General features: G+C 67.8%; 51 protein-coding genes and 1 pseudogene (2 of these 52 only partly in view). 24 read left to right on the top strand and 28 right to left on the bottom strand.

Annotation, left to right across the window (positions count from 1 at the left end):
* Window positions 1-247: the 5' portion of an NADP-dependent isocitrate dehydrogenase gene (icd, locus tag C7R54_RS15035; protein ID WP_129151259.1), read on the bottom strand. It extends 1010 nt beyond the left edge of the window; 247 of the gene's 1257 nt are visible here — the first part of the coding sequence; it begins with the start codon at window positions 245-247; the stop codon falls past the left edge of the window.
* 161 nt (window positions 248-408) lie between these two features.
* Between icd and C7R54_RS15030 the strand changes: the two genes are divergently transcribed.
* Window positions 409-834, top strand: a complete 426-nt coding sequence (locus C7R54_RS15030; RefSeq protein ID WP_129151258.1) for a DUF1841 family protein — start codon at window positions 409-411, stop codon at window positions 832-834.
* A gap of 72 nt (window positions 835-906) precedes the next feature.
* Here C7R54_RS15030 and C7R54_RS15025 read toward each other — a convergent pair whose 3' ends face one another.
* Together C7R54_RS15025 and C7R54_RS15020 are read right to left on the bottom strand one after the other, a co-directional pair.
* Entirely contained in the window at window positions 907-1269 is a 363-nt protein-coding gene (locus tag C7R54_RS15025; RefSeq protein WP_129151257.1) for a c-type cytochrome, read from the bottom strand.
* Between the two features lie 12 nt (window positions 1270-1281).
* Window positions 1282-1638, bottom strand: a complete 357-nt coding sequence (locus C7R54_RS15020) for a c-type cytochrome (RefSeq protein WP_129151256.1) — start codon at window positions 1636-1638, stop codon at window positions 1282-1284.
* Window positions 1639-1809: 171 nt separating this feature from the next.
* On the opposite strand from C7R54_RS15020, the gene C7R54_RS15015 reads away from it, so the two are divergent.
* A complete protein-coding gene (locus C7R54_RS15015) occupies window positions 1810-2685 on the top strand; it encodes an AAA family ATPase (RefSeq protein ID WP_129151255.1) in 876 nt (291 codons plus the stop codon).
* 16 nt (window positions 2686-2701) lie between these two features.
* Window positions 2702-3874 (top strand): vWA domain-containing protein, encoded by a 1173-nt coding sequence (locus tag C7R54_RS15010; protein ID WP_129151254.1) that lies wholly within the window; start codon window positions 2702-2704, stop codon window positions 3872-3874.
* Window positions 3875-4005: 131 nt separating this feature from the next.
* On the opposite strand, the gene C7R54_RS15005 is transcribed toward C7R54_RS15010, so the two are convergent.
* Window positions 4006-4926: a hypothetical protein gene (locus C7R54_RS15005; protein WP_129151253.1), complete on the bottom strand. Its 921-nt coding sequence runs from the start codon at window positions 4924-4926 to the stop codon at window positions 4006-4008.
* Between the two features lie 60 nt (window positions 4927-4986).
* A complete protein-coding gene (locus C7R54_RS15000) occupies window positions 4987-5352 on the bottom strand; it encodes a hypothetical protein (RefSeq protein WP_129151252.1) in 366 nt (121 codons plus the stop codon).
* 525 nt (window positions 5353-5877) lie between these two features.
* Between C7R54_RS15000 and C7R54_RS14995 the strand changes: the two genes are divergently transcribed.
* Both C7R54_RS14995 and C7R54_RS14990 read left to right on the top strand, forming a co-directional pair.
* Window positions 5878-8646 carry a M16 family metallopeptidase gene (locus tag C7R54_RS14995; RefSeq protein ID WP_129151251.1) on the top strand — a complete coding sequence of 923 codons (2769 nt, stop codon included), beginning with the start codon at window positions 5878-5880 and terminating at the stop codon, window positions 8644-8646.
* 400 nt (window positions 8647-9046) lie between these two features.
* Window positions 9047-10489, top strand: a complete 1443-nt coding sequence (locus C7R54_RS14990) for a M16 family metallopeptidase (protein WP_192903667.1) — start codon at window positions 9047-9049, stop codon at window positions 10487-10489.
* Here the strand turns inward: C7R54_RS14990 and C7R54_RS14985 are convergent.
* Complete coding sequence (locus C7R54_RS14985; protein ID WP_129151249.1) at window positions 10468-11373, bottom strand: LysR substrate-binding domain-containing protein; 906 nt, start codon at window positions 11371-11373, stop codon at window positions 10468-10470. The two genes, C7R54_RS14990 and C7R54_RS14985, sit on opposite strands and share 22 nt — an antisense overlap.
* Before the next feature lie 275 nt (window positions 11374-11648).
* On the opposite strand from C7R54_RS14985, the gene C7R54_RS14980 reads away from it, so the two are divergent.
* Window positions 11649-12650 carry a Bug family tripartite tricarboxylate transporter substrate binding protein gene (locus tag C7R54_RS14980; protein ID WP_129151248.1) on the top strand — a complete coding sequence of 334 codons (1002 nt, stop codon included), beginning with the start codon at window positions 11649-11651 and terminating at the stop codon, window positions 12648-12650.
* Window positions 12651-12717: 67 nt separating this feature from the next.
* On the opposite strand, the gene C7R54_RS14975 is transcribed toward C7R54_RS14980, so the two are convergent.
* From C7R54_RS14975 to C7R54_RS14950, 6 genes are all read right to left on the bottom strand, one after another.
* Window positions 12718-15081, bottom strand: a complete 2364-nt coding sequence (locus tag C7R54_RS14975) for a xanthine dehydrogenase family protein molybdopterin-binding subunit (RefSeq protein WP_129151247.1) — start codon at window positions 15079-15081, stop codon at window positions 12718-12720.
* A complete protein-coding gene (locus C7R54_RS14970) occupies window positions 15078-15638 on the bottom strand; it encodes a (2Fe-2S)-binding protein (RefSeq protein WP_129151246.1) in 561 nt (186 codons plus the stop codon). The genes C7R54_RS14975 and C7R54_RS14970 overlap by 4 nt, the downstream gene beginning before the upstream one ends.
* Window positions 15635-17047, bottom strand: coding sequence for a cytochrome c (locus C7R54_RS14965; RefSeq protein ID WP_129151245.1), 1413 nt, complete (start codon window positions 17045-17047; stop codon window positions 15635-15637). The genes C7R54_RS14970 and C7R54_RS14965 overlap by 4 nt, the downstream gene beginning before the upstream one ends.
* A gap of 108 nt (window positions 17048-17155) precedes the next feature.
* Window positions 17156-18007 carry a citryl-CoA lyase gene (locus tag C7R54_RS14960; protein ID WP_129151244.1) on the bottom strand — a complete coding sequence of 284 codons (852 nt, stop codon included), beginning with the start codon at window positions 18005-18007 and terminating at the stop codon, window positions 17156-17158.
* Window positions 18004-19203, bottom strand: coding sequence for a CaiB/BaiF CoA transferase family protein (locus tag C7R54_RS14955; protein ID WP_129151243.1), 1200 nt, complete (start codon window positions 19201-19203; stop codon window positions 18004-18006). The genes C7R54_RS14960 and C7R54_RS14955 overlap by 4 nt, the downstream gene beginning before the upstream one ends.
* A gap of 78 nt (window positions 19204-19281) precedes the next feature.
* Complete coding sequence (locus tag C7R54_RS14950; protein ID WP_129151242.1) at window positions 19282-20262, bottom strand: Bug family tripartite tricarboxylate transporter substrate binding protein; 981 nt, start codon at window positions 20260-20262, stop codon at window positions 19282-19284.
* Window positions 20263-20528: 266 nt separating this feature from the next.
* Here C7R54_RS14950 and C7R54_RS14945 point away from each other — a divergent pair, with 266 nt between their 5' ends.
* Both C7R54_RS14945 and C7R54_RS14940 read left to right on the top strand, forming a co-directional pair.
* Entirely contained in the window at window positions 20529-21257 is a 729-nt protein-coding gene (locus C7R54_RS14945; protein ID WP_129151241.1) for an IclR family transcriptional regulator, read from the top strand.
* 232 nt (window positions 21258-21489) lie between these two features.
* Window positions 21490-22539 carry an NADP(H)-dependent aldo-keto reductase gene (locus tag C7R54_RS14940; RefSeq protein ID WP_129151240.1) on the top strand — a complete coding sequence of 350 codons (1050 nt, stop codon included), beginning with the start codon at window positions 21490-21492 and terminating at the stop codon, window positions 22537-22539.
* Between the two features lie 85 nt (window positions 22540-22624).
* On the opposite strand, the gene C7R54_RS14935 is transcribed toward C7R54_RS14940, so the two are convergent.
* From C7R54_RS14935 to C7R54_RS14915, 5 genes are all read right to left on the bottom strand, one after another.
* On the bottom strand, window positions 22625-23737 hold the full coding sequence (locus C7R54_RS14935; protein WP_240039535.1) for a c-type cytochrome: 1113 nt from the start codon (window positions 23735-23737) through the stop codon (window positions 22625-22627).
* Between the two features lie 131 nt (window positions 23738-23868).
* Window positions 23869-24822 carry an ABC transporter ATP-binding protein gene (locus C7R54_RS14930; protein WP_240039534.1) on the bottom strand — a complete coding sequence of 318 codons (954 nt, stop codon included), beginning with the start codon at window positions 24820-24822 and terminating at the stop codon, window positions 23869-23871.
* Window positions 24816-25838 (bottom strand): ABC transporter permease, encoded by a 1023-nt coding sequence (locus C7R54_RS14925; RefSeq protein ID WP_129151239.1) that lies wholly within the window; start codon window positions 25836-25838, stop codon window positions 24816-24818. The genes C7R54_RS14930 and C7R54_RS14925 overlap by 7 nt, the downstream gene beginning before the upstream one ends.
* On the bottom strand, window positions 25825-26868 hold the full coding sequence (locus C7R54_RS14920; RefSeq protein WP_129151238.1) for an ABC transporter substrate-binding protein: 1044 nt from the start codon (window positions 26866-26868) through the stop codon (window positions 25825-25827). Before C7R54_RS14920 ends, C7R54_RS14925 begins: the two co-directional genes overlap by 14 nt.
* A gap of 346 nt (window positions 26869-27214) precedes the next feature.
* Window positions 27215-28450: a multidrug effflux MFS transporter gene (locus C7R54_RS14915; protein ID WP_129151237.1), complete on the bottom strand. Its 1236-nt coding sequence runs from the start codon at window positions 28448-28450 to the stop codon at window positions 27215-27217.
* Window positions 28451-28718: 268 nt separating this feature from the next.
* Between C7R54_RS14915 and C7R54_RS29430 the strand changes: the two are divergent.
* A pseudogene (locus C7R54_RS29430) lies at window positions 28719-29357 on the top strand (putative nucleotide-diphospho-sugar transferase); the annotation flags it as partial.
* Between the two features lie 73 nt (window positions 29358-29430).
* Here C7R54_RS29430 and C7R54_RS14905 read toward each other — a convergent pair.
* Window positions 29431-30402: a LysR family transcriptional regulator gene (locus tag C7R54_RS14905; protein WP_192903666.1), complete on the bottom strand. Its 972-nt coding sequence runs from the start codon at window positions 30400-30402 to the stop codon at window positions 29431-29433.
* Window positions 30403-30528: 126 nt separating this feature from the next.
* Here C7R54_RS14905 and C7R54_RS14900 point away from each other — a divergent pair, with 126 nt between their 5' ends.
* From C7R54_RS14900 to C7R54_RS14885, 4 genes are all read left to right on the top strand, one after another.
* The gene (locus tag C7R54_RS14900; RefSeq protein WP_129151234.1) at window positions 30529-31659 is read left to right on the top strand and encodes a C45 family autoproteolytic acyltransferase/hydrolase; all 1131 of its coding nucleotides are present in this window, start codon (window positions 30529-30531) and stop codon (window positions 31657-31659) included.
* Window positions 31660-31721: 62 nt separating this feature from the next.
* Window positions 31722-32717, top strand: coding sequence for a Bug family tripartite tricarboxylate transporter substrate binding protein (locus tag C7R54_RS14895; RefSeq protein ID WP_129151233.1), 996 nt, complete (start codon window positions 31722-31724; stop codon window positions 32715-32717).
* A gap of 19 nt (window positions 32718-32736) precedes the next feature.
* Window positions 32737-33567, top strand: coding sequence for a polysaccharide deacetylase family protein (locus C7R54_RS14890; RefSeq protein WP_129151232.1), 831 nt, complete (start codon window positions 32737-32739; stop codon window positions 33565-33567).
* Window positions 33564-34445 carry a polysaccharide deacetylase family protein gene (locus C7R54_RS14885; protein ID WP_158021212.1) on the top strand — a complete coding sequence of 294 codons (882 nt, stop codon included), beginning with the start codon at window positions 33564-33566 and terminating at the stop codon, window positions 34443-34445. Before C7R54_RS14890 ends, C7R54_RS14885 begins: the two co-directional genes overlap by 4 nt.
* A 104-nt stretch (window positions 34446-34549) precedes the next feature.
* On the opposite strand, the gene C7R54_RS14880 is transcribed toward C7R54_RS14885, so the two are convergent.
* The gene (locus C7R54_RS14880; RefSeq protein WP_129151230.1) at window positions 34550-36205 is read right to left on the bottom strand and encodes an ABC transporter substrate-binding protein; all 1656 of its coding nucleotides are present in this window, start codon (window positions 36203-36205) and stop codon (window positions 34550-34552) included.
* Window positions 36206-36523: 318 nt separating this feature from the next.
* Here C7R54_RS14880 and tcuA point away from each other — a divergent pair, with 318 nt between their 5' ends.
* The 5 genes from tcuA (at window position 36524) to C7R54_RS14855 (ending at window position 42680) form a co-directional block, all read left to right on the top strand.
* Window positions 36524-38011: an FAD-dependent tricarballylate dehydrogenase TcuA gene (gene tcuA / locus C7R54_RS14875; protein WP_129151229.1), complete on the top strand. Its 1488-nt coding sequence runs from the start codon at window positions 36524-36526 to the stop codon at window positions 38009-38011.
* Window positions 38012-38103: 92 nt separating this feature from the next.
* A complete protein-coding gene (locus C7R54_RS14870; RefSeq protein WP_129151228.1) occupies window positions 38104-39489 on the top strand; it encodes an FAD-dependent oxidoreductase in 1386 nt (461 codons plus the stop codon).
* 16 nt (window positions 39490-39505) lie between these two features.
* Window positions 39506-40420: a hypothetical protein gene (locus C7R54_RS14865; protein ID WP_129151227.1), complete on the top strand. Its 915-nt coding sequence runs from the start codon at window positions 39506-39508 to the stop codon at window positions 40418-40420.
* A gap of 7 nt (window positions 40421-40427) precedes the next feature.
* The gene (locus C7R54_RS29045) at window positions 40428-41540 is read left to right on the top strand and encodes an electron transfer flavoprotein subunit alpha/FixB family protein (protein ID WP_204524341.1); all 1113 of its coding nucleotides are present in this window, start codon (window positions 40428-40430) and stop codon (window positions 41538-41540) included.
* Window positions 41541-41678: 138 nt separating this feature from the next.
* Window positions 41679-42680 (top strand): Bug family tripartite tricarboxylate transporter substrate binding protein, encoded by a 1002-nt coding sequence (locus C7R54_RS14855; RefSeq protein WP_129151226.1) that lies wholly within the window; start codon window positions 41679-41681, stop codon window positions 42678-42680.
* A 98-nt stretch (window positions 42681-42778) separates the two neighbouring features.
* Here C7R54_RS14855 and C7R54_RS14850 read toward each other — a convergent pair whose 3' ends face one another.
* The 5 genes from C7R54_RS14850 to C7R54_RS14830 all read right to left on the bottom strand — a co-directional run bounded on the left by C7R54_RS14850 (window position 42779) and on the right by C7R54_RS14830 (window position 47899).
* Window positions 42779-43612 carry an aspartate/glutamate racemase family protein gene (locus C7R54_RS14850; protein ID WP_129151225.1) on the bottom strand — a complete coding sequence of 278 codons (834 nt, stop codon included), beginning with the start codon at window positions 43610-43612 and terminating at the stop codon, window positions 42779-42781.
* A gap of 26 nt (window positions 43613-43638) precedes the next feature.
* Window positions 43639-44232, bottom strand: coding sequence for a cysteine hydrolase family protein (locus C7R54_RS14845; protein WP_129151224.1), 594 nt, complete (start codon window positions 44230-44232; stop codon window positions 43639-43641).
* An 86-nt stretch (window positions 44233-44318) separates the two neighbouring features.
* A complete protein-coding gene (locus tag C7R54_RS14840; RefSeq protein ID WP_204524340.1) occupies window positions 44319-45080 on the bottom strand; it encodes an SDR family NAD(P)-dependent oxidoreductase in 762 nt (253 codons plus the stop codon).
* Window positions 45080-46441, bottom strand: coding sequence for an MmgE/PrpD family protein (locus C7R54_RS14835; RefSeq protein ID WP_129151223.1), 1362 nt, complete (start codon window positions 46439-46441; stop codon window positions 45080-45082). The genes C7R54_RS14840 and C7R54_RS14835 overlap by 1 nt, the downstream gene beginning before the upstream one ends.
* A 12-nt stretch (window positions 46442-46453) precedes the next feature.
* Window positions 46454-47899, bottom strand: coding sequence for an FAD-dependent oxidoreductase (locus tag C7R54_RS14830; protein WP_129151222.1), 1446 nt, complete (start codon window positions 47897-47899; stop codon window positions 46454-46456).
* Between the two features lie 133 nt (window positions 47900-48032).
* Between C7R54_RS14830 and C7R54_RS14825 the strand changes: the two genes are divergently transcribed.
* Window positions 48033-48986, top strand: a complete 954-nt coding sequence (locus C7R54_RS14825) for a LysR family transcriptional regulator (protein ID WP_129151221.1) — start codon at window positions 48033-48035, stop codon at window positions 48984-48986.
* Here C7R54_RS14825 and C7R54_RS14820 read toward each other — a convergent pair.
* On the bottom strand, window positions 48934-49743 hold the full coding sequence (locus C7R54_RS14820) for an aspartate/glutamate racemase family protein (protein ID WP_129151220.1): 810 nt from the start codon (window positions 49741-49743) through the stop codon (window positions 48934-48936). The two genes, C7R54_RS14825 and C7R54_RS14820, sit on opposite strands and share 53 nt — an antisense overlap.
* A gap of 30 nt (window positions 49744-49773) precedes the next feature.
* Complete coding sequence (locus C7R54_RS14815) at window positions 49774-50745, bottom strand: tripartite tricarboxylate transporter substrate binding protein (RefSeq protein WP_240039533.1); 972 nt, start codon at window positions 50743-50745, stop codon at window positions 49774-49776.
* 340 nt (window positions 50746-51085) lie between these two features.
* On the opposite strand from C7R54_RS14815, the gene C7R54_RS14810 reads away from it, so the two are divergent.
* From C7R54_RS14810 to C7R54_RS14800, 3 genes are all read left to right on the top strand, one after another.
* Window positions 51086-52066 carry a Bug family tripartite tricarboxylate transporter substrate binding protein gene (locus tag C7R54_RS14810; protein ID WP_158021211.1) on the top strand — a complete coding sequence of 327 codons (981 nt, stop codon included), beginning with the start codon at window positions 51086-51088 and terminating at the stop codon, window positions 52064-52066.
* Between the two features lie 125 nt (window positions 52067-52191).
* Entirely contained in the window at window positions 52192-52836 is a 645-nt protein-coding gene (locus tag C7R54_RS14805; RefSeq protein WP_192903665.1) for a LysE family translocator, read from the top strand.
* Between the two features lie 54 nt (window positions 52837-52890).
* On the top strand, window positions 52891-53646 hold the full coding sequence (locus tag C7R54_RS14800; protein ID WP_129151217.1) for an OB-fold protein: 756 nt from the start codon (window positions 52891-52893) through the stop codon (window positions 53644-53646).
* Here the strand turns inward: C7R54_RS14800 and speG are convergent.
* Together speG and C7R54_RS14790 are read right to left on the bottom strand one after the other, a co-directional pair.
* On the bottom strand, window positions 53633-54190 hold the full coding sequence (speG, locus tag C7R54_RS14795; RefSeq protein ID WP_129151216.1) for a spermidine N1-acetyltransferase: 558 nt from the start codon (window positions 54188-54190) through the stop codon (window positions 53633-53635). The two genes, C7R54_RS14800 and speG, sit on opposite strands and share 14 nt — an antisense overlap.
* 66 nt (window positions 54191-54256) lie before the next feature.
* The gene (locus C7R54_RS14790) at window positions 54257-55129 is read right to left on the bottom strand and encodes a LysR family transcriptional regulator (protein ID WP_129151215.1); all 873 of its coding nucleotides are present in this window, start codon (window positions 55127-55129) and stop codon (window positions 54257-54259) included.
* A 247-nt stretch (window positions 55130-55376) separates the two neighbouring features.
* Between C7R54_RS14790 and C7R54_RS14785 the strand changes: the two genes are divergently transcribed.
* On the top strand, window positions 55377-56462 hold the full coding sequence (locus C7R54_RS14785) for a Bug family tripartite tricarboxylate transporter substrate binding protein (protein WP_129151214.1): 1086 nt from the start codon (window positions 55377-55379) through the stop codon (window positions 56460-56462).
* Between the two features lies 1 nt (window position 56463).
* Window positions 56464-56888, top strand: partial view of an amidohydrolase family protein gene (locus C7R54_RS14780; RefSeq protein WP_129151213.1) — the beginning only. It continues 448 nt past the right edge of the window; only the first 425 of its 873 coding nucleotides appear in the window; the start codon lies at window positions 56464-56466; the stop codon falls past the right edge of the window.

Raw genomic sequence — 56888 nt, 5'->3', positions numbered from 1 at the left:
CGTCACCATACAGCTTGCGCGCCTTCTCGCCCGCGTAGATTTCCATCCAGTGGATGCGCCGCTTGCCGCCATAGGCCTTGCTGACCGCCGCGTCGACGACCTTGATCATGACAGGCGTGATGTCCACGCCAGCGCCATCGCCTTCGATGAAGGGAATGATGGGTTGGTCCGGGACGTTGAGGGTGTGGTCGGCGTTCGCGGCGATCTTCTGGCCCGCGGAAGGGACAACGATATGCTGGTAGCTCATGACAACGGCTCTCTGCGGTTACGGTCGAAGCAAAGCCCATTCTATCTCGCCCTATCGGGCCGCCGGACCGATCTCCCCCTGCGGCGGGAGTAAAATGCCATGACGCAGCGCACAACGGCGCTCCGCACAACACGCTCGCGTTTCCGTTTCCTATTCCCCGAATGTTCAATCCTTCCCGCGACCAAGTCCGCGAATTCTTCATCGAAACCTGGCGCAAGCACCGTGCCTCGGAAGTGCTTACACCCCTGGAATCGATGGCCCTGGACTGGCTGGTCGAACATCCCGAATACCACGGCGACCTGGAAGACCCCGCGGCCATGACCAAGGACTACTCGGTCGAGCAGGGGCGCACGAATCCCTTCCTGCACCTGTCCATGCACCTGGCGATCGCCGAACAGCTCTCGATCGACCATCCGCCCGGCATCCGCGCCGCCTACCAGCGGCTGACGGCGCGCAGCGACGCGCATCACGCCGCGCATGAAATCATGGAATGCCTGGGCCAGGTGGTCTGGGAAGCGCAGCGGCTGGGCAAGCCCCTGGACAGCGATACCTATATTGACCTGATCCGCCAGCGGGCGGACCGGTAGCCGTAGCCCGAGCCGCTGGAACGACAGCCCGGGCCGTCCTTGGCCTTTGGCCCTCGGCCTTGAGCCCTTTGCCTACTTGCGCACGCCCAGGTCGCTCGGCAGGCTGGCCAGCCAGGCCGTGACATTGTCGATGTCCTCCGGCGACAGCTGCACCGCGAAGGCGCCCATCACCGGATTCTTGCGGATATTGGCGGACGCGGCGGCGCCGGACTGGCCACGCTGGTAAGCCGTCAGCGCATGCTTCAGGTAGTCGGCATGCTGGCCCGCCAGCACCGGATAGGCCGGATCGACGGCGGTCTTGGCGTCCGCGCCATGGCAGGACGCGCAGTTGAATTTCTGGAAGACGGCCTTGCCGGCGTCCAGGTCGGCGGCGCGCGCAAGGCCGCAGGAAACGAGCAGCGCGACACCCGCGCAAGCGAGGAAATGGCGTTTCATGGATGCCCCCGATTACTTGAGATTGGCGTAATACGCAGCCAGGTCGGCGATGTCCTGGTCGGACAGGCTGGCCGCGACGGCATCCATGGTGGGATGACTGCGCGCACCGCTCTTGTATTCGTTCAAGGCGGCCTCGATGTACTTGGCATTCTGCCCGGCGATCATGGGCACGTGGTAAAGCTCGGGAAACGCGGTCTTGTATCCCGGGATGCCGTGACAGCCGATGCACATCGAAATCTTGTCACGCGCCGCCTGCACATTGCCGGCGGCAGGCGCGGCATCGGCCGCATGGGTCAGGCCCGGAATCGCACAGGATGCCGTCATGGCCATCACTGCTACCGTACGCAATACATTCGTTCGCAACTTCATTGGGGGCTCTTGTCTCGGCTATTCTGGTTGCTGGAACTTCTGCTGGTACATCTGCGAAGACTTCGCGCCAGCCCTCCAGCCGGACGCAAAATCCCAGCGATTGTACGATAATTGCCCGATAGACCACGCATGGGCGCAGCCCCGTGCCCTGACCGTGGAGGCTTTCGTTTCATGTCCGCAGCACGTCCCGATGCTCCCGCCGCCCGCTTCGACGGCACCGAACGCTACGTCGCCACCGACGATCTGAAGCTGGCCGTCAACGCCGCGTTGACGCTGCAGCGCCCCCTGTTGATCAAGGGTGAACCCGGTACCGGCAAGACCATGCTGGCCGAGGAAGTGGCGGCCGCCCTGGGCCGGCCCCTGCTGCAATGGCACATCAAGTCCACCACCAAGGCGCACCAGGGCCTGTACGAATACGACGCGGTCTCGCGCCTGCGCGACTCCCAGCTGGGCGACGAAAAGGTGCGGGATATCCGCAACTACATCGTCGAAGGCGTGCTTTGGCAGGCCTTCGAGGCCGACCAGCCTGTGGTGTTGCTGATCGACGAAATCGACAAGGCCGACATCGAATTCCCCAATGACCTGCTGCGCGAGCTCGACCGCATGGAATTCCATGTCTACGAGACCCGCCAGACCATACGCGCGCGCCACCGGCCGCTGGTCATCATCACCTCGAACAACGAGAAAGACCTGCCCGACGCCTTCCTGCGCCGCTGTTTCTTCCACTACATCCGCTTCCCGGACCGCGACACCATGCGCGACATCGTGGCGGTGCACTATCCCGATCTCAAGCAGGACGTGCTGCGCGCCGCGCTGGACGCCTTCTTCGCCCTGCGCGAGGCGCCCGGCCTGAAGAAGAAGCCCTCGACGTCCGAACTGCTGGACTGGCTGCGGCTGCTGCTGGCCGAGGACGTGCCGGCCGGCGAAATCGAGGCCCATGCCGCCACGGCGGTGCCCATCATGGCAGGCGCCTTGTTGAAGAACGAGCAGGACATGCAGCTGCTGGAACGCCTGGCCGCGATGACGCGCACCGGCACGCGGCGCTGACCGGGCGGCCCGCGCCATGCTGATCGACTTCTTCTACCATTTGCGGGCCCACAAGCTGCCCGTCTCGGTGCAGGAATACCTGACGCTGCTCAACGCCCTGCGTCACGATCTGATGTCGCCCACGCTGGACGATTTCTACTTTCTCGCGCGCACCGCCCTGGTCAAGGACGAAGCCCTCTACGACCGCTACGACCAGGCGTTCGGCGCCTATTACAAGGGCATCGAGGCCGCCTTGCCGGCCGGCAAGGACATCCCCATGGACTGGCTGATCAAGCAGTTCGAGCGCACCCTGACGGCCGAGCAAAAGGCCGCCATCGAGAAGCACGGCTGGGACAAGCTGATGGAGATGTTCCGCCAGCGGCTGGAGGAGCAAAAGGAACGGCACGCCGGCGGCAACCGCTGGATAGGCACGGGCGGCACGTCGCCGTTCGGCAATGGCGGCTATCACCCCGAAGGCATCCGCGTGGGCGGAGAATCGGCCGGCCATCGCAGCGCCGTCAAGGTCTGGGACATGCGCCAGTTCCGCGACTACGACGACCGGCTGGAGCTGGGCACGCGCAACTTCAAGGTGGCGTTGCGGCGCCTGCGCCGCTTCGCCCGCGCCGGCGCCGAGCTGGAACTGGACCTGGACGACACCATCGCCAGCACCGCGCGCAATGCCGGGCACCTGGACCTGCGCCTGGTGCCCGAGCGCCACAACACGGTCAAGGTGCTGATGCTGCTGGACGTCGGCGGCAGCATGGACGACCACATCACGCGGGTCGAGGAGCTGTTCTCGGCGGCGCGCAGCGAATTCCGCAATCTCGACGTCTACTACTTCCACAACTGTCCCTACGACAGCCTGTGGCAGAGCGCGCGCCGGCGCAGCACGGAGCGCTTCGATACCTGGGACATCCTGCGCAAGTACAACGCGGACTGGCGCCTCATCATCGTCGGCGACGCCACCATGAGCCCCTACGAGATCCTGCAGCCCGGCGGCTCGGTGGAATACGCGAACAAGGAAGCCGGGGCCGTCTGGATGCAGCGGCTGCTGGAGGCGTGGCCCAAGGCCGCCTGGCTCAACCCGGAGCCGACCGCGTCCTGGAACTACCGGCAGTCCATCGCGCTGCTGCGCGACATCATGCACGACCGCATGTATCCGGTGACGGTGGCAGGCCTGGAACAGGCCATGCGCACATTGTCGAAATAACCCGGTCCGTCTTTGTCAGGCGGACTTTCCGGTCTACTTTCCTGCCCTACTTCCGGCTTACTCTTTTGGAGTCTGCTTTTCGGGTCTGCTTTTCGGGTCTGCTTTTTCGGGCCTGTTTTTCGGGCCTACGCTCAGTCCGGCTCCTTGGGCGCGGCCATGACTTCGGACTCCAGGCGCGCGCGCGGAAAGGCAGCGCCAGCCTGCGGCACCACTTCGGTCACCATGTTGCGTTCGCCATCCGAGACGAAGAAACGCACCTGCTTCATGCCGGCCTGGGCAGCCAGGGTGGCAATGCCGCCGACGTCGGCCAGCGTCATGGTGGAATCCACCAATATCGCGACCGGCGTCATCGGACCGCGCGCCTTGTCCTTGGCCACGGTGCCCAGGGCCAGGCCAAGCTGGCGGCCATCCAGGCGGGCCTTGTCATCGCCCAACGAGAACTGCGGCTGGTGCGCGCCCTTGGCGGGCGGATAGACCTCGACGACCACGGGGCCGCGCGCGGCGTCCTTGCCGGCATCGGCGGCCGGCGTCGCGGCGGCAGCCGCCTTGTCGCCTTCCTTGCCCGGCGCGTTCGGAGCTTCCTTGCTTGCGTCCTTGCTTGCGTCCTTCGGAGCCTCCTTCGGCGCTTCCTTGGCCGCCGGCTTGGGCGCTTCCTTGGCCGGCTCCTTCGGGGCTTCCTTGGCGGCGGGCTTGGGCGCTTCCTTGGCCGGCTCCTTGGGCGCTTCCTTGGGGGCGGGCTTGGGGGCCTCCTTGGCCGGCTCCTTCGGCGTTTCCTTGGCGGCGGGTTTGGGGGCCTCCTTGGCCGGCTCCTTCGGCGTTTCCTTCGCCGGCGCGTTGTCCTGCGCGGGCGGGGTCTGCGCTGGCGGGGTCTGCGCGGGCGGAGTCTGTGCCGGCTGGGCCTGCGTCGCCTGCGCCAGCTGGCCTGATACCGATAGTGCCGCCGCGGGCGCGGCCGTATCCGCGGCCAGCGCGTTCAGCCCGAGCCCACAGCCCAGCAGGATGGAGAGGATTTTTCCCGTCATGGCGCGCGGCGCCGGCGTCTTCTTCAGCACTTCTCGAATTCCCAGGAGGCGTTCATTCAGCCGCCGGCGGCACACCCGCCGCGGCCCGACCTAGCAATATACCCGGCCGGAACGAAATCGTCCGAATGATTCCGGACATTGTCGCCAATCGATCTCGTCCCCATCCATGTCCAGGTCGAACACGCGCGCATAGGCCGGGCGCGATCGCGCGCCCTTGCCCGCGCCCTCCATTTCCAGGACATGACCCGAAAACCCGCAGGGCACGCCACCGCCTTCCGCGCAATAGCGGCACGTGGCAAGGTCGACGACATACGTCGTGTGGTCGTGCGCAAGAATGGCGACGTACTTCCCGTCATCACTGGCATACGCGTACCGGAAGGTTCCCTTGAGCCGCTCATTGGGCAGCTGGCTGCCCGCCAGATGCGACAGGGCGCGGGAAACGAGATCGGTCAGCATGATGCATTCCTCCATGGAGCATGGCCGGCGCGCCGGCCGCATGCGGCATTTTGTAGCCTCCCGTCCCGGAGTCGCGGACGCGGCCGCGGATGAAACGAACGCCGACCCTGGATGGGGCCGGGAGGATGGCGGTATCGATGCGATGGGCTGCTGCCTTGCCCTGCGCGCTGAGCCGGCGCAGAGCCCGCCGCGCGGCGGGGCGCGGCGTCTGTCTGTTATCCGCAGGTTACTCCTGGCGGCCACCGGAGCCAAGCGAACCGCCCTCTCCCGCCGGCCTGGGCAGCGCCGGCGCCGGCGCCGCCGGCAATGTCCCGCAGCCGCCGCCACGCCCGCTTTTACCAGGGGAAACCGGCATGTTCCGGTGCAATTTGGGTGCGAAGGGGGCCCCATCCCGACATGCCCAGGCCAGGAACCGGTACAAATCCCTTTTCTCAACGGAAAAATCTGTTACAGGATTCGCCTGCTGAACTTCACCTCACGTATACACTCCAACAACTTCGTCCACTCCGCAGGATTACGAGATTCATGCGCCTCTCACTTCCCTCGCTGTCGCGCCAGCTGAAAGCCCTGCTTTTCTCCTCGTTCATCGCCTTCCAGGCCGGCGCAGCGACCGTGCCGGACGGCATCACCGAAACCAGCTCGGTCGAGGGGATCTCGGAGTTCCGCCTGAGCAATGGCCTGCGCGTCCTGCTCGCGCCGGACGACTCCAAGCCCACTACCACGGTCAACATGACCTATCTGGTGGGATCGCGCATGGAAAACTACGGCGAAACCGGGATGGCGCACCTGCTCGAACACATGCTGTTCAAGGGCACCCCCACCACCCGCAACGCCCTGGGCGAATTCAACCGCCGCGGCCTGCAGGCCAACGGCAGCACATCGACGGACCGCACCAACTTCTTCGCCAGCTTCGCCGCCAACCCCGACACCCTCAAGTGGTACCTGGGCTGGCAGGCCGATGCCATGGTCAACTCCCTGATCGCCCGCGCCGACCTGGACACCGAGATGCCGGTGGTGCGTAACGAGATGGAACGCGGCGAGAACTCGCCCTTCAATATCCTGCTGCAGAAGATGCAAGGCGTCGCCTACCAGTGGCATAGCTACGGCAAGGTGACCATAGGCGCCCGCTCGGACGTGGAAAACGTCGACATCGACCAGCTGCGCGCCTTCTACCACCAGTACTACCAGCCCGATAACGCCGTACTGATCGTGGCCGGCAAGTTCGATCCCGACAGTACCCTGCAAGCCATCAGCGATACGCTGGGCAAGCTGCCCAAGCCCACCCGCAAGCTGCGCCGCGAATACACCGTCGAACCGGTGCAGGACGGCGAACGCTCGGTCACGCTGCGCCGCGTCGGCGGCACGCCCCTGGTGGCCGCGCTTTATCACATCCCCGCAGCCGGCAGCCCGGATTTCGCGCCGCTGGACCTGGCCAGCACCATCCTGTCGTCCGAACCCTCGGGCCGCCTGTACCGTGAGCTGGTGACGCGCAAGCTGGCCGCCAGCGCGTTCGGCTTCACCATGGACCAGCTGGACCCCGGCATCGCCATGTTCGGCGCCCAGCTCGAACCCAAGATGAACCAGGACGTCGCCCTCAAGGCGCTGACCGACACCATCGAGTCGATCAAGAAGAAGCCCTTCACGCAAGAAGAGCTCGATCGTGCCCGCAGCCGCTGGCTGATCGATTGGGACCGCACCTACGCCGACCCGGAAAGAATCGGCGTCGCCCTGTCCGAGGCCATCGCCTCCGGCGACTGGCGCCTGTTCTTCCTGGAGCGCGACCGCGTGCGCGCCGCCAAGCTCGCCGACGTGCAGCGCGTGGCCGAGCAGTACTTCGTGCGCAGCAACCGCGTCGAGGGCCGCTATATCCCCACGCCCGCGCCCGAACGGGCGCCGGCCAACACCCGCGTCGACCTGGCCGACGCCCTCAAGGACTACAAGGGCGACCCCACCTATGCGCAGGCGGCCGCCTTCGACGCCTCGCCCGCCAACATCAACAAGCAGACGCTGCGCCGCACCCTGGACCTGCCCAACGGCAAGGTCGACCTGGCGCTGCTGTCCAAGCCCACGCGCGGCCACCGTGTGCACGCCAAGCTGCTGCTGCAGTTCGGCAACGAGAAAACCCTGCGCGGTCAGCGCACCGTGGCCGACGCGGTCGCCGACCTGCTCACGCGCGGCACCGACAAGCTCAGCCGCCAGGCCATCGACGACCGCTTCGACCAGCTCAAGGCCGACGTCCACTTCAGCGGTTCCGGCACCAACCTGTCCATCGTCATCTCCACCACGCGCGATAACCTGCCGGCGGCGATAGCCCTGGCGCTGGACGTGGTTCGCGGCGCCAACTTCCCCAAGGACCAGGTCGAGGAGTACAAGACCCAGGTCATCACGGCCATCCAGAACGCCATGACCGAGCCGCCGGCCCTCGCGTCGCGCACGCTGGCGCGTCACGACAATCCGTGGCCCAAGGATGACATCCGCTACGTGCCGACCTTCGAGGAGTCGCTGGCTTCCGTCAATGGGCTGACGCGCGACATGCTGGTGCGTTTCCACAAGAAGTTCTATGGCACGGGCACCATCGCCTTCTCCGCGGTCGGCGACTTCGACGTCGACGCCGTACAGGCGGCGCTGAAGAAGGGCCTGGCAGGCTGGCAGCGCGGCGCGCCCTATACGCGCATTCCGATGCCCTTCCACACGGTGCCGGCCAAGGACTACACCATCGAGACGCCGGACAAGGCCAACGCCTTCTTCGCCGCCTACCTGCCGCTGAAGGTGCAGGACATCTCGCCGGACTACGCGGCCCTCTACCTGGCGAACTACCTGCTGGGCTCGTCCGGTTCCTCGCGCCTGTGGGACCGCATCCGTGAAAAGGACGGCCTGTCCTACGATGTCGGCAGCAGCCTCGATATCTCCTCGTTCGAGCCGCAAGGCAGCTGGTCCATGCACGCCATCTACGCGCCCCAGAACCGCGATCGCCTGCAACAGGCCCTGTACGACGAGACCAGCCGCGTGCTCAAGGAAGGGTTCACCGCGCAGGAACTGAAGGACGGCGTCAACTCCCTGCACAACTACTTCCGCCTGGCCTACTCGCAGGACGGCGTGGTGGCCGACGCCTGGATCCGCTACCTGCGCCGCGGCCGCGACTTCACGTGGGTCGCCGACCTGGACCGCAAGATCGCCAACCTGTCGCTGGACCAGGTGAACGACGTCATGCGCAAGTATTTCGATCCCGCCGCCTTCACTACCGTCTATGCGGGGGACTTCGAAAAGCACAAGGTCGAGAAGACGGACAAGTAGCGACGCACAGGAAAGCCGCCCCAGGGGCGGCCAGGCCTGGCTCCAGGCCCGCCCACCAGTCCCGCACAACCGTACCAAGGCCCCGGACCGCGCAAGTGGTCCGGGGCCTTGTGCCTATCGCCTTCGAAGAAGCCTTTTCGAAGGCGCCCTTTCGAAGGCGCCCTTTCGAAAAAAGCCCTGGAAAAAGTCCTACTGAATGTCCTGAAAAGCGGAAGGCCCTGAAAAGCGCGACGGACCGGGAACGCTCATGGTAGATCCGACCACTGATGGGCAACGTCCCGTGCATACCGCATTCGTGCATACCGCATTCGTGCATACCGCATTCGTACACACCTCGGTCGTGCACATCCCGGGCGTCCACACCTCAGTGTCCACACCTCACTCGTGGGAAGTTTTCCTTATGGCGTCCAATCTTGCGCCCCGTTTTTCCGCCCTGTCCCGCCGCCTCCCCGCCCTGCTCGTCTTCTGGTCACTGGGCGCGCAGGCCATCCCGGCCAACGCGCCGGACGGCTGCGCCAGGACCCGCTCGGCAGAAGGCATCACCGAATATCGCCTGGACAACGGCCTGCGCGTGCTCCTGGCGCCCGACGATACGCAGACGACCACGGCCGTCGACCTGACCTACAGGGTAGGATCGCGCAACGAACATGACGGCCAGCGCGGCCTGTCGCATCTGCTGGAGCACCTGGTACTCAGGGGCACGCCCACCCATCCCGACATCTCCGCCTCGTTCCAGCGCCGCGACATGAACGTCAAGGCCAGCACCTCGGCGGAACGCACCCACTATGCCGCCACCTTCCTCGCCGCCCCCGCGACACTGGCCTGGTACCTGGGCTGGCATGCCGACGCCATGGTCCATACCGGCGTGACGCGCGCCGACGTGGATGGCGTGCTGCCGAAGATCCTCGATGAAGTCGAGGCCGGCGAAAACGCGCCCGAACGCGTACTGCGGCAAAAGATGCGCAGCGCCGTGTTCCATTGGCACCGCTACGGCAACGATCCCATGGGTACGCGCGCCGATTTCGCCAACGTCCGCATCGATCTTCTGCGGGCCTACTATCGCGAGTACTACCAGCCCGATAACGCCGTGCTGACCATCACCGGCAAGTTCGACGCAGCCGCCACGCTGTCGGCCATCGTCGAAACGCTGGGCAAGGTGCCGCGCCCCAGCCGGAACATGCCGGCCGACTACGACGTCGAGTCCTTGCGCGACGGCAACCATGCCATCACGCTGCGCCGCAGGGGCGGCTATCCCCTGGCGGCCGCCATGTACCATGTGCCCGCCCCTCACAGCCGCGACCACACCCTGCTGCTGCTGGCGGCCGACATGCTCGCCACGGGCGGCGCCCATCGCCTGCGGGGCGAACTGGTCACGCCGGGACTGGCCGGCACGATCAGCAGCACCGCGCTGGGATGGCGCGACTATGGCTTGATCGAGTTCATCGCCGCCCTCAAGCCCGCCGTGGACAACGACAACGCGCAGCGCATCCTGAACCGCACCGTGGAGTCGGTCAGGCTGCATCCCTACACCCAGGCCGAGCTCGACCAGGCGCGCCGCCGCTGGCTGGACGGCTGGACCCGCGCGCAGGCCGATCCGCTGGCGTTGGCCGACGCATTGTCCAAGGCCAGCGTGAGCGGCGACTGGCGCCTGGTCTTCCTGGAACGCGACCGCGTGCGCGACGCCACGCTGATCGACGTGCAGCGCGCGGCGGAGCGATATCTGCTGCGGGCCAACCGCAACCAGGGCAGCTACATACCCACCGCCGAACCCGAGCGCCAGCCCGCCACGGCCCCGATCGACCTGGGCCCCGAGCTCAAGCGCTACGACACGGACGTCGACTGACTCGCCGCCGGCATGCGGGCCACGCAATCCAGCAGCGCCCGCACCGCCGGATTGTCTTGCGGCGTGCGCCACGCCAGGTACATGTCGGCGCGCAGCGCGCAGTCCGCCAGCGCGGTGAAATGCAGGCCATCGAGCCGCAGTTCGCGCGCCGACGCCGGCACGATGCCCATGCCGAGCCCGGCGCGGACCAGGGCCAGCAGGGTATGCGTCTGGCTGGCGTGCTGCACGACATCGGGCCTTACGCCGGCTTGCGCCAGGGCGGCGTTGATGCGCTCATGGAAGTACTTGCCCTCGTTAGGCGAATAGGCAATGAAAGGCTGGCCGTTCAGCGCCTGCAAGGGCACGCTCTTGAGCCGTGCCAGCGGCCAGCCGCGCGGCGCCGCCAGCACCAGCGGTTCGCGCTCCAGCAAGCGGTGGCCCAGGCCTTCCGGCCGGGGCAAATGGCGCGCAAGCACCACGTCCAGCTCGCCGGCCACCAGATGCCGGCCCAGGTCGATCGAGACCATTTCCCGCAATTGGATATCCACGTCCGGCAATTCACGGCGCGCCTGGGTGACGATGGCCGGCATCAGGCGATAGGCCGCCACCGCGGTGAAGCCCAGGGTGACATGGCCGGCGGCGCCGGTGGCGGTGCGCTGCGCCTGCATGGCGGCGCGCGCCGAGAACTCCAGCAAGTGGCGGGCGTCGCGCAGGAAGCTGCGCCCGGCGGCCGTCAGCGCGACCACGCGGCTGCTGCGTTCGAACAGGCTTACGCCCAGGCTGCGCTCCAGCATCTGGACCTGCCGGCTCAGGGGCGGCTGGGTCATGCGCAGGCGCGCGGCGGCCCGGCCGAAATGCAGCTCCTCGGCCACCGCCACGAAGCACTCCAGTTGCCTAAGCTCCATCAACTGCCCCCTATCGATTCAATCCTTGTATTGATCTTTGCTATTTATAACTGGATGGGATGCGCTGGTCGAATCGTTCCTATACTGGCCGCGCCAGGGCGCCGGGGAACGATCTCGAACGCGCTGGCGGGATGGCCGCTCGCGCCCGGGCCGGGAGACGGGAAGGCGGCGCGGCCATGCCTGTGCAAGGCGGCCGGGCGGACGGAGGAAGCGCGACAGCAGGCGTCCGCCCTGTCAATAAATGACTATCTATTATTCAAAGAAGGTGCGAGACCATGGAGACTATCGATACGGCGCGCAGGCGCCTGCTGGGCGCCGCCCTGACCGCCCCGGTGCTGGCGGCGAGCCTGCGGCCGCTGGCCGCCGTGGCGGCCGACACTTACCCGGCGCGCCCCATCAACCTGCTGGTGCCCTTTTCCCCCGGCGGCGGCACGGACATCTCGGCGCGCCTGCTGGCCGCGGCGCTGGGCCCGCAACTGGGCGGCGCGTCGGTAGTGGTCGACAACCGCCCCGGCGCAGGCGGCCAGATCGCCGCCGACACGGTGGCGCGCGCCGCCAACGACGGCTACACCCTGTTGTTCGCCAATTCCGGCATGCTGGCGGTCAACCCATGGCTGTACAAGCTGCACAGCGACCCGGCCACCGCCTTCGCGCCCGTGTCGATGTTCTCGGACCTGCCCTTCGCCCTGGTGGTCTCGCCGCAACTGCCCGCCCGCAACGTGCAGGAACTGGTCGAGCTGGCGCGCAAGGAGCCGGGCAAGCATACCTTCGCCAGCTCGGGCACCGGCGGCGCGCCGCACCTGGCGGGCGAAATCTTCCAGCAGGCCACCGGCACCCAGCTGACGCACGTGCCCTACAAGGGCGGCGGTCCGGCGATGACGGACCTGATGGCGGGACGCGTGGACATGCTGTTCGCGTCCATCCTGGAAACCGTCACCTACGTGCAGGCGGGCAAGCTGCGCGCCCTGGCCGTCACCGGCCCCACCCGCTCGCCGGCCATGCCCGACGTGCCCACCATCGACGAGGCCGGCGTGCACAATGCGCAAACCGGTTCGTGGACCGCGGTGCTGGCGCCAGCCGGCACGCCGCAGCCGGTGCTGGACAAACTGTCCGCCGCCATCCGCCAGGTGGCCAGCGCCGCCGACGTGAAGCAGAAGCTGGAGGCCCAGGGCGCCGTCGCCCACGGCTCGACGCCCGCGGAACTGGCCGACATCGCGGCGCGCGAGCGGGCGCGCTATGGCGACATCATCAAGGCGCGCAACCTGCGCGTGGATTGAAGCCCGCCGGGCCGGCACGCCGCGGCGATCAGGTCGCCCGCTTCGGTCGCCCGCTCGGGTCGCCCGATCAGGTCGCTCCTTCGCGCAGGCGCGCGCCGCCCAGGGGCGTATCGCGCAGGCGGCGGCCCAGGCCGTCGGCCAGCGCGTTGGCCAGCGCCGCCGACGCCGGACCCTGGGAGGCCTCGCCCGCGCCCAGGAAAGGCAGGCCCGGCTGGTCGATGAGATGCACGTCCATTCGCGCCGGCACGCCGGAAAAGCGCAGGATGGGATAGGTGCTCCAATCGTAGCTGTCGACGCGCCGCCGGTCGAAACGCAGCTGTTCATGCAGCGTCCAACTGAAGGACTGGAGGATGCCGCCCTCGACCTGGTTGCGCACGCCATCGGGATTGACGACCTGCCCGCAATCCACCGCCGCGACCACGCGATGCACCCGCACCGCGCCGGTTTCGCGCTGCACGTCCAGCTCCACCGCCAGTGCCATATAGGCCATCAGGTTCTTGTACTGGGCGAAGGCGAAACCCACGCCATGCCCCGGCGCCCGCGATCCCGGTCCGGGCCAGCCGAATTGCCGGGCGGCCAGCTCCACCACCGCGCGAGCGCGCGGGTCCTTCAGGTGACGCAGGCGAAACTGCACCGGGTCGGCGCCGGCCGCCTGCGCCAACTCGTCCATGAAGCTTTCGATGGTGAAAATATTCATGTACGCGCCCAGCGAACGCATCGCGGAAACGCGCAAGGGCATGTCGGGCAGGAAATGGTGGCGCACCTGCATCCTGGGCAGGTCGTACAGCGGAATGCTGTTGCGGTCGCCGCCGCCCTCCGGCATCGGAATGGGCTTGGGCGGCGCGGGGGTGAAAGGTCGCGCGAGCGCCCATGTGGGCATCAGGCGGCCGGCGTTGTCGATGCGCTGGTTGTGGGAATTGCTCCAGACCTGGTATTCCCAGTCGACGATGCGGCCGTCGGCGTCCAGCGTCGCGGCCACGTCGGTGACCATGGCGGGGCCGGACGGCTCCCAGGTGTGTTCCTGTTCGCGCATCCATTGCACCCGCACCGGCTGCCCCGGCACCGCGCGCGCGATCAACGCCGCGTCCGCGGCGACGTCGTCGGCGCCGTTGTGGCCGTAGCAACCCGAACCCTCCACATGGATGCAGCGGACGCGCTCCGTCGGCAAGCCCAGCATCTCCGCCAGTCCCGCGCGCAGCGGGAACACGCCCTGCGTATGGGTCCAGACCGTCAGTTGCCCGTCGACGAATTGCGCCAGCGCGCAGGAGGGGCCGATAGACCCGTGCGTCAGGTAGGGCTTGGTATAGCGCGCCGCCAGCCTGCGGCCGGTGGGCGCCGCGCCCGCGCGCGTGTCCGCCACCATGATCTCGCGCGCCGGCAGGCGCATGAGATACGCGTGGATGCTGGCGGCGTCCGGCAGGCTGGCGCTTTCCTCCCAGCGCGCGGCGGCCGCCAGGGCGCGCATCGCCACGATCGCCTGCCATTCATCGTGCGCCACCACGGCCAGGTAGCTGCCGTCGCGCACCACTTGCACCACCCCGGGCAAGGCCCGCACGGCCGTATCGTCCAGCGCCACCAGGCGCGCGCCATAGGACGGCTGCCGCACGACGCGCGCGTGCAGCATGCCCGGCAGGCGCATGTCCTGTACATAGCTGGCGCCGCCGGCGACCTTGCCGGGAATGTCCACCCGCGGCAAGGGCAGGCCGATCACCTGGAACTGGCGCGGGTCCTTCAATGGCGATACCGGCGCCGCGGTGCGATGCAGGTCGACGCCCGCCACGACCGCGCCATACGCCAGCCGCCGGCCGTCGGCGGCCAATACCTGGCCGCCCTCGGTATGCAAGGTATCGCGCGCCACGCCCAACTGGACCGCGGCCGCGTCCAGCAAAAGACCGTGCGCCTGCGCCGCCGCGTTGAGGATGGCGGTGCCGCTGTCGGCCAGCGAATGGCTGCCCGCGGTGTAGCCTTCGTTGGGCGTGCGCGCCGTGTCCGCCGTGATCAGCGTAATGGCCGCGGGCGCCACATCCAGCTGCTCGGCGGCGATCTGGATGAATGCCGTGCGCACGCCCGTGCCCAACTCGGCCTTGCCCGTGCAAACGGTGACGCGCCCCGTGGATTCCAGGCGTATCCAGGCGTCCAGCATCGGGGTGCTGTTAAGGCTGCCCGGCAGCCTGGCCGGCACGGGCGGCGCCGTGGCGCCGGGCGCCGCCGCGGCGGACGCGGCCTCGCCTGCCGCGGCGCGCTGCGCCATCGCGACGGCCGGCAGCAAGGAAAATCCGACCGTGATGGAGCCGGCCGCCAGCAGGCGCCGGCGGCCCGTGTCGACCGGCGCGCCGGAGCCGGTCGTGACCGTGGCCTGCGCGCCGCGCTCGATCCGCCTGTCCGCGCCTGTCCGCGCGCTGCCCGGCGTGGGTATCCGGGCCCGCGTCATTGCCGCGCTCCCGACGGTTGCGGGACGGCTGCCGTTGGCGTCTGCTCGACCAACTGGGCCGGCCGCAGGGAAGAAAGATGCCGCGTGCCGCCGGCGTCCGCCCGCAGCCCGGTGGCCGCGTCCACGATGGCCGCGACGATGCGCATGTGGGTCCCGCAGCGGCAGAGGTTGGGCTCCATGTGCGCGATTACCTCGTCGCGGGTGGGCGACGGATTGCGCTCCAGCAGCGCCTGGGCGCGCATGATCATGCCCGCGATGCAATAGCCGCATTGGGCGGCCTGGTGATCGATGAACGATTGCTGCAGCGGTCCCGGCCGGTCCGGCGTGCCCAGGCTCTCGACCGTGCGCACGGCGCGAGCGCCGACCGCGGCCAGTGGCACCTGGCACGAGAACATCGGGACGTCGCCGACGATGACGGTGCAGGCGCCGCACTGGCCCAGTCCGCAGCCATACTTGGCGCCGTTGAGTTGCAGCTGGTTGCGCAAGACGTAGAGCAAGGGGGTAGCGGGATCGACATCCAGCGCGTGCGCCTTGCCGTTGACGGTCAATGTGATCATGGCTTGCGGGTCTCCTTCGCTTGCGCCAGCGGCGCCGCGGCGGCCGTTTCCTTGCGCACGGCGGCAACCGCGCCCTGCAGGTTGGGCCAGGCAGGACGGCGCGCGACCTGCACGCGCATGTAGTCCAGCACCTGGGCCACCTGCGCGTCGTCCAGCACGGCGCCGAAGGCCGGCATATAGGGGGTGGCGGCGCTGCCTTCCTGCGCAATGCCGTGCAGCACCAGGTTGATGGCATTGCGGGGATCGTCGGCGGTGGCCGCGTGGCTCAGCGCCAGCGCGGGGCGGCCGCCGATGCGCATCATCGGTGCCCCCTCATCGTGACAGGATGCGCAAGTGGACGCATATAGCGTCGCGCCAGGGGTCGGCAGCCGCGCGTCGGGGGCGGGCGTGAGCGCCTGACGGGACGCGGTCGGCGGGGTTGGTGGCTGCGGCGGTTGTTGCGGCGGTTGTTGCAGCGGTTGTTGCGTCGGTGGTTGCGTCGGTGGTTGCGTCGGTTGCCGCACCGTCTCCCGCCGCGCGCCCGGCAAGTCCAGCAGGTAGACCGCCATGGCCTTCACATCCGCCTCGGGCAGCAAGGCCAGTTGCCGCGTCACGTCCCGCATGGGCCCCGCCGCCGCCCCGTGCTCGCTGGCCAGGCCGGTACGCAGGTACGCGGCCAGCTGGTCGACCGTCCAAGGCCGGGGCGCGTGCGCCAGCGCTGTCAGCGCGGGCGCTTCCCAGCCGTCGACGATCGCGCCGGCGTAGGCCCGATCGGCCGCCGGCGCGCCCAGTGCATTCAACGGGGTATGACAGGCCGCGCAATGCCCCGCGCCTTCCACCAGATAGCGGCCGCGCACCCACGCCTCGCCGCGGCTCTCGTCCGGCGGCAAGGGACCGTCAGGTAGATACAGCAGGTTCCATATCGCCAGCAGCGGCCGGAACGAATAAGGAAAGGACAAGGCATTGTCCGGCGGCCGGGTCGCCACCGGCGTGCGTGTCATCAGATACGCGTACAGGTCCTGCACGTCCTGGTCGGACAGGTGCGTGAAGTGAGGATAAGGGAAAGCCGGGTAAAGCAGGTGCCCGTCGCGGGAGACGCCGGTCCGCAGCGCGCGGTCGAAGGCCGTCAGGGACCAGCGGCCGATGCCGCTGTCGGGGTCCGGCGTGATGTTGCTGCTGTAGAGGGTGCCGAACGGCGTACGCAGCGGCGTGCCGCCGGCATAGGCCGGACCGCCGCGCGCGGTGTGACAGGAGATGCAATCGCCCGCCGCCGCCACGCGCACGCCGCGATCCACGGCGTTGCGGCTGAAGGACGTGGGAGCGGGCGGCGCGATTTCCGCGATCCCGGCCTGCCACGTTGCCACTGCCAGCGCGGCGAGGCCCAGCGCCACCACGCCGGCCAATGTTGCCGCGATCGTCTTGCCGCGCATCGAGCCCCTCCGAACCATGAACTGGCCAGACTGTACGACGCGAGGCTGACAGCCGATTTAAAGCGAGCCCCGCCCGCTACGCCCGCTTACATCTCTTCAAAATCGAGATCAGCCTTTCGGCACGTCCCTGGGCGGATGTCCATCGTAAACCGGAATGTACTGGCGAGGTATGGGCCCCTTGTTACGGCCGCCCTGGTTGGTTTGCTCCCAGGCATGGGCAAGAATGCCGACCGAGCGCGATAGGCAGAACAGCCCGCGCGCCAGCGGGGCGGGAAATCCCAGCTCGGCATAGATCACCGCGGTGGCGCCATCGATGTTCATCGGAATGGCCTTGCCCTTGCGCGCCGCCAGCTCGGCTTCGATGCCACGCGCGATGGTCGCGTAGCGGCCGGACACGGCGCCGGCCGCGGCGGCCTCGTCCACCAGTTGCAACAGGCGCGGCGCGCGCGGGTCCAGGTGATGGAAGCGGTGGCCGAAACCCGAAATGAACTTGCCGTGCAGGTCGATGAAAGCATCCAGCCCGGCGCGCACCGCATCGTCCTGGCTGGCGCCCGCGTCCATGCGCGCGGCCACGTCCTGGTACAGCCCGACCGCCTGCTCGCCCGCGCCGCCGTGCACGTCGCCCAGCACGTTGACAGCCGAGGCCATGGCATTGTTCAGTCCCACGCCGCACGTCGCCGCCATGCGCGCGATGGCGATGCTGGGCGCTTGCGGACCGTGGTCGACCGCGGCCATCAGCGCCGCCTCCAGCAGCCTGCCCTGCCGCTCGGAAGGCAGTTCGCCCCGCAACATCAGCCACGCCATCTGGGCGAAGCCAATATTGCCGATGAGGTCCTGGATCGCATAGCCGTGGTAGCGGATCACGCCCGGCTTCATATCGGTGATGGCCGTATGCCACCACTGGCGGCTGGCCAGGCCGTCGTCCACCTGTCCGGCGCCGCCGGCTTCGTTGCTGGTCATATTGCTCGCTCCTCTTTCAGGCCGCGGATCTGCTCGGCGTCATAGCCCAGTTCGCGCAGCAGTTCTTCGTTGTGTTGTCCCAAGCGGGGCGGCGGCGTGTCGACTGCCGGCGCCGCGCCATCCAGCTTGAATCCCGTGCGCACCACGCGCACGTCCCGCCCCACGCCCGGCACGTCCGGAAACGTGGCCACCATGCCGCGTTCGGCGACCTGCGGGTGCGCCAGGGCCTGCTCGACGCTGTAGACAGGCCCGGTCGGCACGCCAGCCTGGGTCAGCAAGGGCCACCATTGCAGCGCGGGCCGCGCCGCCAGGGCACCTTCCAGTTCGGTCTTCAGGGCCTCGCGATGGCGCAGGCGCGCCTGGCGTTCGGCGTAGTCCGGATGCGCGATCAAGTCCTCGCGTCCGACGACGCGGCACAGGGCCTCGAACTGTTCCTGCTTGTTGGCGGCGATATTGAGCAGGCCATCGCCGGTGCGGAAGGTGCCGGACGGACTGGCGGTCACGTTATCGTTGCCCATGGGCGTCGGCGTGCGGCCCGCCACCAGGTAGTTCGATACGGCCCAGCCCATGGTCGCCATGGTGGCCTCCAGCATGGAAACGTCGATGAAGCGCGCGCTGTCGCGCTCGCGCTCGGCCAGCGCCGCCGCCACCGCGAACGCGGCGGTCATGCCGCCGATGGTGTCGGCGATGGGATAGCCGACGCGATAAGGCGCCGTCTCCGGCGCGCCGGTGATGCTCATCACGCCCGACATGCCTTGCACGATCTGGTCATAGGCCGGATAGTCGCGCAACGGCCCCTGCTGGCCGAAGCCGGAAATGGCGCAATACACGAGACGCGGCTGGTGCTGGCGCAGCACCTCGAACCCCACGCCCAGGCGGTCCATCACGCCGGGGCGGAAATTCTCCACAACCACGTCGGCCTGGGCCACGAGGCGCAGGAATACTTCCTTGCCGCGCGCGTGCTTGAGGTTCACGGTGATCGAACGCTTGCCGGCGTTCTGCGCCAGGAAGGAAACGCCCATCAGGCCGCGGTTCAGGTCGGCGTCGGCGCCCAGCTGGCGCGCGAGGTCGCCGGTCCCCGGGGTTTCCACCTTGATCACGTCGGCGCCCATGTGCGCCAGTTGATGGCAGCAAAATGGGCCCGCCAACACGTTGGTCAGGTCGAGTACGCGGATGCCTTGCAAGGGCTTGGACATGAATGATTCCTCTTGAAGTCCGTGCGGGTGCGCGTCGCGGACCGGCTTCCGGCCGGCCGCGGCGTCCCGCATCGTGGTTTATTCCATCTTGGCGCCCGACGCGCGCACGGTGTCGCCCCAGCGCTTGTACTCGGACTTCAGGAAAGTGGCGAAGTCTTCCGGCGTGCCGCCGATGGGCGTGCTGCCTTCCGCGGCGAAACGCTCGATGGTCAGCGGCTTTTTCAGGGCCTCGTTGACCACCGTGTTGATCTGCCGCACCACTTCGGCCGGCGTGCCGGTCGGCGCCACCAGGCCCTTCCAGTCGCGGGCGTCGAAATCGGCATAGCCTTGTTCGGCGATGGCGGGCGTGTCGGGCAAGGCGTTCAGGCGATCCTTGGACGTGACCGCCAGGGCGCGCAGCTTGCCGCTGGCGATCAGCGGCAGCACGGTGGCGGGCGTGGCGAAATAGATATCCACCTGGCCGCCGATCATGTTGGACACGGCCGTGGACGCGCCGGGATGCGGCACGTGCAGGAATTTGACGCCCGCTGCCTGCATGAACATGGCGCCGGCCAGGTGGCCGACGGTGCCGATGCCGGCCGACGCCATGGTGATGGCTTCCGGCTTGGCCTTGGCCGCCTTGACCACGTCGGCCAGCGACTTGTACTGGCTGTTGGCGCTCACTACCAGCACCACGGGCTGGCCGGCCACCAGCACGATGGGCACGAAGTCCTTGAGCGAGTCATAGGGCATCTTGGGATACAGCGACGGATTGATGGCCAGGTTGGACGTCTGCCCCATGCCTATCGTCAAGCCGTCGGGCTTGGCGCGCGACAGCAGGCCCAGGCCGATATTGCCGCCGGCGCCCGAGCGGTTCTCCACCACGATGTTCCAACCGGTGGACTGGCCCATGAACTGCGCGATCAGCCGCGACGCGGCGTCGGTGCCGCCGCCCGGCGGGAAGGGCACGATCAGGGTGATGGGGCCGGAAGGATATTTCGCGTCGGCGCGTGCCAGGCCCGGCAGGGTGAAGCCGGCGGCGGCCATGCCGGCGAGCAGAACGCGGCGTTGATGATTCATGTTGTCTCCTGGGTGATCGGGATGGATCGAGATGAGGATGCGGTGGTGGATACCCGCCTCAGCCTTGTGTTCGTCAACCGCCTACGCTAATTGCCTTGGGCGGATGGCATGGCGGATTGTCGCGACTGATTTCATAAGATAGAATCTTGTTCTATCTATGATGAAGGGCGCCGACGGCTGCTGTCAAGCCATGCCCGAGCCGAACGTTTACCGTTTGCCAGCGCCCAGGACCGAAAGTCCGGCGGGCCGCGCCGTGGAGTGCACCCATGCCCAGAAAATCCGCCGTCCCGTCCCTCGCCGACGAGAACGCCGCCGCCGGCGGCGTCGCCGCCGTCGACCGCGCACTGTCCCTGCTGAATGCATTCTCGGCCTCGCTGCCGCAGCCGGACCTGAGCGAACTGGCCGAACACACGCGGTTGCACAAGAGCACCGTGCTACGCCTGATGGCCTCGCTGGAGCACGCGCACCTGGTGCGGCGGCAGACGGACGGCCGCTATGTGCTGGGACCCGGCATCGCGCGCCTGCACCAGGTCTATGCATCGTCGTTCTCGCTGGCGCGGGTGGTGATGCCCGCCTTGCGCGCGCTGGTCGCGGCAACGCAGGAAAGCGCCGCCCTGCACGTACGCCAGGGCGACCAGCGCCTGTGCCTGCACCGGGTCGACTCGCCACGGCCGGTCCGCGATCACACGCGCGCCGGCGACCTGCTGCCCCTGGATCGCGGCGCGGGCGGCCGCATTCTCACTGCCTATGGCGGAGGAACGGACGAGATCCACGCGCGCATACGCCGCGAGCAAGTGGTGGTGCTGGTGGGAGACCGCCTGCCCGAACTGGCCGGCATCGCGGCGCCGGTCTTCGGCGCCGATGGCGAGTTCGTCGGATCCATCACCCTGACCATGCCCGCCGAACGCTTCGACGCGGCGTATCAGGCGCCGGTCAAGCAAGCCGCGCGCGCATTGACGGAGGCGCTGGGCGGGACCTATCCGCCTCCGGCGTAATCGTTGCCGTCTTCCTCGTCGCCGTCTTCCGCCGGGCGCCTGCCTCGCACGCCGAACTTGCGCGGTGCTTAAAACCTGGCGGGCGGCAGGGCATGATGGCGAACACGCGGATACGGGGAGTAAGATCGGCGCCTATGCGGCGCTGCGCCTCCTCCGACGCGCGGCGTCGACCTCCTTGTCGCGGGCGCGCGCTCGCCGCGCGGTCCGCGGCCCACCTATCGGGAGCACCTCCTTGAAATACCGCAAACTCGGCGATACCGACTTGAACGTCAGCCTGATCGGCCTGGGCACCATGACGTGGGGCCAGCAGAACTCCGAGGCCGAAGCGCACGAACAGCTCGACTATGCGCTCGCGCACGGCGTGAACCTGGTCGACACCGCCGAAATGTACCCGGTCCCTCCCAAGGCCGAAACCCAGGGCCGCACCGAAAGCTACATCGGCACCTGGCTGGCCCGCGGCGGCCGCCGCAAGGACATCGTCCTCGCCAGCAAATGCGCCGGTCCGGCGCGCGACCCCAAGCGCCCCAGCCACATCCGCGACGGCAAGACCTTCTTCGACCGCAAGAATCTCACCGCCGCGCTGGACGCCAGCCTCAAGCGCCTGCAAACGGACTACCTGGACCTTTACCAGTTGCACTGGCCCGACCGCAGCACCAACACCTTCGGCGTGCCCTATTATCCGTGGGTAAAGGATGACCACACCGTGCCCATCGCGGAGACGCTGGACGTGCTGCAGGACTTCGTCAAGCAGGGCAAGGTCCGCCACGTCGGCGTGTCCAACGAAACGCCATGGGGCGTGGCGCAGTTCCTGAAGCACGCGGAACAAGGCAACCTGCCGCGCATCGTCTCCATCCAGAACCCCTACAGCCTGCTGAACCGCCAGTACGAGAACGGCCTGTCGGAATTCAGCCATCACGAAGGCGTTGGCTTGCTGGCGTATTCGCCGCTGGCCATGGGCATGCTGACCGGCAAGTACCTCGACGGCGCCCGTCCCGAAGGCTCGCGCCTGGCGCTGTTCACGCGTTTCACGCGCTACAGCAATCCGCAAGCGGAAGCCGCCACCGTCGAATACTGCAAGCTGGCCCGCGAACGCGGCCTGACGCCGACCCAGCTGGCCCTGGCGTTCATCAACACGCGTCCCTTCACCACCAGCAACCTGATCGGCGCCACCAATCTCGACCAATTGAAGGAAAACATCGAAAGCGTGGACGTGGCCTTCGATGCCGACCTGCTGAAGGCTGTCGACGCCATCCACACGCGCTGGCCGAACCCCGCGCCGTAATAAAAGGACGACGGCCTAAGCACGAGGGTCGCACGCTGCGAGCAGTGCAAGGGCTGGCAGCACGTGGCTCGGCGCGACCACGCCGCTACCCGCGCCGGGCGCGATCGATGGCGATAGGACTGGCGTCCATCGCCTTGAGGATCTGGGCCAGGCCCTGCGCGGCCACGGCGACGTGCAGGCGGCCGCTGGGGCCGCAGACGTCGTCGCCGCTGGTCCATGCCGGCGCATCACCACCGGCATGGCGGGCCCGCAGCCAACCCTGCCGGTCGACGAGGAACTGCGCGCCCGCCAAGGTGTCGCCCGTGGCGCCCGCCAGCAAGGCATAGGCTACCCACGCATCGGCATCGTCGCTCGTGCATTCCGCGTCGATGGCCGCACCGCGCGTCAGGACCACCGTGACCACGCGCGGATCGTCGCGTTCGTCCTGCGCGGTGGCGGGCCCATGCGCCACGATGCGCACGGGCTGCCCGCGCAAGGCCGACAGCGGCATGCGTCCGCGTCCGCGACAGGTCAATGCCAACCCGGGCGCGGGGACGGCCGGCATGCCGGCGCCGCCGCTTTCCCCATAGGCCACCGCACGCAGGTAGTCGATCACGCGCCACGCGGTTTCGGCATCCATGCCGGCGGCGTCGGCATGATGACGGATGCGCCAGTAGATCTCGCCTTCCAGCCGGTTCTGGAACAAGGGCTGTCCCAGCGCACTGGGCCAGGTTGGTAGCGTGGCGGCCAACGGGCCCCGGCCATCGGCCGCCGCGCCGTGGCAGGCGGCGCAGCGGGCCTGGTAGGCGGCCGCGCCCTGCAACAGGCTGGCGGGCGTGAACGGCAGCGGGGATCGATCGAAGGATGTTGGCACCGCCGGCGCCAGGTACAGCGCCGGGCGCGGCCATGGCGTGTTGGCGAACAGCAGCGTTGCGGCGACCAGCGCGGCCCAGCGCCAGCGGCGCCGCCGCAAGCCCCAGACCGCTGCCAACGCAGCCGTGGCGGCGGTGGCGGTCATGGCCGCCGCCAGCGCCAGCTTGCGCCAGACGTAGGGGCTGACCGGCAGGTCGGTGTCATAACGCCAGGCAAAAGGCCAGGGCGGCTGCAGGCTGGTCAGGCGGGGCAGCGGAAGGTCCAGCCAGGCCGCCAGCGCGTTGGCAAGGACAAACAGCAGCACCAACAGCAACAACGCCGATACCGGGAAGGCCCATCGATACAAAGGCCGACGCCCTGCCCATATCGGCATGGCCCCCCGATACAGGAACCGTCCCGCGGACGATACCGGCAGCGGCCGCCCTTGCCCTGCCCCCCGCTGCGCCGCATCCCGCTGCGCGGACGCCGGCCCCTCGCCTACCATGTCGCATCCAGCCCCAGCAGCGACAGGGCGCGCCGCCGCAGATCGGCGATACGCGGGTCTCCGCGATGACGCGGGTAAGGCAGGTCGTTGACCAGTTCGTCCTTGATCCGCGCCGGCCTGTCGCTCAAGACCACGATGCGCGTGGCCAGGAACAAGGCCTCCTCGACATCGTGCGTCACCAGCAGCGCGGTCACCCCGGAACGCTCCCACAGCTCCACCAGCTCGGATTGCATCGCCAGGCGCGTCAGCGAATCCAGCTTGCCCAGCGGCTCGTCGAGAATGAGAATGCGGGGGTCGTTCACCAGCGCGCGCGCCAACGCCGCGCGCTGCGCCATGCCGCCCGACAGCTGGTGCGGATAGGCCGACCCGAACCGCGCCAGGCCCACGCGCTGCAAGGCGTCATCGATGCGCGCACCCTGCCGCGCCAACAGGCCCCGTGCCTGCAATCCCAGCGCCACGTTCTCGCGCACCGTCCGCCAGGGATAGAGCGTGGGGTCCTGGAACACCAGGATGCGGCTTGGATCCGGCCGCGTGACAGCCGCGCCATCGGCCTCGATCACGCCCTGGCTGGGCGTCTCCAGGCCCGCCACCAGCCGCAACAAGGTGCTCTTGCCGCAGCCGCTGGGTCCCAGCAGCGCCACGAACTCGCCAGGCTCGATGTCCAGGTCGATATCGTCCAGCACCGGCAGCGCGGCGCCATCGAGGTCGAACGCATGGCTCACGCCGCGCACGGCCAGGCGCGCGCCGCCGACCCGGGTATCGTCCTTGCCCCGCGTGGCGCCGCCGGCAGGGGCGCCATGGCCGGCCTCCGCGATCGTGCCCGATGCCGGATCGGCGCTTTCCGCCACGCTGCTCGCCTGCACGGCGGTCAGGAACCGCCGGGCGGCCAGGGCCTTGGCATCGGCCAGGTCGGGACGCGCCCTGGATGCTGTCGTCTCCGCTACCATTTCACCACTCCCTTCTGCCAGGCCAGCAAACGGTCGCGCACCGCGAACAACAGCGTGATCAAGCCCGAGAACGTCAAGGCCATGACGATCAGCGCGCCGTACATGTTGGCGTAGGACGCCCAGCCCTGGGCCCACGAAAGGTAGAACCCCAGGCCCGACTTCACGCCCATCATCTCGGCCGCCACCAGCACCGAGAACGATGCGCCCAGGCCCATGAACAGGCCCACGAACACGTGCGGCAAGGCGGCGGGAATGGCCACGCGGAAGATCAGGAAGCGCGCGTCCGCGCCCAGCGTGCGCGCCACGTCATAGAAAGCGCGATTGACGCCGGCCACGCCCGACCACGTCAGCACGGTGACGGGAAACCAGGTCGCCAGCGCGATCAGGAACACCGCCGCTGCCCAACTCGACGGGAAAAAGAAGAAAGCCATGGGCAGCAAGGCCGTCGATGGCACGGGACCGAGGAAACGGAGCAAGGGATGGACCCAGTAGCCCAGCCCGCGCGACCACCCTATCGCCACGCCGGTGATGAAGCCGCTGATGGCGCCCAGCACGTAGCCATTGGCCAGCAACCACAGGGAATTGAGCAGGCTGTCCAGCAGACGCTTCCAGTCGCCGATATAGATTTCGATCAAGGACTGCGGCGGCGCGAAGAAGGGGCTGGGCAGCAAGGCCAGCTTGGCCGTGACCGTCTCCCAGATGCCCACCAGCACGGCCAGCAGCACCAGCCAGGGCCCGGCGCGATGCAGCTTGCGGGCAAGCGGCCACGAGCGATGCGCCACGCCGCTCGATGCGGCCAGGGCCAGCGCCGCGGCGCCCGCCAACGCGGCCAGGCCGAATTCCCGCGTATAGCCCCATTCCTTGAAGCCGACCTCCTGGTTGGGCCACGACAGGGTCAACACGCCCACCGCGGCCCACAGCAGGCCGGCCGCCCAGCCGGTCAGCCACAGGCGCGCCGGACGCCGGGGCAGCGCGGACGCGGCGGCAGCGCCCAGGGTGGTGTCAGCCGATGACATCGGGCACCACCACTTTGGCGTACTTCTGCACATCCAGGCTGGGACTGAGCACCTTGATGCCCTTCAGGTCCTCGGCGTAACCGACGATCTCCGCGCGCAGCGCTGCGCCGGTGGACGCATGGCCGTGCGTATGCGTGCGCAGGATGGCGGCCACGCGCTCCGCCGGCACCTTCTGCGGAATGTAGGGCGCGAAAATGCGAGCCGTCTCGTCGGGATTGGCCGCCGTCCATTTCTGCGCCGCGATGACCGCGCGCGCCGCGGCCGATGCCGTCTCCGGGTCCTTGCGCACCAGGTCGCCGCGCAGGCCCAGCACGCAGCACGTCCGGTCGGCGTAGGCGCCGTCCAGGTTGGTGGCCACCTGGCGCAGGTGGTTGTCCTCCCGGTATACGAACAGCTGCGGATCGTCGCCCGCGATGGCGTCGACCTCGCCCTTGCGCAGCACCTCGGCGAACAGGTCCTGCGGATACTGCTTCCATTCCACGCTGTCCGGATCGATGCCAAGCTGGGCCGCGCGGATGGCGAAGTAGTTCTTGACCGGGCTGGCCTGGTCCGACACCGCGACGCGCCGGCCCTTGAGGTCCTGGATGCCCTGGATGGGCGAATCCGCCGGCGTGAGCAGCCGCATGCAGCCGCCATGCGTGCCCACGGCCAGCTTGACGTCGAAGCCCTGCTCCAGCGGCTTGAGCCAGCGCAAGGCCATGCCGATGCCGCCGTCCGCATGGCCGGTGGCGATGGCTTCCAGCAGCTGGTCGGTGCTGCCGCTGAAATTGATGCGTTCTATCTTCAGTCCGTATTGTTCGAAGAAGCCGCGCTCCAGGGCCACCGAAACGGGCGACTGGCACACCGCGGTCTGGCTCCAGGCGATACGCAGGGCGCGCGGCGCGGCATCGGCGGCCAGCACACGCGACCCCAGCATGCCCAGGGGCGCGACGGCGCCCATCATGCCCGCCGCGCGCAACAATGCGCGCCGCGACAGCCCGGAGCGAGACAGGCCGACCTGCCCGCCGGCGGATGCATACCGATACGTCATGATGTCCTCTTTCCTGTTCATATGCCGACGCGCGGCTTGTCCCGGCAGTATCCGCGCGCCCAGGACGAGGACAAAATACAAAGCCGGGATAAACAAAGTGGGATAAGGAAATTCCGCGCGGGAGGATGTCGCGCGGCGTGAGGGCTTGTCTTGCGCCGGGCCGCGCCGATACAAAAAAAGCCGCTACGTATTCGTAGCGGCTTTTCGTAGCGGCGCTTCGTGGCCGTGTTTCGTGCCCATGTGTCGTGCCCATGTGTCGTACCCATGTTTCGTACCCATGTTTCGTACCCACTTAGGGCCCTTCATGCAACGGCGTCCCGGCCGCGCCGGGCGCACGCGGTACGCGTCAGGTTCCCGCCGGCGCCGGCGCGCGCAGCCTGGTCATGAGCACGAAGACCAGCAGGGCCAGCGCGCAAAAGACCGCCATGCAGCCCGTCACGGCCAACACGCCGACGCGCGCGAAGAAGTCGCTCACCAGCCAGCTGGAAAACGCCCCTATGCCCATCATCAGCGCGTTCATCACCGCCGCCGCGGAGCCGGCGATATTGCCCAGCGGCTGCAATGCGCCCTGCTGGGTGCTGGGCGTGATCAAGCCATAGCAGAAGGCGTTCACCATGAAGAGCGGCGCCAGGTTCCAGGCGCGCACCCAGTGCGTCAGCGTCAGCGCCAGCATGACCAGCGCCGACACCAGCGCGACGCCCAGGCCTATCTTTATCAGTCGATCGCCCGGCACATAGCCCGCCAGTCTCCCGCTCAGGTAGGACGCCAGCATGATGCATGCGGCCGCCGCGCCGAACAGCAGGCCGAAGGCCTGCGGCGGCACGCCCAGCGCCTCCATCAGCACCAGCGAGGATCCCGTCACGTAGGCGAAATGGCTGCCGAAGCCCAGGCCGCAAATCAGCATGTAGGCAACGCAAACGGGCTTGCGCAGCAAGGCCGCGTAGGCGCCCAGCACGGACACCGACGCCGGCCGCTGGCCGGCTCCCGCACGCAGGCGCGGGGCCGACTCTTCCAGTCCCAGCCAGACGATGCCCAGCACCAGCACCCCGCCTATCATCATCATCGCGTAGATGGCGCGCCAATGCGCCACTTCCAGCAGGAAGGCGCCGACCGACGGCGCCACCATGGGCGCGATGACGCGGATGATGGCGATGTTCGACAACAGCGTGCGCACCTTCACGCCTTCGAAATGATCGCGCACCAGGCTCATGGACAGCACCGCGCCGGCGCCCGCTCCCGCCCCTTGCAACAGGCGCCATGCGAGAAAGGTGTCTATCGTGCTGGAGAAGGTGCAGCCCGCGCCGCCCAGCGTATAGATCACCAGGCCTGCCAGCAGCACCGGCCGGCGGCCCAGGCGGTCGGACAGCGGCCCGTAGACCAGGGGCGCCGCGGCGAAGCCGACGAAGAAAATGCTCAGGCTCAGGGCCACCCTGGCGGCGTCGGTATTCATGTCGCGCGCGACCGCGCCGAAGGCGGGCAGGCCCACGTCTATCGACAGGGACGCGAGCGCGGCGAGGGCGCCGCAGAAGAGAATGAAATAGAAGGAATGGGGGGAGATGCGGAAGCGGGGTCGGAGGTTCATCGACGAGGTAGGCGAGAGAAAGAGGATGCGGCCGCTTGTGGCGGAGGCATGCCATTACAAGTTTAGCGTAGGCGGCTCCCTGGCCCGTCCTCCGGGAACCGGCCCGCATCCACAATCCCCCCATCATTGAAATCTCTGCTTTCAACGGGGAAACCTATGTGAATTCACGGCTTCATGCACGCAAATTCGACATGGCCGAGCCTAGAATTGCCGCGAATCGAAGGCAAGTCTAGGCACGGCGTCCGGCATGGACGTGTAGGGGGTTTTCATGTTGCATCGCCTGCGGCGCAAACTGTCCGCTTGGACACCGGAACACAAGCGGGTCGTGGTGGATTTCCCGGACCCGGCCGAACTGCGGCGCCGGTCCGCCGCCGCCTCCCAGCCCATGGGCCTGATCGCCGCCTTCTACACCAGGGACAGCGTCTACGAAGCGGAAAAAGATCGCTTCCTGCGCTCGGCCGAACTCCTGGGCCTGCCCACCGATATCGTGGCGATCGAGTCCACCGGCTCGTGGGTGCGCAACGCCGCCATGAAGCCCGGCATACTCGCCGACCTACGCCGCAAGCATCGGGGCCCCTTGCTCTATGTCGATGTCGACGCGGTCTTTCACCGCAACCCCTGGCCGGAACTGCATACCCTGGACTGCGATATCGCCGCGTACTACGAACCCGAAGGACATCTGCTCAGCGGCACCCTGCTGATCAACGATACCCCGGCCGCCGCCGCGCTTCTGGATGCCTGGGCGGGGGCGTGCGCGGCAGACCCACAGGCATGGGACCAGGTCGTCCTCGAACGCCTGGTCGCGCAGGACGCTGCGCGCGCGCACCCCCGCTATCGGCTGACGCGCCTGCCGGTCGCCTTCTGCTGGATCTTCGACAAGACAAACAACGAACCCTGCGCGGCGGTGCATATCGAACATCTGCAGGCCAGCCGCGAAGCCAGGCAGCGCAAGCGCCTGTTCGGCCGCCCGGGCAAGGCGGTCAGGCGGCGCCGCGAACGCGCGATGGCGATAGAGCGGGTACTGTTCGGTCCGGCGCCGAAACACCGATCAGGCCCGCCACAGCCTGCCGCATCCAGCGATGCGATGGCACGTCGTCCCAGCGCGCATGCCACACCATGTTGTAGTGCGACTTGGGCAGGTGAAAACCCAGGTCCTTGACATGCAGCGGGTGAAAACGGGCGATGTAGTTCGCCAGCTTGCGCGGCATGGTCACCGCCAGGTCGGTCTGCAGCAGGATCAGCGGCACGTGGCTCATGCTTGATACGTAGAGATCGAAAGCGCGCTGGTAGCCGGCCTGCCGCAGCCAGGTATCGACCTCGTTGTCCTTGCCGTACATGTCGGTGGTCGTCACGAAGCGCAGCGCGCTGAAGACCGCCGGCGTGAGCCGGCGCCGGCTGGCGGGATGCCCATGCCGCATCAGGCACACGCGATCGTCGTCGAACAATCCCTGGCTGCGAAAACGCGGCCCCACCTCCTCGAAGCGGCCCAGCGCGATATCGACGGAATGGTCCTCCAGCTGCTTCTCCGGCAGCGCCACGCCCTGCATGTTGACGAAGCTGAAGCGCACCATCGGCGCGTGGATATCGCAGTGGCTGCGCAGGCCGGGCGCCAGCATCCATTCGAGCGTGTGGCGCGCGGCGATGCGGAAGGTGCGCGTGGATTTCAGGGGATCGAACGCCCCGCCGTCCTCCATCAACCCGCCTATGGCCGCCAACGCCTCGCGCACCGTCGGCCGGATCTCGACCGCGCGCGGCGTCGGCACCAGCTGGCGCTTGACCAGCACGAACAGGGGATCGGCGAACAGTCGCCGCAGTTCGGCCAGCTTGCGGCTGATGCCCGGCTGCGTGGTGTGCAGGCGCGCCGCGGTCTCGGTGGCGCTGCGTGTCTCCATCAGCAGTTCGAAAACGGTCAAGAGGTTGAGGTTGACCTTGCGCAGGGTATCCAGTTCCACGACTGCCCCGTAATCCATATCAAAAAAGGCATTATATGTTTCACATAAATGATTTGATGTTATGACAAAGCAACCTTAGGATCTTCTCCTCCCCGGCGCCCCGGCCCGGTAGACAGGAGAGCATCGATGAGCAGGCAGCCCCAGACGCCGTTTCCCTTGTATGAGATCGCCGGCACGCCGCTGGCGCGCGGCCGCGCATACGGCGAACAGGCGAAACAACGCATCGCGCGGTCCATCGCGCACTACAGCGAACAGGCGGCGCGCCTGCGGATGCCGCCCGAGGAGATCGACAAGGTCATTCGCGGGTATATCCCCGTCGTCCGCAAGTTCGACGAGAACTACCTCACCGAAATGCAAGGCATCGCCGACGGCGCCGGCGTGCGGCTGGAAGATATTTTCCTGCTCAACGCGCGCACCGAAGTCATGAAACTGGCCGTCCGCCCCGAGCTGCGCGCCCGCCTGCTGGCCGAAACCAACGACGGCTGCACGTCGGTCAAGGTCACGCGCGACGCCACCCGGGACGGCGAACTGATACATGCGCAGAACTGGGACTGGAAGGAAGAGTGCGCCGAGACCGGCGTGGTGCTGCGCATCCTGCGCGAGGACGGCCCCGACCTGCTGACCTTCACCGAAGCCGGCATGCTGGCGCGATCCGGCTTCAACGCCGCCGGCATCTCCATCACCGGCAACAACCTGGAGTCCGACCGCGATTACCGCCAGATCGGCGTGCCCCTGCCGCTGATCCGCCGCAAGGCCCTGGAAAGCGAGTTCGTCGCGCACGCCATGCACGCCGTGTATGCGACGCCCAAGACCGGGTCCAACAACATGGCGGTGGCCCATATCGGCGGCGTGATCATCAACTTCGAATGCGCGCCCGACGAGACCTTCCAGCTGCATCCCGAAGGCGGCCTGCTGGTGCATTCCAACCATTGGCTCAGTCCCGTCGCGCTGACCAAGCTCAAGGACATGGGCATCGCCTTCTCGCCCTGCACGCTGTACCGCGAGCAGCGCGTGCGCGAATTACTGGCGCCGCACGTCGGCCGGATCACGGTGGACGACGTCAAGCGCGCGCTGCTGGACGACTACCAATCGCCCTGGTCGGTCTGCCGTCCGCCGCGCGGCGACTTCGGGCGCGCCACCCGCAGCGCCACGGTATCGACCGTCATCATGCAACCGGCGCATGGCTACATGGAAGTCGCCAACCTGCCCGCGCTCGATCCTACTTTCACCCGCTACGACCTGCCGCGACGCAAATAGCCCGACCGGCACCTGCCCAACACGATCCACGACGCACCATCACAAGACCAGGGGAATCCGTCATGACATCCACCCTCACCACCCGTTTCCTGCGCCTGGCGGCCGGCACGGCCGCCGCCGCCCTGCTGGCCGTGCCCGGCCTGTCCGCCGCGGCGGACGGCTATCCGAACCACGCCATCCGCCTGATCGTGCCCTTCGCGGCCGGCGGCGGCACGGACATCATGGCCCGCATCATCGCGCAGGACGTGGGCAAGGAACTGGGCCAGACCATCGTCGTCGAGAACCGCCCCGGCGCCGGCGGCGGCATCGGCGCGGCCTTCGTCGGTCAGTCCAAGCCGGACGGCTATACGCTGCTGGTCGGGTCGACCGGCACGCACGGCGCGAACCAGTTCCTCTACTCCAAGCTGCCCTACGACCCGGTCAAGGACTTCACGCCCATCTCCGTGCTGGTCACCTTCGACAACGTCGTGGTGGTGCCGGAATCGTCCAAGGTCCATACGCTGAAGGAACTGGTCGACCTCGCCAAGAAGAATCCCGGCAAGCTGAACTACGGCGTCACGACGGTCGGCAGCTCCTCGCATCTTGCGGTGGAAAAGTTCAAGCGCGATGCGGACATCCAGGCCGCCGCCGTTCCCTACAACGGCGCGGGCCAGGCCACCACGGACCTGCTGGCCGGCCGCCTGGACTTCATGCTGGACCTGGTCGGCACGCAGCAGCCCAATATCAAGGCCGGCAAGGTGCGCCCCCTCGCCACCACCGATCTCAAGCGCAATGCGGTGCTGCCCGACGTCCCGACCATTGCCGAATCGGGCTATCCGGGCTTCAGCGCGGTGGGCTGGATAGGCTTGTTCGGTCCGGCGAACCTGCCGCCCGCCGTCGTCGACACGCTCTACAAGGCGATCGACAAGGTCTACAAGACGCCGGAATTCCAGGCCACCATGCGCGCGCGCTCCTTCGACATCGCGCACATGCCGCCGGCCGAGTTCACCCGCTTCCTCGCCGACGAGCGCGCGAAGTGGGGCGCCGTGGTGCGCGACGCCAACATCAAGCTGGATTGATCCACAGGAAGGGACAGCGATGAGACAAAGAACGACTTTTCCCGAAGACATGCGTTGCGTGGTGCTGATCGGCATCGACTTCGACGGTCCCAGCCACGAAGTCGGCCGCGGCATCGCCCCGCTGGGCAAGCATTCCTGGGGCAATTACTCGGCGCGCTGCGGCGTGCCCCGCCACATGGACATGCTCGCGCGCCACGACATCAAGGGCACCTTCTTCATCCCGGGCTATGACGCCGAGCGCCATCCCGCCATCGTCGAGCAGATCGACCGCAACGGCTATGAGGTCGCCGCCCACGGCTATCTGCACGAAGCGTGGGAACTGGGCGTGGAGGAAGAAGAGGCGCTGCTGCGCAAGACCGACCGCATCCTGCACGATGTCGTCGGCAAGCCCGTGCTGGGATGGCGATCGCCGTCCGGACGCAAGAGCGACCGCACCATGGCGGTCCTGAAATCCATGGGCTATATCTACGACTCCAGCGACAAGGACTACGACCGTCCCTACCGGCTGCGCTTCGGCCAGGGCCAGGACGACGTCATCGTCGAACTGCCCAACAACACCTATAGCCTGGACGATTTCCCCTTCTACAAATTCAGCCACACGCCGCCATCGGAAGTCCTGGCGCAGTGGAAGGCGGAGTTCGACGCCATCTACGGCGTCGACCGCTTCTTCGTGCTGTCGCTGCATCCGCGCGCCGGCTGGGGGTCGGGCACGCCCGCGCACACGCGCATCCTGTCGGACCTGATCACCTACATGAAAGGCCATGATGGCGTGCGGTTCATGGAATACCGCGCTTTCGCGCAATGGTGCCAGCAGCACCGCGACAACCTGGAAGAGGTCTCCTTCGCATGAACACCCATACCTGGCCCCAAGGCGCCCGCACGGTGGTCTTGCTGACCGTGAACTTCGACGCCGAAACCTTCGATCTCAAGGAAACATCCGCCGAACGCATGTTCGGCCGCTATTCCTATGGCCGCTACGCGGTGCGGGCGGGCTTTCCCCGCCTGCTGGACCTGTTTTCCCGCCATGGCGTGCCCGCCACGTTCTTCGTCCCGGGCGGCGACGCCCGGCGTCATCCCGACCTGGTGCGCGAACTGGCCGCCAACGGCCACGAAATCGCGGCGCGCGGCATCGACCTGGAGAACTTCGCCACCCTGGGAGACAAGGAAGCCGATGTCCTCGCGCGTTCGCGCGCCATCCTCGCCGACATCACCGGCGCCGCGCCCGTGGGTTTTCGCGCGCCGGGCGGAGAACTTTCCTCGCGTACGCTGGGGCACCTCGCCGACGCGGGCTTTCTCTATGACGCCACCTTCCAGGATGCGGACTATCCCTATGTGTACGGCCTGGCCGGCGGGCGGCGGATCGTCGAACTGCCGTCCACCTACGCCCTGGACGACGCGCCCATCTACTCCGCGCGCCATACCCACGCCCGCCTGCAGGCCATCTGGCGCGACGAGATCCAGGCCATGCACGCCGAAGGCGTTCTGATCCCGATCACCCTGAACCTGCGCGGCGATTTCGGCTCCACACGCGCCGCCCGCATCGCCATCCTCGATACCCTGCTTACCGAAATCAAGCAGCTGGGCAACGTGCGCTTCATGACCTGCCGCGAGCTGGCCGGGCACACGCTGTCGCTAGGGCTGCCCACCGAGCCGGATCCCTACCTGGCCCACGCCGAGACGCTGGCGAATACGGTATACCGGGGCGACCTGGCGATCAAGCCGCTGTAGCAAGGGCACTGTGGCAAGGGCACTGTAGCCAGGCCCCTGTAGCCGCGGCACCGCGGCGAGCCATCCGGGCTCGCCGCGGCCTCAAAAAAGACAGCGGCCCGAAATCAACGCACCGGCTTCGCCGAAGCCGCCAGCGTCATCTGGTCGGCCCGCCCTTCGTAGGTGATGTCGCCGCGAAAAGCCCAAGTGCTGCTTTCGAAATGCAGGGGAATGCTGGGTAACAAGTCCATCGCCCGGCGCACCGCCTGCTGCAGCAGTTTCTCGCGCTGTCCCGGATCGACGGTCGTGATCGCCTGGCGAAAGACCTTGTCGAACTCCGGATCCGAGTATCCACCGTAGTTGCTCGTGCCCACGCCGGCCTGCTTGTCCAGCGACGTCACCCAGTACGTCAGGAAGGACGACGCCTCGCCCGTATCCGATCCCCAGCCTCCCATCGCAAAGCTGAATTCGCGCTTGGCCCGCTGGGGAAAGAACAAGGACCGGGTCATCGCGTTCACTTCCGTCTTGATGCCGATCCGCGTCAGGTACTGCGCCACGGCCTGCGCCACGGCGGCATCGTTGATGTAGCGGTCGTTGGTCGCCGACAGCGTCATCGAGAAGCCGTTCGGATAACCCGCCTCGGCCAGGAGCTTCTTCGCCGCCGCCGGGTCGTACTTGAGTTCCGGCGCATGGGGCAAGGCCCCGAACATGCCGTCCGGCAGGAACTGGTTGGCCGGCGTGGCCGCGCCGTCCATGATGCGCTGCGCGATGGTCTTGCGGTCGATCGCCATCGAAATCGCCCGGCGCACACGCACATCCTGCAAAGGATTGCCGCCGCCCGGCGCCTGCACCTGCGGACTGGGCGACCGCGCCACATCCATTTGCAGGAACAGCACCCGCACCGATGGCGTAACGACGTACTTGTGCTTCTTGTCGCCGTCCAGGCGCTTCAGGTCCCGTGCCGCCGGATTCTCGATCAGGTCGAAATCCCCCGCCAGCAAGCCCGTCATCCGCGGCCCCGCACCGGGCACGGGCGTCATCCGCACTTCCTTCCAGGCGGGTTTCGTCCCCCAGTAGTCCTCGTTGCGCGCCAGCGTGATCGCCGTCCCGCGCACGAAGGACTTGAACGTGTACGGTCCCGTGCCGATCGCGTTCTTGCCCGAGTTGAAGTCCTCCATCTTCGGCCAGGGGCCCGTCACCCCGCAGTTGTGCGCGGGATCGAAACGGATCTGCTCGTGCTGCGCGATACCGCTCCACAGGATCCATATGCGGGTAAGCTCGTTGGCGAGCAAGGGATAGGGCGCCTTGGTCTTCACCACCAGCGTCGATCCGTCCTTCACGGACATCGCTGCGATCTTCTTCGCGACGTTCTCGTACGACCCCGCGATGGCCTGGGGATTGTTCAGGACACGGCAGAACGTGAACATCACGTCTTCCGGGGTAAAGGGCTGCCCGTTGGAGAACCTGACCCCCTGGCGTAGCGTGAACTCCCAGGTCGTATCGTCCACGGGCTTCCACGCCGTCGCCAGGCCGGGCACCAGGTTCATCCTGGCGTCCGACGCCACCAGCGTCTCGAACACCTGCGCGGACAAGGCATCGTTGGGCGTGGCCTGGTGATAGTGCGGATCCATCGACGTAGGCTCGGAGGCCAGTCCTATCCGCAGGGTCTGGGCCTGGGCCTGGGCCTGGCTCTGGACCTGGGCTCGCGCGCCGCCTGTCGCCAGCGCAAGCCCCGCCATGAGGGCCGCCGCGAGGGCAGCCTTCGGAATGCGTACCGTCATTGTCATTGCCCCTTGTGTAGGGCGGGCTGCGAAACGCGAGGCGCCTTCCAGGCCCGCCGCCGCCGAAGCATCAAGGCTCCGGCAGGCCATTCTAGCAATGGGCTACGTGTCCGCCCGCGCCCGCGATACCAGGGATTACCCGCGCGGCCAGGCACCAGGACATGACGCCTGGGGATTTCCCGCACGTTCAATTAAATCGAAAAACACTTTCGTCCCGGCCGCATTCCCCTGCCTTCCCCCGCGACGCACAATCGTCCCGAGGCGCCTCGATGCACAACGACGACGAATGGAGAGGAGACGAACGATGGGAGACACGCGATGAACACCTTCGATGTAGCGGTCATAGGCGGCGGCAATGCCGCGCTGTGCGCCGCCTTGTCGGCGCACGAGGCCGGCGCCCGCGTCGTCATCATCGAACGCGCGCCCAAGGACAATCGCGGCGGCAGCTCCGCCTTCACCGGCGGCGCCTTCCGTATCGCCTACAAGGGTAACGACGACCTGAAGACGCTGATGCCCGATCTCAGCGAGGACGAACTGGCCAACAGCGACTTCGGCACGTATACGGAAGACCAGTTCTACGACGAAGCGGTGGCCATGAGCGGCTACCGCGCCGATGCCGACGTGCTCGACACCGTGGTCAGCCAGAGCTTCCCCACCATGATGTGGATGCGCGGCCATGGCGTGCGCTTCATGCCCATCTACGGGCGCCAGTCCTTCAAGGTCGACGGCAGGAACAAGTTCTGGGGCGGGCTCACCGTGGAGGTTTCCGGCGGCGGACTGGGGCTCATGCAATCGCTGTACGCACGCGCCGAGCGCCTTGGCCTGGACCTGCGCTATGGCGCGCGCGCACGCGGGCTGGAACGCACCGGCGACGCGTGGACCATCACCCTGGAAGAGGACGGACAGGCGCATGCGCTGCAAGCCCGCGCCGTGGTGCTGGCCACCGGCGGCTTCCATGCCAACGTGCGCTGGCGCGCCCAATACCTGGGCCCGAACTGGGATCTCGCCAAGGTGCGCGGGTCGCGCTACAACACCGGCGACGGCATCGAAATGGCCGTGGGCGCCGGCGCCATCGCGCATGGCAACTGGACCGGCTGCCATGCCGTCTTCTATGACCTGAACGCGCCGGCCTTCGGCGACATCAACCTGCTCAACCAGCAGAAGAACTATTTCAACCTGGGTATCGTGGTCAACGCCGACGGCCGACGCTTCGTCGACGAAGGGCTGGATTTCCGCAACTACACCTACTCGGGCATGGGCGCCCGCGTGCTGGCCCAGCCCGGCGCCGTGGCCTGGCAGGTGTTCGACGCCAAGACGACAGGCCTGCTGCCCGACGAATATCGCGTCAAGCATGCCACCCGCCTGCAGGCCGACACGCTGGAAGCGCTCGCCGGGCAGATGGAAGGCATCAACCAGCGCGGCTTCCTGCAGACCGTACGCGAATTCAATGCCGCCATCGACCGGGACGTGCCCTTCAACCCCGCGGTCAAGGACGGGCGCGGCACGCGCGGCCTGGCCGTGCCCAAGTCGAACTGGGCTCATCCGCTGGACACCGGCCCCTACGTGGCCTACGCCGTCACCTGCGGCATCACCTGCACGTATGCCGGTGTCAAGGTCAATCCCAGCGGCCAGGTGCTCGACGGCGACGACCGTCCCCTGCCTGGCCTGTACGCGGCCGGCGAGATGGTCGGCGGACTCTACTACGTCAAGTATGCCGGCGGCATCGGCCTGACCGCCGGCGCGGTGCTGGGCCGCATCTCCGGCGCGCACGCCGCGACGCTGGCCCGCGGCGCCCCGCAGGCCTGAGCACCCTCCCGCCGCGCCGCCCGCGCAGCGTCAGGCGGCACGCGGCGCTGGCCGGCACCTTATTTCCCTTGCATCCCATACACGAATCACCCATGAGCGATCTCGATCTTCACACTGCCCTGGTGGTCGTCGGCGCCGGCATGGCCGGCTTCGCGGCCGCGCTGCAAGCCGCCCAGGCCGGCCACGACGTCATCCTGCTGGAAAAGCAGTCCGAGACCGGCGGCTCCTCGGCCATGTCGGGCGGCTGCCTGGCCTTCGCCGGCACCGACCTGCAACGCGCCAACGGCGTCGAGGACTCGAACGAACTGCTGTTCACGGACCTGCGCGAAGTCGGCAAGTTCGAGAACGACGAGAGCCTGGTGCGGGCCTATGTCGACCATCAGCTCGACACCTACGAGTGGCTGAAGGCGGCGGGCGTGCAGTTCGGCCCGCATATCGAAACATCGTCGGGCCAGTCCGTGCCGCGCGTCCACAATGTCGACCCGGCCGACGCGGTGCGCGCACTGGCGGCCAGCGCCAGGCGCACCGGGCGCGTCCGGCTTCTGACGTCGACCCGCGCATTGCGCCTGGTCCGCGATCCGCGAGACGGGCGCATCGTCGGCGTGACCGCGCAACGCGACGGGTCGACTTTCACGGTGCTGGGCAGCCGCGGCGTGGTACTGGCCAGCGGCGGCTTCGTCCAGAACGCCGAATTGATCCACCGCTATGCGCCCCAGTACAACGCGGACACGGCCGTCTTCATCGGCGGCGCCGGCAATACGGGCGACGGCCTGAGGATGGCCCAGCAGATGGGCGCCGACTGCCGCGACATGATCTACATCAAGGGCACCTACGGCAAGCACCCCACCGACGAGACCAACCACCATAGCCTCCTGGCCGTGTACAAGGGCGCCATCGCCGTCAACCAGGACGGCAAGCGCTACGTCGACGAATCCATCTCGTACAAGCTGCTGGGCGACGCCTGCATCCAGCAGCCCTATGGCGCCACCTTCCAGATCTTCGACCAGCCCATCTTCGACAGCGGGGACAACCAGACGCGCATCCTGGACATCGAGCGGCGCCACGAAGAAGGCCTGGTCCTCCAGGCCGACACCCTGGAGGAGCTGGCGGCGATGATCGAGGTGCCCGCGGACGTGCTGGTCGACACCGTACGCACCTACAACGACTATGTGGACGCCGGGCATGATGCCGATTTCGGCCGCGCCCACCTGGTGCACCAGCACGGCAAGCTGGTGAAGATAGAGACGGGCCCCTACTACGCCTATCCCTCCACCGCGGCCGTGTACGGCACCTACTGCGGCCTGTGCGTCGATGCCGCCATGCGGGTGCTGGACGTCCATGGGGAACCGTTGGCGGGATTGCATGCGGCGGGCGAGGTGGTCGGCGGCCTGCACGGCGCCGCCTACATGACCGGCTCCGCCCTGGGCAAGGCCGCCATCTTCGGCCGCATCGCGGCGCGCACCGCGCTGGCCGGCTGAGACGGAGGAGGCGTTCATGCACATCGCGGTACTCCTAGCAGGCGTGGCCGATCCCAGGAAGCCGCTGCCCAGGCCGGCGTCGGGGGACTGGCGCGACCTGCCCGGCGCCACGCCGGTTTCCTACAAGCTCAGCCCCTTCGACGAGGCCGCGCTGGAGATCGCGCTCAAGCTGCGCGACCAGGGCGCGGCCACGCGGGTCTCCGTCGTCGTCACCGACGGCGCGGGCGACATCGCGCTGATGCGCGCCATCGCCGCGCTCAAGCCTGACCAGGTGCGGGGCTTGAACCCGCCGGCCGCCCAGCGCGGCAACCCGGCGTGGCTCGCGCGGCATGCCCCCCATCTGTTGCGCGAGGGCGAGGCGTGGCCCGGCCTCGTCCTTATCGGCCGCGAGCATGGCGACCTGGACGACGGCATGACGCCGGCCTACCTGGCCGAGTCCTGGGGCCTTCCCTACGTGGGCCTGGCCTTGCAGGCGCGGGCACGGGCCGGCGGCTGGACCTTGCTGCGCAGCGGCGCGCGACAGGACGAGGCGGTGGACGTGCCCGCGCCCGCCATGGCCAGCATCAGCAACGACAAGAGCAACCGACTGCGCCATCCGCTGATGAAGAACGTGGCGCTGGCCAAGCAACTGAAGTTCGAACAGGCCTCGTTCGACGAGGCGTCTTTGGGCGAGGTGTCTTTGGGCGAGGCGTCTTCCGATCAGGCATCTTTCGACCAGGCGCCTTTCGACCACGCGGGGCCCGCCGCCGCGGCCGCCGCCACGCCCACGGCCCCCGTTCGCCCGTGCGCCGCGCGGGCGACACTGGCCGAGGCGGCGCCCGCGACGGCGGCGGCGCGCGGCGCCCAGGCCTGCCGGCTGTTCACCGGCCCGACGCCGGTCCAGGCAGCCGCACTCGCCGACTACCTGCGCGCCCTCGCGTCCCCCCACTGACCCAATCATGTCCGCCATGTCCCATACCCCCACCCTCCTGGCCCTGCTACCCGGCTGCGGCGAAGATCCGGCGGCCGACCGCGCCCTCATGGACGCGGCCAGGCGGCTCGCCGATCGCCACGGCGGCAGCGCCCATGCCGTGCTGGCCGGCCCTCCCGGGACGCGCGAAGCGGCCCTGGCCTGCGCGCAAGCTGCCGGCCTGGACCAGGCATGGTTCATCCCGACGCCGCCGGACCTGCTGCAAACGCAGCAATACGCCGACGTGTACGCCGCTGCGCTGCGGGCCGGCGGCCCGGCCGCCCTGCCCCCGTCCGCCCTGATGCTGGTGGCCGCCCATCCCGACAACGAGGCCTTCGCCGGCGCACTGGCCGCCCGCCTGGGCGCCGCGCCGCTGGGCCGCTGCGCGCACCTGGAATTCGACGCGAAGGGCATTGTGCATGCCCGGCGCGGCGCCTACGGCAACCGGCTTGCGATCACCCTGGCCTGCTCAGGGCGGATGATCGCCGCTGTGCGGCCCCAGGCTGACCCTCCGCCCGAGGCAACCCGCGCGCCTGAAGCAGTCCTACCCCAAGACGTCCACGCAACCGAGGCAGTCCGTGCTACCGAGGCAGCCCATGCGCCCGGAGCCGCCCCTGCGACCGCGCGCCGCCGGCCGATGGTGGCGCACGACCTTGACGGCCTGCCCGTCCCGCGCGCGGCGTATCCGCTCACGCGACTACCGCGCAACGAGCCCCATGCCAGCCTGGATGGCGCGCGCATCGTGGTCTCCGGCGGGCGCGGCATGGGCGACCTTGCGGCCTTCCCCATCCTTTACGACATCGCGGCGCGGCTGGGCGGCGCGGTCGGCGCCAGCCTGCCCGCCGTCGACGCCGGCTGGGCGCCCGTGACGCGCCAGGTGGGTATATCGGGCAAGTACGTGAGCCCTGACATCTATCTCGCCATCGGCATCTCAGGCACGCCGCAGCACCTGGCCGGCATCGACCCGCACACGCGCATCGTCGCGATCAACAACGACGAGCAAGCGAATATCTTCAACGTCGCCGAAGCCGGCGTCGTGGCCGAATGGCAGGTCCTGCTGCCGGCCTTGTTAAACGCATTGGATCATCCCGGGGACGCCTGACCATCGATATCTCTGCCTTTGATACCACTGCCCTTGATACCGACGACTTCGATACCGGTGACTTCGATATCGCCGACTTTGAATAACATCTTGCGCCCGCCCCTCGGCACATCATTCATAACGACACGGAGACCAACCATGCGCATTCCACAACCCACGCGGCGCGGCGCGCTGCGCAAGATGGCCACGCTCGCGGCCTTGCTGGCGCCCTTGGCGATCACGGCCCCGTCCATGGCCGCGGACAATTTCCCCGGCAAGCCCATCCGCCTGGTGGTGGGCTATCCGCCCGGGGGCTCCAACGACATCGCCGCGCGCATCATCGCGCCTGAACTGGGCCAGGCCCTGGGCGTGTCGGTGGTGGTGGAGAATCGCGCCGGAGCCAGCGGCGTCATCGGCGCGGACCATGTCGCCAAGTCAGAACCGGATGGCTACACGCTGCTGTTGTCGAGCATCAGCCCCATCGTCCTGGCGCCCCAGACCATGGCGACGCCGCCCTTCCATGCGCCCAAGGCCTTCAAGGCCATCAACATGATGGCGCTGACGCCGGAAGCCATCGCCGTCGGTCCCCGGCTGAGCGGCGTCAAGACCCTGAAGGAACTGCTCGACCGCGCCAAGACGCAACAGGTCACCCTGTCGTCCTCCGGCACGGGCGGCCTGCCGCACCTGACCATCGAACTCCTCAGGAAGGTCCAGCCCAATATCGTTCACGTACCCTACAAGGGCGCCGGCCCCGCCGTCACCGACACGCTGGGCGCCCACGTCGACGGCATCGTCATGGACTTGCCGCCCCTGTACAGCCTGATCAAGGAAAAACGCCTGGCGCCGTTGGCCGTCACCAGCGAAAAGCGCGTGGACTTCCTGGCCGACGTGCCGACGGCGCAAGAAATCCTGCCGGGTTTCAACGTCGAGAACTGGGTGGGCATCTTCGCGCCCGCGGGCACGCCCGACGCGATCGTCGCGAAGCTGGATGCCGCGCTGCGCAAGGCCGTGTCCCAGCCCAAGGTAAAGACCTTGCTGGCGGACGCCGCCATGGCGCCCGCGGTGCTCGACACGCCGCAAGACTTCCAGAAGCGGCTTGCCGACGACTATGCCCGCTGGGGCAAGGTAATCAAGGACGCCGGCGTGGAAATGACCAACTGATGGGTGAAACCGCCGACCGTTGGCCGGCGACGCCTTGCAAGCCATAGCCAGGCGGCGCCGGCGGACAACGCTGGTGGACAACGCCGGCAGGCGGCACACTATGTGGCGCGGCCCGAGAATTCCTCTTCCCGCCAGGCCCGCACGCCCAGCGCCTGGCGGGCATGGGCCGTCATGGCCTCGGTAGGCTGCGCATAGAGCTGCCGGCGGCTGATATCCAGGCAGCCCGCGGCGCGGGCGCCGGCGAAAAAGGCCGCGTGGTGGAACAGCACGCCCAGCGCGTCCAGTACCGCCGCCCCGTCCACCGACAACAGCCGGCGCCGCACCAGGAATTCGTTCAGCACGCCATCGCCCGGGATGATGACTTCGGCCCCCTGGTCCAGGGCAAGCCGGCATGCGTCGACGAAACGCTTGCCGATGGAGACCGCCGCGGCCTCGTCGCCCTCCAGGTCGAACAGGTTGACCGCCGGACTCATGGCCACCACGCCCGACAGGCGGCCGGACAGGCCATACTGCGCCGCCAGGTCTTCCGTCTGCATCTTCTGGAAGGGCGTCAGCGCGATCATGCCGACCTTGCGCCCCAATGAGCATGCGGTCAGCAGGCAGCTTTCGGTCAGGCTGACCACGGGTATGTCGACCAGGGAGCGCGCCTCGACCAGGCCGGGATCGAAGAAGCACCCCAGCGCGAACGCATCGTAGCCGGCGGCCTGCGCGGCCAGCGCCGCGTCGCAGACCTGGCGCGCGTTGAGCATGCGCATGCCCGCGCTGCTATTGACGCTCATGGGCGCCACGCCGGGAGGATAGGTTCCGGGACGCAGGCCATGCACGACGACTTGCGCCCGCTCGCCCATGACCGCATCGGCATGCGCCTGCAAGGTCTGCCGATAGCGGGGAAACACGTCCAGGTCGGTGAAGCTCTGATGCCAGATTTTCACTGTCTATCCTTCCTTTCCGAACCGGCTCAGGGGTGGGCGAACACCACGGCCTCGCTGTTCTCGGACTTGCAGAAGCGGGCAATGCTGCCGACCGAGTTGGCGTGCTCCTGGGCGCTATGCGCGGCGCACAGGTCTTCGAGCAGGATCATCTCGTAGTCGCGGTCGTGCCCGTCGCGCGCCGTGGCCTGCACCACGGCCTGGGTGGACACGCCGGAAAAATAGATGCGCTGGATATGCTTGGCGCGCAGCTGGGCTTCCAGCGTCGTCGAGTAGAACGGGCTGACGCGGTGCTTGACCACCTGGATGTCGCCCACCTTCTGTTCCAGTTCGGGATGGATTTCGGTGCCCCAGGCGCCCAGCTTGAACAGCCCGTGCTGCGGCGCGGCCGAGAACACCTGCGAGCCTTGCGGGCATTCCGGATAGCCCTCCGAAAAGCCGACGCGCACGAAACCCACGGCGATACCGGCGGCGCGCGCACGGGCAATGGCCTTGGCCGTCCGGGCAATCACCTGGCGCTCGCGCACCTGTTCGCCCAGCGGGCTCTTGCCATTGGGGCCGTCGGCGTGCACCAGATCGTTCTGCATGTCCAGGACCAGGAAAAGCGCTTGCGGTTGTTGCATGGTTGAATCTGCCTTTATGTCGGAGTGGAAGGTTGTAGGAGAGAAGGCTGATGGATTTCAGGCGTGCCGGACCCGGCGTACCGAATTCAGTCGCACCAGATGCCGCCATTGACATCCAGTATCTCGCCGGTGACGAAGCCGGACTGCGGCGCGGCCAGGAACAGCACCGCCGCCGCGACCTCGTCGGCCGCGCCCATACGGCCCATGGGAATCAGGTCGCGCAAGGCCGAAGGGAAACCGGTGGTCATCGCCGAGGCCACCGGGCCCGGCGCCACGGCGTTGACCGTGATATTGGCCGAGGCCAGCTCCTTGGCCAGGAATGCCGTCATGATGTGCACGCCGGCCTTGGACGCGCCATAGGCGACATTGCTGGCGCGCTCCTGTTCGCGTGGGTCCAGCCAGGGACGGGGGTTGCCGCCATTCTTGCCGATGACCGAGCCCAGGTTGATGATACGCCCGCCTCCGGCGCGTTTCATATGTCCGATGGCGGCCTGGCAGCACAGGAAGGTGCCCTTGAGGTTGATATCGATGACGCGGTCCCACTCCTCCTCGGCCAGCGTTTCGGCGCTGCCCATGGAGACGATACCGGCGACGTTCACCAGGATGTCCAGCCGGCCCAGGCGTGCCACCACGTCGTCCATGCAGCGCGCCACGTCCTCGCGCCGCGCGACATCCAGGGACCAGCCCTGCACGCCGGGCACGGGCGGTTCGAACGCAACGCGGTCAGCGGCGGCCACCCGCGCGCCATGGGCCGCCAGGGCGGTGCTGACGGCCCGTCCTATGCCGCCGGCGCCCCCGGTCACCAGGGCCACGCGGCCGGCGAAAAGATCAGCGCTGTACATCATCATCACGATTCCTTGAAAGCCATGTCGAATGCCGCGCGCACGCGGCCTTGCGCAAGCGCGCTCCATAACGGCCCGGCCTGCACGGACCGGGAGGCGTATTGCAGGCAGTCCTCGAACTTCTTCCTGGCGAGCGCTTCGTCGACATGCAGGTCCCGCGCCGCGAAATGCGCCTGCCGGACGATCCGGCCCCCGTCCAGCAAGGTCAGCACCGCCTGCGGATGCCCCGGGTTGTCGGGCAGGCCGTCCTCCAGTTCGATGCGACCGGCCATGCCAAGAACTGCCTCGTCCGCCAGCACGTGGGGCGCGAAGCCTTGCAGCGTGGGCGCCCCATGCACCAGCGTGTAGGCCGTCATGAAGGGAATGCTGTACTTGGCGTCCTGCAAGGTAGCGGGCCGGCGGCGCTGGGCCAGCGGCCGGCACAGGCGTCCGGACGAGGGATTGACCGCCACCCGCACGCGCGCCTCGGGGTGCGCCAGGCAGGCGTCGCGAGCCGCCATGGCGACCGCGACATAAGGGTGCGACAGGCGGCAGCTGGGCCAGGGCTTGATATCCACGTCCCGCGCGTGCCAGGTCGAAAAATCCAGCAGCATGGCGCGCTGCCGCGACGCCAGGGCGCCGGCCAGGTAAAGCCGGAACAACCCGGCGGCGCCGTCCATCGCGCCGGCCGGCCCCGTCACGCCGGCGCGTGCCAGCAGGGCCGCCTGCAAGCCGCCCTGCGCCGCGAATGCCGGATAGATGCCGCGCGCCGTCGCGCCGGTGCCAAAGCCCGCCTCCTTGCCGCCGGCCAGCTGCATATAGGCCAGGCCCAGGGTGGAGACCAGCTGGCGCTGGTCCAGGCCCAGCACCAGGCCCGCCGCGACGCCGGCGCCCAGGTACCCGAACAGCTGTGTGAGGAACCATTCCGCCCCGGGGCCTTCGCCCTGCGGCGCGCAGATGACGCCCAGCCGGCACATGAGCTCGCTGCCCAGCGCCACCGCGTCGATCACCGCGTCGTCCCCGGCGCCCACCAGTCCGGCGGCCGCCATGGCGGCGGGCAGCACGCAGGTACTGGGATGCAGACGGCCGACATCGTGGATGTCGTCGTAGTCGAGGATATGGATCAGCGACGCGTTGATGAAGGCGGCCGCCAGCGGCGCGGCCTTGCCGCCGCCGACCAGGCCGCTGCTTCCCGCGCCATGGCCCGCCAGCAGGCCGTCGATGACCTGCCTGCCCAGCGCCGTCCGCCGCGCGGCCAGCGCGATGCCCAGCGAGTCGGCGATGTGCAGGCGCGTCTTGGCCCGCATATCCGCCGGCACGCCGGCATGGCGCGCCTGCAACAGGGCCCGCGCCAGTTCGGCGCTTAACGATACGGTGTCCGCTGCCATGGCCGGCCTTGCCTAGCGGGCGTCCGCGATATGGTTGGCCGACCGGCGGCCGAATACCAGACCCTTCAGCACCGACGTCGCGCCGGTGTAGTTGGTGTAGTACGTGCCCACGATCTCGCCCGCCGCGTAGAGGTTCTTCATGGGATTGCCGTCCGTGTCGAGCACCTGCCCGGAAGGATTGATCTTCAATCCGCCGAACGTGAACACATTCGACGAGATGATGGGATAGGCCATGAAGGGCCCCTGCTCGATGCGGCGCGACCAGTTCGACTTCCTGGGCGCCAGGCCCTGGGTGGCCAGGCCATCGAGCTCCAGCGGCTTGAAGCCGGTTTCCGTGGGGCAGGCCGCGTTGTAGCGCTCAACCGTCGCCTCCAGCGCGCCTTCGGGCAGGCCCAGCCTGGCGCCCAGCGCGGAAAGCGTATCGGCCTCGATGGCAGGCTGGTCGGTGCGGATGGCCAGGCGATAGTTGGGCACCTCCTTCACGCGCTGGTCCAGGACGACATACGCGATGCCCTGGTCCTGTTCGTAGATGCGGCGCGTGACGCGCTCGTAGTAGGCGTCGACCGTGCCCGGCGCCTCGTCGGTGAAGCGCTGCCCCGCCTTGTTGACGAGCACGCCGTAGGGAAAGATGAAGATGGACGGCTCGGACACTCCCGAACGGGGGTCGACCGGCTCGGCATGGTAACTGCCGAATTCGCCGCTGGGCGCCGCGCCGGCCTCCAACGCCATCTCGATACCCTCGCCGCGGTTGAAGTATCCGCCCTTGCACACCGGGCGCAGGTAGACCGAGCGGGGCCCCATGTACTTGGCCAACAGCGCCGGATTGCCCTCGAAGCCGCCGCAGGCCAGCACCACCGCGCCCTTCAGTCGCATGCCGCCGTCCTGCGCGTGATGGACGAGCAGCCCCTGCACCGCGCCATCCTCGTCCAGCAGCAGGCGCCGCGCGGTGGTCTGGTACAGGAAAGTCACCCCCAGGCGCTCGGCCCGGGCGGCGAGTGCCTCGACCAGCGCCTCGCCGCCGCCCACCGGCAGCAGGCGCGGTTGCGTCTTGGTCAGGAACTGCGTGGGCAGGAAGTCGAACTTCACGCCCATGCCTTGCAGCCACGCGATGGTGTCCGGCACGCTATCGGCGAAGCAGCCTATCAGTTCGGGATCCAGCACGGACAGCGTACGCGCCGCATGCGACCACGACTCCCGTCCCTGCACCATCTCGGCCGCGAAATCGGGGTCCATGTAGACGCCGGCGTTCTCGGCAAGGTGCGTTTCGAAATCATCGGACACCTGGTCGATGGCCTTCATGCGTAGATAGGCCTCGGTATAGCGACTCTGGCCGCCGCGATCGGCGCGGCTGGCGCGTTCCAGCACCGCCACCGCCAGGCCTCGCTCGGCCGCCGCCACGGCCGCCGACAGGCCCGCCACGCCGCAACCGGCCACCACGACATCGAATGTACGTTCCATGCTCTCCATCCTCGGGTAAATAGGCATCTGCGCCGTATGCGTCGGCGCTACACTCGATAGAGTAGGATGCTGCTTGCCTGCTTGTTAGCCCTCGGCGGCTAATGCGCGATTAGAAAAAATCGAAAGGAGACACATGGACAAGCTATGGGCCATGGAGGTGTTCGTGCGCGTCATGGAATGCGGCAGCCTCTCGCGGGCGGCCGAATCGCTGGATCTCGCCAACGCCACGGTTACCACCAGCCTGCGCAACCTGGAGGCGCACCTGGGCGCCACGCTGATCCAGCGCAATTCGCGGCACCTGCACCTGACCGAAGAGGGACGGATCTTCCTGCCGCATTGCCAGGAGATCCTGCGCAGCGTGGCGCGGGCCGAGACGGATGTGAAGCGGCAGGGCAGCGACGTGGTCGGCCCGCTGCGCGTGGAAGCGCCTTTCGCCATCGGCCAGAACCTGCTGTGCCCGGCCCTGGTCGAACTGACGCGCCGCCACCCTGGCCTGTCCGTTTCCGTCTCGCTGACCAACGATCCGCACAACCTGATAGAACGCGCCACCGACGTGGCCATCCGCATGGACCGCGTGGAAGACGCCGACCTGGTGGGCCGCCCCATCTACGAGGCGCAATACGTGGTGTGCGGCACGCCGGAGACCGTGGGCGCCATGCGCGCCGCCACGCCGCGCGACCTGGACCCGGCCCGCTGCCTGGGGCTGTTCGCCGAAGGCAATCATGCGCCCAATCCCTGGCGCTTCGCCAAGGACGGCGACGAGGCGGTGGTGAACCCCGCCGGGCCGCTCAGCTTCAACAACACCGCGGCCTTGATCCAGGCCGCCTTGCAGGACGTGGGCCTGATCTGCGTCCTGGATGTCTTCGTCAGCGACCTGGTGAAGCAGGGCCAGATGGTCGAACTCTTCCCCGACTGGCAGACCAGCAAGCGCACCTTCCATGCCGTGACGGTAAAGTCGCGGTTCGCGGCGCCCAAGGTGCGCGCCTTCATCGATTTCCTGCTGGAAATCTTCGACGCGCGGCGCCGCCCCAGCGTCACGACGATGGTTGCAGTCGGTCCAGACCGTAGAAAGAAAAAACCTCATTGACCCGATCGGCCTCCGGCGGCCGATGGTAGTACCCCTTGCGGCAGGACTTGATGCCGCACACGGTGCGCAGGTCATGCATGGCCTCGGCCTGCTTGATCCAGGCGGCCAGGGAATCGAGGATGGGCACGCCGTCCACTTCGACGATGCCGTTCTGCGCCAGCAGCACGTTCAGGGGCGCCTCGCCGGGGATGATGACATCGGCTCCCCGCGCGATCAGCTTGCGCGCGGCCGCCTGGAAGCGCTCGATCAGCTCGGTGGGGTCGCCGAAACCCTTGAGCACGTCGTTGAAGGTGAAGCCCACCGGCACCGCGCCGGCGAACCGCGATTCCAGGCCGTGATTCTTCGCGTTCTCGGCGATCAGCTCGTTCATATCGTCGATGAACAGCAGCACGCCGAACTTGCGGCCCAGCATGCACGCCGTCAGCATCGCCGATTCGCCGTAGCCCACCACCGGAATATCCACCAGGCTGCGGCTTTCGCGCAAGGCCGGCTCGGGCAGGGTGCTCAGGGCGTAGACGTCGTAGCCCTGCTCCTGGGCCTGCACCGCGGACGCCATGAATTGCAGGGCATGCACATACTGGAAAGCCACATGGCGGATATCCGTGCCCGGATAATTGCTGCGGTAGGTGCCGACCTGCATGCCATGCATGTCGACCTGTGTACCGGGCCGCGCCACCTTGGCGAAATGCCGCTTGAGCGCGTCGCTGTACGGACCGAGGTCGCTGAGAACGGTAAAGCTTTGATGCCAGATTTTCATGTCACATCGCTGTATGAAACGGGTTGATGATCAGTCCACATGGACGTGGGCTTCGTCGACGACCTTGGCCCACTTCCGCACTTCCGACCGGAAGAAGGCGTCGAATTCCTTGGGGCTGGTGCCCATGGGGTCGCAGCCGACGGCCTCCAGCGCGGCGCGCACCTCGGGCGCTTGCGTCGCTTGCGCGGCCGTGGCGCTCAACTTCTGGATGACCGCGGCCGGCGTGCCGGCAGGCGCGAACAGGCCGAACCAGGCCGTGGCGTCGTAGCCCGGCACGCCCGCCTCGGCCACGGTGGGGACATCGGGCGCCGCCCTGGAGCGCGTCTTGGTGGTGACGGCCAGCGCGCGCAGCTTGCCGCCCTTGACCAGCGGCAAGGTGGTCACGATGTTGTCGAAGGTCAGGGGAACCTGGCCCCCCAGCACGTCGGACATGGCGGGCGCCGCGCCGCGATAGGGCACGTGCTGCATCTTGATGCCGGCCTGGCTGTTGAACAGCTCGGCGAACAAGTGCGCGCCCGAGCCGTTGCCCGCGCTGGCGAAATAAATGGGCTTGTCCGAGGGCTTCTTCGCGGCGGCGATGAGGTCCGCCACCGAGTGGTACGGCGTATTGGGATTGACCACCAGCAGGAAGGGCGTGGAGGCGACCTGCGCCACCGGAGCCAGGTCCCTCAAGGGGTCGTAGCTGAGCTTGGGATAAAGACTGGGATTGACCGCCAGCGAGATCGTGCCGAACAGCACGGTATAGCCATCGGGCGCCGCCTTGGCCACATAGTCGGAGCCGATGTTGCTGGCGGCGCCGGCCTTGTTCTCGATGATGATGGCCTGGCCCAGCAGGGCGCCCATCTTGGCGGCGATGGCGCGGGCGGCCACGTCCGACGCGCCCCCCGCGGGAAAACCCACGACCAGCCTGATTGGCTTGTCGGGATAGGCGGCATGGGCGGCGCCGGCCAGCCCCACCGTGGCCAGCACCCCGCTGGCCGCCAGTGTCTTGAGGTATTTCACGATAGTCTCCGGTTCTGGTTTGCCGTCTCGATCGGACTGGCTGTCGATGGGGTCGGCCGTCGATGGGGTTGGCCGTCGATGGGGTTGGCCGTCGATGGGGTTGGCCGTCGATGGGGTTGGCCGTCGATGGGGTTGGCCGTCGATGTGCGATCCATTTTGCCCTCCCCTCCCCCATCGGAGAACGGCAAGAAGGCGAAGAGGCGATTCACTAATCTTGAATGCTCATCCCGGTGTCCGTTTCGGAATTCTTGAATGGCGCATTCGATGCCCACGTCTTTCCCCGCCGCGAGCGCACGCGCAAGAATCACCGCACAACGACATGGACAACCAGGAGACGAAGATGAAACGATGGTTGCGCGGCGCCCTGCCCGCCGTGGCCCTTACCCTGTGCGTACTCGCGCCATCCGTCGCCCAGGCGGCTGCCGACTATCCCGCCAGGCCCATCCGGCTGGTGGTGCCCTGGGCGCCGGGTGGCAGCACCGATATCCTGGCCCGCACCACGGCCGAACGCCTGACCCGGGCGCTCAAGCAGCCCGTGATCGTCGACAACCGGCCCGGCGCCAGCGGCAACATCGGCGCCGACCTCGTGGCGCGCGCCGCGCCCGATGGCTATACGCTGCTGTTCACCAGCACCAATCTCACGCTCAACCCGGCGGTCATTGCCCAGACGCCCTACGATCCCGTCAGGAACTTCACCGGCGTCACCATGGTCGCGTTCGCGCCCATGATGCTGGTGACCAAGGCGGGGTTCGCCGGCGACAGCCTGCAAGGCCTCATCGCCTACGGCAAGGCGCATCCCGGCGAACTCAACTTCTCCAGCAGCGGCGCGGGCGGCGCGCCGCACCTGGCGGGCGAGATGTTCAAGCAGGCGACCGGGCTGGACATCACGCACGTGCCCTATACCGGCGCGGCGCCGGCGCTGACGGATGTGCTCTCCGGCCAGGTGCAGATGACCTTCACCACCTACATCTCGGCGCAGGGCCTGCTGTCGTCGGGCCAGATGAAGGCGCTGGGCGTGGCCAGCAAGGACAGGCTGCCCGTCCTGCCCAACGTGCCCACTTTCCGCGAACAGGGCCTGGACATCGAGATAGGCACCATGTTCGGCCTGCTCGCGCCGGCCGGCACGCCGCGCCCCGTCGTGGACAAGCTGTATGCGGTCGTCAGGCAGGCGGCGGCGGATACCGCCTTCCAGGACAGGATCCAGCAACAGGGCGGAACGGTGGTGGCCGACGATCCCGACCACTACAACGCCTATCTGCGCGAAGACGTGGCCAAGTGGGCGGCCCTGGTCAAGCGGATCGGGGGCATATCGGCGCACTGAGAGGGCGCCGAGGGCCGCGCCGCAAGGGACGCCCGTGGGCGCGGCGGAACGGTTGCACGGAAACACGAGGGACGCGATAGGGGTAATATTCCCCCGCACGCCCCTTCCTGGTTACCCTGCACGCCATGCCCACCCTGCACATGTTCCTGCTTTTCCTGGCCGCCGACCTGGCCTTGAAGCTCACCCCTGGGCCGGACATGGCGCTGACGCTCACGCGCGGCATGACGCAGGGCTTCCGCATCGCCTTGCTTAGCGTGCTGGGCAGCTTCTGTGCCGGCTTCGTGCAAATCCCCCTGGTGGTGCTGGGACTGGCCGCGATTTTCAAGGAATCGCCCACGCTATTCCTGTTCGTGAAGCTGGCCGGCGCCCTGTACATGGTCTACCTGGGCATCCAGGCCCTGCGCCGCAGCCGCCAGCCGCGCGACCTGGCAGCCGCGCCGACGAAGGGCGCCGGGTGCCAGGTTTTCGTCCAGGGATTCATGACCAACCTGCTCAATCCCAAGGTCTTCATCTTCCTGATCGCGTTCCTGCCGCAATTCACCGACCCCGCGATCGGCCCGGTCTGGCTGCAGATGCTGGTGCTGGCCACGGTCTCCAAGCTTTTCGGCCTGTGCTCGGGCGCCACCTACGCCTACGGCGCGGCGCGCATCCGTAACTGGCTGACGCGCAACCGCTGGTTCCTGCAAGCGCAGGATGGCGTGCTGGGCGCGTGCATGCTGGCGATCGCGGGCTACCTGGTGTTCAGCGCCGACACCTCGACGTCCAAGTAGGCGCAAAAAGCTCGCTAGAATTCCAGTCTCCATCCCCCTTGAGAGAGTGTGTCGATGAAAAAACCGGCCTGGATTGCAGCGGCGGCGTTATCGGTCCTGCCCTGGGGCGCCCACGCGGTCACCTTCGACTGCGCCAAGGCACGCTCGATACCCGAAAAGCTGATCTGCACGACGCCTGATCTTTCACGGGCCGACGACCACTTGAAGCAGACCTTCGACGCCGCCCGCGCGCGCGCCACGGACAAGAAGGCCTTCAACGACCGCGCCAGGCAGGAATGGCAGCGGCGCGAAAAGACGTGCACCGACGCGGCCTGCGTGCGCCAGTGGTACGCCGACCAGGAGCGCCTCTACGCGCTGGACGCGTCCGCCCCGGCACCGGCGCCCGCGCCGGCCCCCGCCCCGGCCGCGACGGGCCAAGGCGACAGCGCCTCGAACAATCCCCTGCGGATGCCGCCGCCCGCCACCACGCCGCCCTCGTCCAACGAGGCCCAGGCGCCCGAGGTTGCCGCGACGGCGCTCTATGCGGACTACCAGCAAAACGCGTCCGCGGCCGACCGTAAATACAAGGGCAAGACCATCAAGGTCCATGGCACGGTCGCCAGCGTCCGGGCGCCGGCCAACGGCACTCCCTATATCGAACTGACCGCCGCCGACAATCCGTTGCCGTCGGTCCATCTCGATTTCCCCGACACGCCGCCCGAGCGTATCGCCCAGATCGGCAAGGGCCAGAAAATCGCCGCCACCTGCGTCGTGCAAGGCCTGGTCATCGGCGATCCCGTCCTGCGCTGCCCCGGCGCTATTGCGCGGTAGGCTTCAGCATCGACGGCGCGGGCGCATGTCGCGCCAGGAATTCATCCTGGAACAGGCTCATGCGGACCACGTCGCGGTATTGGCCTTGCACGAAGAACTCGTGCTTCAGGACCCCCTCCTCCGTGAAGCCGAGTTTCTTGTAGATGTGGGCCGCCTTGTGGTTTTCCTTGTCCACCAGCAGATAGATCTTGTACAGATTGAGCACGCTGAACCCATACTCCATCGCCAGCCTGGTGCCCTCGGACGCATAGCCCTTGCCCTGGTGGTCGGGGATCACGATGATCTGGAACTCCGCCCGCCGGTGCACGTGGTCGATCTCGACCAGCTCGACCAGGCCAACCTTGTCCGCATGCGCCTCCATGACGAAGCGCCGCTCCCGTTGGTCATGGATGTGTTCCTCGTAGAGCGAGGACAACTCGGCGAACGTTTCATACGGCTCCTCGAACCAGTACCGCATGACGCTGGCGTTGTTGTCCAGCGCGTGGACGAAACGCAGGTCTTCGCGTTCGAGCGGTCGCAGCTTGAGTGTCGTATTCACGGTCATGGTGTTCTCCATTGATTGCGTATCCCAGAGTAAGCTGGTCCGTCATGTCCTCGGCCCGGCCGCCCGTCAGCGCACCGCCGCTGCCTGCGCCAGCTCGACCATCCGCCGCACCAGCGCCATCCGCGCGGACGAGCGCAGGCACAGAACGCCGACCAGCCGGGGCGCCATCGACACGGGCAAGGGCAGCTTCGCCAGCCGCAAACCGCCCGGCCACGGCGAGCCCGCATCGGGAGCCAGCGACACGCCCAGCCCGCGATCGACCATCATGGCGATCGCGGCCAGCGAGCTGAGTTCGAACCTTTCGTGCGGCACGATGCCCACCTTGCGCAGATAGTCCTCGGCCTGGCGGCCGCCCCATTGCGTCCGGTCATAGCGGATCAGCGGCTCGCGGCGCAGCAAGTCGTGCGGATCGCGCCGGGCCAGCCGCTGCGGCACCAGCACCACCAGCGGCTCCTCGCGCAAGGTCTGCCAGTAGAACGTCTTGGGCAGTTCGAATTGCGGGTGCAGGCATACGGCGGCATCGAGGGCCTCCGACTGGACTGCGTCGTACAGGTCCATGGACATGCCGGGCTGGATGAACACGCGCAACCGCGGATGCCGCTTGACCAGCCGGGCCAGCATATCGGGCACCAGGCTGTGCAGCGCCGTGCTGATCGTTCCCAGCCGCAACTCCCCCTGCATCTTCTCGTCGAAGGCGGAGCGCTTCAACTGCGCCAGGTCGGCTTGCAGGGAGCGCGCGATACCGGTCACCCGGTGCCCGGCGTCGGTGGGCCTCACGGTCCGGCCAGAGCGCGCCAACAGCGGCGTGCCAACTTCCCTTTCCAGGTTGCGCAACTGCTTGGCCACCGCTGCCGGCGTGATATCCAGGCGCCGGGCGGCCTCTGCCATGGAGCCGGCCTCCACCACCAGCAGGAAACTGCGCAGCCATGCGGTATCCACGATGCTCCCTTTCCCGGCAGAAGATACTATAAGAATGTTCTTAGCATACCTTTTGTAGTGCTATCGCGCCGGCGGCCAGGGCCATACTCCCCAATATTCGAAAAAATAGATCGGGAGACTGGCATCATGGACCGGGCTGCAAGGCCGGCTGGACGGCGGCCTGACCGCCAGCGTCTGACGCGTCGCTACCTGCCGATTCTTTCCCAACCGAACGACGCGCCGCCCGCGGCTCCCCAGGAGACAAGACATGCCCCTCCCATTCCCGCCTCATTCGCTGCCCACCCATTCGTTGCCCGCCCATTCGCCAGCCACCCATTCGCCAGCCACCCATTCGTTGCCCGCCCGCTCGCTGCCCGCCCTTCCGCGCCGCGCCGGCATGGCCACGCTGTTCCTTTCCGCCGCCCTCGCCGCTACCCCCGCCCTGGCCGATGACTATCCCAGCCATCCCATCACGATGATCGTGCCCTTCGCACCCGGCGGCAATGTCGACATCACCGCCCGCGTGCTGGCGCCCCTGCTCACCAAGGAACTGGGCCGCGCCATCGTCATCGAGAATCGCTCGGGCGGCGGCGGGGCGATCGGCGCAAGCGCCGTGGCACGCGCGCCAGCCGACGGCTATACCCTGATGCTGGGCAGCAGCGGCTCCAACGCCACGGTGCCCGCGACCAACAGTCGCGTACCCTACGATCCGATCAAGAACTTCACCATCCTCGGCGGCGTGACGACCACGCCCTCGCTGCTGGTCGTCAATCCCAGGATCCCGGCCAAGACCTTCGAGGACCTGGTGAAGTATTCGCTCGGCAAGCCCGAGGGCCTGAGCTTCGGGTCGCCGGGCATCGGCTCCTTCAACCACCTGACGCTGGAGCTGGTCAAGCAGAAATCGCGGCTGCACGTGACCCATATCCCGTACAAGGGCGCCGGCCAGGCGATGAGCGACGTCATCAGCGGCCAGATCGACGGCATGTTCGACCAAAGCAGCTCGTCCATGCCCATCGCGCAGGAAGGCCGCATCCGGGCCATCGCGCAATTGAGCGAGCATCGTTCACCCCTGATGCCCGACGTGCCGACCCTGGCGGAACAAGGCGTGCCGGGCGTCACGGCGGAAGTCTATACGGCCCTGTTCGCGCCGGCCGGCTTGCCCAAGGCCGTGGAGGCGCGCCTGGCCGCCGCCCTGGCGCATGCCAAGCAAGACCCGGCGCTGCGCGAGCGCTTCCAGAAACTCGGCGCCGAAGTGGTGGCCATGGACCAGGTGGCCTTCCTGCAATACGCCACGGAAGAAGCGCAGCGGTGGCGCGACCTGGCCAAGGCGAACAACATCACGACCCAGGACTGACATGCCCAGCGAACCGCCGTCTTTCGCCGTGCCGCCCGGCGCGTGCGATTCCCATATCCATATCAACGACCCGCGCTTCCCCTATCTTCCGGACGCCGAGCTGAAGCCGCCGCCGGCGACCGTGGCGCAATACCGGCAGGTCCAGGCGAAGCTGGCTTTGGAGCGCGTGGTCATCGTCCAGCCGTCGAGCTACGGCACCGACAACCGATGCACCCTCGACGCCGTGCGGCAATTCGGCCAGGCGCGGGCGCGCGCCGTCGTGGTGGTCGCACCCGATGCTTCGCCGGCGCTGCTGCGCGAACTGCACGAGCAGGGCGCGCGCGGCGTGCGCTTGAACCTGGCCCGCGGCGCGGCGCTGGGCAGCGCGGCCATCGCGGACCTGGCGCCGCGCCTCGCGGACCTGGGGTGGCACATCCAGGTCCACGC

Origin of the sequence: Achromobacter aloeverae (assembly GCF_004121055.1) — a bacterium.
In the GTDB taxonomy this organism is placed as follows: domain Bacteria; phylum Pseudomonadota; class Gammaproteobacteria; order Burkholderiales; family Burkholderiaceae_B; genus Bordetella_C; species Bordetella_C aloeverae.
Note: the sequence above shows the minus strand (reverse complement) of the source record. Positions and strands in the feature narration are given on the sequence as shown.

What these genes read in the sequence shown, in the direction of transcription:
- C7R54_RS14885 (WP_158021212.1), top strand. Translation starts at nt 33,564, where the DNA reads ATGAACACCCATACCTGGCCCCAAGGCGCCCGCACGGTGGTCTTGCTG.
- C7R54_RS14995 (WP_129151251.1), top strand. Translation starts at nt 5,878, where the DNA reads ATGCGCCTCTCACTTCCCTCGCTGTCGCGCCAGCTGAAAGCCCTGCTT.
- tcuA (WP_129151229.1), top strand. Translation starts at nt 36,524, where the DNA reads ATGAACACCTTCGATGTAGCGGTCATAGGCGGCGGCAATGCCGCGCTG.
- C7R54_RS15000 (WP_129151252.1), bottom strand. Translation starts at nt 5,352, where the DNA reads ATGCTGACCGATCTCGTTTCCCGCGCCCTGTCGCATCTGGCGGGCAGC.
- C7R54_RS14785 (WP_129151214.1), top strand. Translation starts at nt 55,377, where the DNA reads ATGCCCCTCCCATTCCCGCCTCATTCGCTGCCCACCCATTCGTTGCCC.
- C7R54_RS15010 (WP_129151254.1), top strand. Translation starts at nt 2,702, where the DNA reads ATGCTGATCGACTTCTTCTACCATTTGCGGGCCCACAAGCTGCCCGTC.
- C7R54_RS14820 (WP_129151220.1), bottom strand. Translation starts at nt 49,743, where the DNA reads ATGAAAATCTGGCATCAAAGCTTTACCGTTCTCAGCGACCTCGGTCCG.
- C7R54_RS14855 (WP_129151226.1), top strand. Translation starts at nt 41,679, where the DNA reads ATGCGCATTCCACAACCCACGCGGCGCGGCGCGCTGCGCAAGATGGCC.
- C7R54_RS14865 (WP_129151227.1), top strand. Translation starts at nt 39,506, where the DNA reads ATGCACATCGCGGTACTCCTAGCAGGCGTGGCCGATCCCAGGAAGCCG.
- C7R54_RS14900 (WP_129151234.1), top strand. Translation starts at nt 30,529, where the DNA reads ATGAGCAGGCAGCCCCAGACGCCGTTTCCCTTGTATGAGATCGCCGGC.
- C7R54_RS14810 (WP_158021211.1), top strand. Translation starts at nt 51,086, where the DNA reads ATGAAACGATGGTTGCGCGGCGCCCTGCCCGCCGTGGCCCTTACCCTG.
- C7R54_RS14950 (WP_129151242.1), bottom strand. Translation starts at nt 20,262, where the DNA reads ATGAATCATCAACGCCGCGTTCTGCTCGCCGGCATGGCCGCCGCCGGC.
- C7R54_RS15025 (WP_129151257.1), bottom strand. Translation starts at nt 1,269, where the DNA reads ATGAAACGCCATTTCCTCGCTTGCGCGGGTGTCGCGCTGCTCGTTTCC.
- C7R54_RS15030 (WP_129151258.1), top strand. Translation starts at nt 409, where the DNA reads ATGTTCAATCCTTCCCGCGACCAAGTCCGCGAATTCTTCATCGAAACC.
- C7R54_RS14890 (WP_129151232.1), top strand. Translation starts at nt 32,737, where the DNA reads ATGAGACAAAGAACGACTTTTCCCGAAGACATGCGTTGCGTGGTGCTG.
- C7R54_RS14870 (WP_129151228.1), top strand. Translation starts at nt 38,104, where the DNA reads ATGAGCGATCTCGATCTTCACACTGCCCTGGTGGTCGTCGGCGCCGGC.
- C7R54_RS14955 (WP_129151243.1), bottom strand. Translation starts at nt 19,203, where the DNA reads ATGTCCAAGCCCTTGCAAGGCATCCGCGTACTCGACCTGACCAACGTG.
- C7R54_RS14985 (WP_129151249.1), bottom strand. Translation starts at nt 11,373, where the DNA reads ATGGAGCTTAGGCAACTGGAGTGCTTCGTGGCGGTGGCCGAGGAGCTG.
- C7R54_RS29045 (WP_204524341.1), top strand. Translation starts at nt 40,428, where the DNA reads ATGTCCGCCATGTCCCATACCCCCACCCTCCTGGCCCTGCTACCCGGC.
- C7R54_RS14805 (WP_192903665.1), top strand. Translation starts at nt 52,192, where the DNA reads ATGCCCACCCTGCACATGTTCCTGCTTTTCCTGGCCGCCGACCTGGCC.
- C7R54_RS14980 (WP_129151248.1), top strand. Translation starts at nt 11,649, where the DNA reads ATGGAGACTATCGATACGGCGCGCAGGCGCCTGCTGGGCGCCGCCCTG.
- C7R54_RS15020 (WP_129151256.1), bottom strand. Translation starts at nt 1,638, where the DNA reads ATGAAGTTGCGAACGAATGTATTGCGTACGGTAGCAGTGATGGCCATG.
- C7R54_RS14925 (WP_129151239.1), bottom strand. Translation starts at nt 25,838, where the DNA reads ATGTCATCGGCTGACACCACCCTGGGCGCTGCCGCCGCGTCCGCGCTG.
- C7R54_RS14800 (WP_129151217.1), top strand. Translation starts at nt 52,891, where the DNA reads ATGAAAAAACCGGCCTGGATTGCAGCGGCGGCGTTATCGGTCCTGCCC.
- C7R54_RS14975 (WP_129151247.1), bottom strand. Translation starts at nt 15,081, where the DNA reads ATGACGCGGGCCCGGATACCCACGCCGGGCAGCGCGCGGACAGGCGCG.
- C7R54_RS14825 (WP_129151221.1), top strand. Translation starts at nt 48,033, where the DNA reads ATGGACAAGCTATGGGCCATGGAGGTGTTCGTGCGCGTCATGGAATGC.
- C7R54_RS14830 (WP_129151222.1), bottom strand. Translation starts at nt 47,899, where the DNA reads ATGGAACGTACATTCGATGTCGTGGTGGCCGGTTGCGGCGTGGCGGGC.
- C7R54_RS14845 (WP_129151224.1), bottom strand. Translation starts at nt 44,232, where the DNA reads ATGCAACAACCGCAAGCGCTTTTCCTGGTCCTGGACATGCAGAACGAT.
- C7R54_RS14945 (WP_129151241.1), top strand. Translation starts at nt 20,529, where the DNA reads ATGCCCAGAAAATCCGCCGTCCCGTCCCTCGCCGACGAGAACGCCGCC.
- C7R54_RS14915 (WP_129151237.1), bottom strand. Translation starts at nt 28,450, where the DNA reads ATGAACCTCCGACCCCGCTTCCGCATCTCCCCCCATTCCTTCTATTTC.
- C7R54_RS14840 (WP_204524340.1), bottom strand. Translation starts at nt 45,080, where the DNA reads ATGATGATGTACAGCGCTGATCTTTTCGCCGGCCGCGTGGCCCTGGTG.
- C7R54_RS14920 (WP_129151238.1), bottom strand. Translation starts at nt 26,868, where the DNA reads ATGACGTATCGGTATGCATCCGCCGGCGGGCAGGTCGGCCTGTCTCGC.
- C7R54_RS14880 (WP_129151230.1), bottom strand. Translation starts at nt 36,205, where the DNA reads ATGACGGTACGCATTCCGAAGGCTGCCCTCGCGGCGGCCCTCATGGCG.
- C7R54_RS14990 (WP_192903667.1), top strand. Translation starts at nt 9,047, where the DNA reads ATGGCGTCCAATCTTGCGCCCCGTTTTTCCGCCCTGTCCCGCCGCCTC.
- C7R54_RS14970 (WP_129151246.1), bottom strand. Translation starts at nt 15,638, where the DNA reads ATGATCACATTGACCGTCAACGGCAAGGCGCACGCGCTGGATGTCGAT.
- C7R54_RS14965 (WP_129151245.1), bottom strand. Translation starts at nt 17,047, where the DNA reads ATGCGCGGCAAGACGATCGCGGCAACATTGGCCGGCGTGGTGGCGCTG.
- C7R54_RS14835 (WP_129151223.1), bottom strand. Translation starts at nt 46,441, where the DNA reads ATGGCAGCGGACACCGTATCGTTAAGCGCCGAACTGGCGCGGGCCCTG.
- C7R54_RS14895 (WP_129151233.1), top strand. Translation starts at nt 31,722, where the DNA reads ATGACATCCACCCTCACCACCCGTTTCCTGCGCCTGGCGGCCGGCACG.
- C7R54_RS14930 (WP_240039534.1), bottom strand. Translation starts at nt 24,822, where the DNA reads ATGGTAGCGGAGACGACAGCATCCAGGGCGCGTCCCGACCTGGCCGAT.
- C7R54_RS15015 (WP_129151255.1), top strand. Translation starts at nt 1,810, where the DNA reads ATGTCCGCAGCACGTCCCGATGCTCCCGCCGCCCGCTTCGACGGCACC.
- C7R54_RS14960 (WP_129151244.1), bottom strand. Translation starts at nt 18,007, where the DNA reads ATGACCAGCAACGAAGCCGGCGGCGCCGGACAGGTGGACGACGGCCTG.
- speG (WP_129151216.1), bottom strand. Translation starts at nt 54,190, where the DNA reads ATGACCGTGAATACGACACTCAAGCTGCGACCGCTCGAACGCGAAGAC.